This window comes from Myxococcus guangdongensis (assembly GCF_024198255.1).
Taxonomy (GTDB): Bacteria; Myxococcota; Myxococcia; order Myxococcales; family Myxococcaceae; genus Myxococcus; species Myxococcus guangdongensis.
The window spans coordinates 113814-171484 of record NZ_JAJVKW010000005.1 but is presented as its reverse complement, the minus strand read 5'-3'; the positions used below and the strand labels follow the sequence as shown (position 1 = coordinate 171484).

Annotated in this window: 40 protein-coding genes (1 of these 40 only partly in view); 22 read left to right on the top strand and 18 right to left on the bottom strand. The window is 69.7% G+C overall.

Features of this window, described 5'->3' with window-relative positions; translation table 11 throughout:
* Positions 1-85: 85 nt before the first annotated feature.
* The 7 genes from LXT21_RS17235 (at position 86) to LXT21_RS17205 (ending at position 8932) form a co-directional block, all read left to right on the top strand.
* Positions 86-586, top strand: a complete 501-nt coding sequence (locus LXT21_RS17235) for a GbsR/MarR family transcriptional regulator (protein WP_254039240.1) — start codon at positions 86-88, stop codon at positions 584-586.
* Positions 583-1332, top strand: coding sequence for an ABC transporter ATP-binding protein (locus LXT21_RS17230; RefSeq protein ID WP_254039239.1), 750 nt, complete (start codon positions 583-585; stop codon positions 1330-1332). The genes LXT21_RS17235 and LXT21_RS17230 overlap by 4 nt, the downstream gene beginning before the upstream one ends.
* A 1-nt stretch (position 1333) precedes the next feature.
* Positions 1334-3442, top strand: coding sequence for an ABC transporter permease (locus tag LXT21_RS17225; RefSeq protein ID WP_254039238.1), 2109 nt, complete (start codon positions 1334-1336; stop codon positions 3440-3442).
* A 3-nt stretch (positions 3443-3445) separates the two neighbouring features.
* Positions 3446-4747, top strand: a complete 1302-nt coding sequence (locus LXT21_RS17220; RefSeq protein ID WP_254039237.1) for an ABC transporter permease — start codon at positions 3446-3448, stop codon at positions 4745-4747.
* Between the two features lie 5 nt (positions 4748-4752).
* The gene (locus tag LXT21_RS17215) at positions 4753-5535 is read left to right on the top strand and encodes an outer membrane lipoprotein-sorting protein (RefSeq protein WP_254039236.1); all 783 of its coding nucleotides are present in this window, start codon (positions 4753-4755) and stop codon (positions 5533-5535) included.
* Entirely contained in the window at positions 5532-7175 is a 1644-nt protein-coding gene (locus LXT21_RS17210; protein ID WP_254039235.1) for a hypothetical protein, read from the top strand. The genes LXT21_RS17215 and LXT21_RS17210 overlap by 4 nt, the downstream gene beginning before the upstream one ends.
* A 164-nt stretch (positions 7176-7339) precedes the next feature.
* Positions 7340-8932, top strand: a complete 1593-nt coding sequence (locus LXT21_RS17205; protein WP_254039234.1) for a hypothetical protein — start codon at positions 7340-7342, stop codon at positions 8930-8932.
* A 56-nt stretch (positions 8933-8988) separates the two neighbouring features.
* On the opposite strand, the gene LXT21_RS17200 is transcribed toward LXT21_RS17205, so the two are convergent.
* Entirely contained in the window at positions 8989-10455 is a 1467-nt protein-coding gene (locus tag LXT21_RS17200; protein ID WP_254039233.1) for an LVIVD repeat-containing protein, read from the bottom strand.
* 188 nt (positions 10456-10643) lie between these two features.
* Here LXT21_RS17200 and LXT21_RS17195 point away from each other — a divergent pair, with 188 nt between their 5' ends.
* The 3 genes from LXT21_RS17195 (at position 10644) to LXT21_RS17185 (ending at position 17048) form a co-directional block, all read left to right on the top strand.
* Positions 10644-14168, top strand: a complete 3525-nt coding sequence (locus LXT21_RS17195; protein WP_254039232.1) for a tolB protein precursor protein — start codon at positions 10644-10646, stop codon at positions 14166-14168.
* Positions 14169-14310: 142 nt separating this feature from the next.
* Positions 14311-15651 carry a carboxypeptidase-like regulatory domain-containing protein gene (locus tag LXT21_RS17190; RefSeq protein WP_254039231.1) on the top strand — a complete coding sequence of 447 codons (1341 nt, stop codon included), beginning with the start codon at positions 14311-14313 and terminating at the stop codon, positions 15649-15651.
* A gap of 35 nt (positions 15652-15686) precedes the next feature.
* Positions 15687-17048, top strand: a complete 1362-nt coding sequence (locus LXT21_RS17185) for a hypothetical protein (protein WP_254039230.1) — start codon at positions 15687-15689, stop codon at positions 17046-17048.
* A gap of 24 nt (positions 17049-17072) precedes the next feature.
* Here the strand turns inward: LXT21_RS17185 and LXT21_RS17180 are convergent, their stop codons facing one another.
* Positions 17073-17444, bottom strand: a complete 372-nt coding sequence (locus LXT21_RS17180) for a DUF2892 domain-containing protein (RefSeq protein ID WP_254039229.1) — start codon at positions 17442-17444, stop codon at positions 17073-17075.
* 438 nt (positions 17445-17882) lie between these two features.
* On the opposite strand from LXT21_RS17180, the gene LXT21_RS17175 reads away from it, so the two are divergent.
* Entirely contained in the window at positions 17883-19673 is a 1791-nt protein-coding gene (locus LXT21_RS17175) for a CotH kinase family protein (protein ID WP_254039228.1), read from the top strand.
* Positions 19674-19694: 21 nt separating this feature from the next.
* Here the strand turns inward: LXT21_RS17175 and pbpC are convergent, their stop codons facing one another.
* Positions 19695-22067, bottom strand: a complete 2373-nt coding sequence (pbpC, locus tag LXT21_RS17170; protein ID WP_254039227.1) for a penicillin-binding protein 1C — start codon at positions 22065-22067, stop codon at positions 19695-19697.
* A 1-nt stretch (position 22068) separates the two neighbouring features.
* Entirely contained in the window at positions 22069-27828 is a 5760-nt protein-coding gene (locus LXT21_RS17165; RefSeq protein ID WP_254039226.1) for an alpha-2-macroglobulin family protein, read from the bottom strand.
* A gap of 250 nt (positions 27829-28078) precedes the next feature.
* On the opposite strand from LXT21_RS17165, the gene LXT21_RS17160 reads away from it, so the two are divergent.
* A complete protein-coding gene (locus LXT21_RS17160; protein WP_254039225.1) occupies positions 28079-28801 on the top strand; it encodes an RNA methyltransferase in 723 nt (240 codons plus the stop codon).
* Here the strand turns inward: LXT21_RS17160 and LXT21_RS17155 are convergent.
* Positions 28798-29040: a hypothetical protein gene (locus LXT21_RS17155; protein ID WP_254039224.1), complete on the bottom strand. Its 243-nt coding sequence runs from the start codon at positions 29038-29040 to the stop codon at positions 28798-28800. The two genes, LXT21_RS17160 and LXT21_RS17155, sit on opposite strands and share 4 nt — an antisense overlap.
* Positions 29041-29158: 118 nt before the next feature.
* The gene (locus LXT21_RS17150; RefSeq protein ID WP_254039223.1) at positions 29159-30142 is read right to left on the bottom strand and encodes a DUF1028 domain-containing protein; all 984 of its coding nucleotides are present in this window, start codon (positions 30140-30142) and stop codon (positions 29159-29161) included.
* Between the two features lie 131 nt (positions 30143-30273).
* On the opposite strand from LXT21_RS17150, the gene LXT21_RS17145 reads away from it, so the two are divergent.
* Positions 30274-30492 (top strand): hypothetical protein, encoded by a 219-nt coding sequence (locus LXT21_RS17145; RefSeq protein WP_254039222.1) that lies wholly within the window; start codon positions 30274-30276, stop codon positions 30490-30492.
* 30 nt (positions 30493-30522) lie between these two features.
* On the opposite strand, the gene LXT21_RS17140 is transcribed toward LXT21_RS17145, so the two are convergent.
* Together LXT21_RS17140 and LXT21_RS17135 are read right to left on the bottom strand one after the other, a co-directional pair.
* Entirely contained in the window at positions 30523-30852 is a 330-nt protein-coding gene (locus tag LXT21_RS17140) for a YnfA family protein (RefSeq protein ID WP_254039221.1), read from the bottom strand.
* Positions 30853-30979: 127 nt separating this feature from the next.
* Complete coding sequence (locus tag LXT21_RS17135; protein ID WP_254039220.1) at positions 30980-31984, bottom strand: alpha/beta hydrolase family protein; 1005 nt, start codon at positions 31982-31984, stop codon at positions 30980-30982.
* Between the two features lie 108 nt (positions 31985-32092).
* Here LXT21_RS17135 and LXT21_RS17130 point away from each other — a divergent pair, with 108 nt between their 5' ends.
* Positions 32093-32896 carry a pseudouridine synthase gene (locus LXT21_RS17130; protein WP_254039219.1) on the top strand — a complete coding sequence of 268 codons (804 nt, stop codon included), beginning with the start codon at positions 32093-32095 and terminating at the stop codon, positions 32894-32896.
* Between the two features lie 197 nt (positions 32897-33093).
* Here LXT21_RS17130 and LXT21_RS45380 read toward each other — a convergent pair whose 3' ends face one another.
* On the bottom strand, positions 33094-34206 hold the full coding sequence (locus LXT21_RS45380) for a DUF6600 domain-containing protein (protein ID WP_323394683.1): 1113 nt from the start codon (positions 34204-34206) through the stop codon (positions 33094-33096).
* 314 nt (positions 34207-34520) lie between these two features.
* Here LXT21_RS45380 and LXT21_RS17120 point away from each other — a divergent pair, with 314 nt between their 5' ends.
* The 3 genes from LXT21_RS17120 to sthA all read left to right on the top strand — a co-directional run bounded on the left by LXT21_RS17120 (position 34521) and on the right by sthA (position 39675).
* Positions 34521-36353 (top strand): right-handed parallel beta-helix repeat-containing protein, encoded by a 1833-nt coding sequence (locus LXT21_RS17120; RefSeq protein ID WP_254039217.1) that lies wholly within the window; start codon positions 34521-34523, stop codon positions 36351-36353.
* Between the two features lie 78 nt (positions 36354-36431).
* Positions 36432-38225, top strand: coding sequence for an alpha/beta hydrolase family protein (locus tag LXT21_RS17115; RefSeq protein WP_254039216.1), 1794 nt, complete (start codon positions 36432-36434; stop codon positions 38223-38225).
* A gap of 43 nt (positions 38226-38268) precedes the next feature.
* Entirely contained in the window at positions 38269-39675 is a 1407-nt protein-coding gene (sthA, locus tag LXT21_RS17110) for a Si-specific NAD(P)(+) transhydrogenase (RefSeq protein WP_254039215.1), read from the top strand.
* A 3-nt stretch (positions 39676-39678) separates the two neighbouring features.
* Here the strand turns inward: sthA and LXT21_RS17105 are convergent, their stop codons facing one another.
* Entirely contained in the window at positions 39679-40017 is a 339-nt protein-coding gene (locus tag LXT21_RS17105) for a hypothetical protein (protein ID WP_254039214.1), read from the bottom strand.
* A 22-nt stretch (positions 40018-40039) separates the two neighbouring features.
* A complete protein-coding gene (locus LXT21_RS17100; protein WP_254039213.1) occupies positions 40040-40402 on the bottom strand; it encodes a nuclear transport factor 2 family protein in 363 nt (120 codons plus the stop codon).
* Between the two features lie 213 nt (positions 40403-40615).
* Between LXT21_RS17100 and fusA the strand changes: the two genes are divergently transcribed.
* The 3 genes from fusA to LXT21_RS17085 all read left to right on the top strand — a co-directional run bounded on the left by fusA (position 40616) and on the right by LXT21_RS17085 (position 46249).
* The gene (fusA, locus tag LXT21_RS17095) at positions 40616-42730 is read left to right on the top strand and encodes an elongation factor G (RefSeq protein ID WP_254039212.1); all 2115 of its coding nucleotides are present in this window, start codon (positions 40616-40618) and stop codon (positions 42728-42730) included.
* Between the two features lie 83 nt (positions 42731-42813).
* Positions 42814-44754, top strand: a complete 1941-nt coding sequence (locus tag LXT21_RS17090) for an ABC-F family ATP-binding cassette domain-containing protein (protein WP_254039211.1) — start codon at positions 42814-42816, stop codon at positions 44752-44754.
* A 103-nt stretch (positions 44755-44857) separates the two neighbouring features.
* On the top strand, positions 44858-46249 hold the full coding sequence (locus LXT21_RS17085; RefSeq protein ID WP_254039210.1) for a fibrinogen-like YCDxxxxGGGW domain-containing protein: 1392 nt from the start codon (positions 44858-44860) through the stop codon (positions 46247-46249).
* Positions 46250-46297: 48 nt separating this feature from the next.
* Here the strand turns inward: LXT21_RS17085 and LXT21_RS17080 are convergent, their stop codons facing one another.
* Positions 46298-48754, bottom strand: a complete 2457-nt coding sequence (locus tag LXT21_RS17080; protein ID WP_254039209.1) for an ABC transporter permease — start codon at positions 48752-48754, stop codon at positions 46298-46300.
* A 285-nt stretch (positions 48755-49039) separates the two neighbouring features.
* Here LXT21_RS17080 and LXT21_RS17075 point away from each other — a divergent pair, with 285 nt between their 5' ends.
* Entirely contained in the window at positions 49040-49951 is a 912-nt protein-coding gene (locus LXT21_RS17075; protein WP_254039208.1) for a flagellar motor protein MotB, read from the top strand.
* A gap of 3 nt (positions 49952-49954) precedes the next feature.
* On the opposite strand, the gene LXT21_RS17070 is transcribed toward LXT21_RS17075, so the two are convergent.
* The 3 genes from LXT21_RS17070 to LXT21_RS17060 all read right to left on the bottom strand — a co-directional run bounded on the left by LXT21_RS17070 (position 49955) and on the right by LXT21_RS17060 (position 53812).
* Entirely contained in the window at positions 49955-51856 is a 1902-nt protein-coding gene (locus LXT21_RS17070) for an OPT family oligopeptide transporter (RefSeq protein WP_254039207.1), read from the bottom strand.
* Between the two features lie 126 nt (positions 51857-51982).
* On the bottom strand, positions 51983-52468 hold the full coding sequence (locus tag LXT21_RS17065; RefSeq protein WP_254039206.1) for an FKBP-type peptidyl-prolyl cis-trans isomerase: 486 nt from the start codon (positions 52466-52468) through the stop codon (positions 51983-51985).
* Positions 52469-52534: 66 nt separating this feature from the next.
* Positions 52535-53812, bottom strand: coding sequence for a dicarboxylate/amino acid:cation symporter (locus LXT21_RS17060; protein WP_254039205.1), 1278 nt, complete (start codon positions 53810-53812; stop codon positions 52535-52537).
* Between the two features lie 105 nt (positions 53813-53917).
* On the opposite strand from LXT21_RS17060, the gene LXT21_RS17055 reads away from it, so the two are divergent.
* Positions 53918-54556, top strand: a complete 639-nt coding sequence (locus LXT21_RS17055; protein ID WP_254039204.1) for a hypothetical protein — start codon at positions 53918-53920, stop codon at positions 54554-54556.
* Positions 54557-54618: 62 nt separating this feature from the next.
* On the opposite strand, the gene LXT21_RS17050 is transcribed toward LXT21_RS17055, so the two are convergent.
* The 3 genes in view from LXT21_RS17050 to LXT21_RS17040 are tightly spaced (at most 55 nt apart) and all read right to left on the bottom strand, a layout consistent with a single transcriptional unit that may run on beyond the window.
* Positions 54619-55401 carry a DNA-methyltransferase gene (locus tag LXT21_RS17050; protein WP_254039203.1) on the bottom strand — a complete coding sequence of 261 codons (783 nt, stop codon included), beginning with the start codon at positions 55399-55401 and terminating at the stop codon, positions 54619-54621.
* A gap of 55 nt (positions 55402-55456) precedes the next feature.
* Positions 55457-56377: a DUF2381 family protein gene (locus tag LXT21_RS17045; RefSeq protein ID WP_254039202.1), complete on the bottom strand. Its 921-nt coding sequence runs from the start codon at positions 56375-56377 to the stop codon at positions 55457-55459.
* 1 nt (position 56378) lies between these two features.
* Positions 56379-57671, bottom strand: the 3' portion of a protein-coding gene (locus LXT21_RS17040; RefSeq protein WP_254039651.1) for a serine/threonine protein kinase. It continues 708 nt past the right edge of the window; only the last 1293 of its 2001 coding nucleotides appear in the window; its start codon lies beyond the right edge, outside the window; its stop codon occupies positions 56379-56381.

The window sequence follows — 57671 nt, the reverse complement described above, 5'->3', positions numbered from 1 at the left end:
AACGAACTAGATGCCGGGCGCCACCCTGGGCCCCGGCGGAAGCGCGTCGTGCGCGGCCCCCACGCGGGTGGAACGGAGGCCGTGCATGAAGGAGCTGGGCGTCGCGGAGCAGCGCTTCATCGAGTCGATGGGGCTGTACTTCGAGCGGCAGGGCGGCACGCGCATCGGCGGGCGCATCCACGCGCTCATGATGCTGACCGACGAGCCCCTGTCGCTGCAGCAGCTCGCGCGCAGGCTCAAGGTGAGCGCGGCCTCCGTGTCCACCAACATCCGCGCCAGCATGGCGATTGGCCTGGTGGAGCCCGTCAGCGTGCCGGGAGACCGGCAGCACTACTACGTCGTCAATGGCAATGGCTGGGAGAGCCGCCTGCGCACCGCCGAGGACAGCGTCAAGGCGTTCGTCCGCGTGTGCCAGGAAGCCCTCTCCGTGCCGCAGCTCGCCAACAAGCACCACCTGCGCGAGGCGGCGGACTTCTGTGACTTCTACCTGGCCGAGATGGCCGGCATCGCCGAGCGGTGGCGTGCCTCGCGCGCCGCCCGCCCCACACCCCGCACCCCCAAGGCTTCGAAAGGACGCACCGCATGAATGGCGCAGTCGCGCAGTCCCCCATCGTCTCCATCACCCAGGTGACCAAGGACTACACCCTGGGCAAGGTGGTGGTCCCGGCATTGAGGGGCGTGGACCTCCTGGTGCACTCCGGGGAGTTCATCTCCATCGCCGGTCCGTCCGGCAGCGGCAAGACGACGCTGCTCAACCTCATCGGCTGCGTGGACACCGCCACCTCGGGCGTGGTCAGCGTCGCGGGCCAGGACACCAAGCAGCTGAGTGAGCGTCAGCTCACGCACCTGCGCCTGCACACCATCGGCTTCATCTTCCAGTCCTTCAACCTGGTGTCGGTGCTCAGCGTCTTCCAGAACGTCGAGTTCCCCCTGCTGCTGCAGCGCAAGCTGGACAAGCACCAGCGCAAGGAGCGGGTGATGCAGCTGCTCGAGCAGGTGGGCCTGGCCGACCACGCCAAGCACCGCCCCAACGAGCTGTCCGGCGGCCAGCGTCAGCGCGTGGCGGTGGCGCGCGCGCTCGTCACCCGGCCGCAGCTGGTGCTCGCGGACGAGCCCACGGCGAACCTGGACTCGGTGACGGGCCAGCACATCATCGACCTGATGAAGGAGCTCAACCAGAAGGAGGGCACCACCTTCATCTTCTCCACGCACGACGCCAAGGTGATGAACCACGCCAACGCCGTGGTGCGCCTGGCGGACGGGAAGATTCTCGACCGGCTCACCCCCGCCGAGGCGAAGCGGGCCATGGCCGCGGGCGCGGAGGGTCACTGACATGGGGCAGCTCCGGTTGCTGCTGCAGGTGGCGTTCCGCAACCTGTTCACCAGCAAGATCAACATCCTCATCGGCGGCATCATCTTCTTCGGCACCCTGCTCGTGGTGGTCGGCGGCGCGCTGCTGGACAGCATGGACAGCGCGATGAGCCGCAGCATCATCGGCAGCGTCGCGGGCCACGTGCAGGTCTACTCGGATGAGTCCAAGGACGAGCTGAGCCTGTACGGCGGCATGAGCGGCGAGCCGGACCTGGCGGTGGTGGACGACTTCAGCCGCATCAAGCCCGTGCTGGAGAAGCACCCCAACGTCAAGACGGTGGTGCCCATGGGCACCAGCGGCGCGCTCATCACCTCCGGCAACACGGTGGACCTGACGCTCGCGCGGCTTCGCGACCTGTACAAGAAGCGACAGACGGAGGGCGAGTCCCCGGCCCTTCGCGAGAGCATCGACAGCGTCAAGGGCCACGTGCGGCAGATGGTGTCGCTGATGGAGGAGCAGCGGGCCAAGAGCCGCGAGCTGCTCACCGCGGCCGCCCAGGACCCCGTGGAGGTGGAGTCGCTCGCGCGCGCCCGCACCGACGCGTTCTGGAACGCCTTCGAGGAGGACCCGTTCGGCTCGCTCGAGTTCCTGGAGAACCGCATCGCCCCCCAGCTGCCGGACGGCGACCTGTTGGACCTGCGCTACGTGGGCACGGACCTGGACGCGTTCCAGAAGTCGTTCGACCGCATGGAAGTCGTCGACGGGCAGGCGGTGCCCGCGGGCAAGCGCGGCATGCTGATGTCCAAGTTCTTCTACGAGAACTTCCTCAAGCTGAAGTCCGCGCTGCGCCTGGACAACATCAAGCAGGAGCGGGACGTCAACCAGAAGCGCATCGACGCCGACCCGACGCTGCAGCGCTGGGTGAAGGAGAACCAGACCCAGACGCGTGAAATCCTCTTCCAGCTGGACCCGGTGAAGACGCGTCAGGCGGTGGAGCGGCTGCAGAAGGTGCTCGGCAGCCAGGAGCCTTCGCTGGAGAAGCTCCTGTCGGAGTTCTTCACCACCACCGACGACAACTTCGACACGCGCTACCAGCAGTTCTACGCGGAGCTGGCGCCGCTGCTCGACCTGTACCGGCTGCGCATGGGGGACTCGCTCACCATCACCGCCTTCACGCGCACCGGCTACGTGCAGAGCATCAACGTGAAGGTCTACGGCACCTACCAGTTCAAGGGCCTGGAGAAGTCCTTCATGGCGGGCGCCATCAACCTGATGGACCTGATGACGTTCCGCGACCTCTACGGCTACCTGAGCCCGGAGCGGAAGGCGGAGATCACGGAGCTGCAGAAGGGCAGCGGCCTGAAGGAGCTGGACCGGGGCAGCGCCGAGGAGGCGCTCTTCGGCGAGGACAGCGGCAACACGCTGGTGGCGGACGCCACGCCCGGGCTCATCGAGGAGTCCACGGTGTTCGAGGGCGGCCTGGGCGCGCTGGCCCGCGAGGACCTGGTGGCGCGCGTCTACTCGCAGCAGGAGATCGAGCAGGGCGAGGCGCTCAGCGCGGCGGTCATCCTCAAGGACCCGGAGCAGTTGGACCAGACGATGGCGGAGCTGCGCGAGTCGACCCAGGCCGCGGGGCTCAAGCTGCGCGTGGTGTCCTGGCAGCAGGCCGCGGGCATCATCGGCCAGTTCGTGTTGATGGCGAAGCTGGTGCTGTACTTCGCGGTGTTCATCATCTTCGTGGTGGCGCTGGTCATCATCAACAACGCGATGATGATGGCCACGCTGCAGCGGGTGCGCGAGGTGGGGACGATGCGGGCCATCGGCGCGCAGCGCTCCTTCGTGCTGAGCATGGTGCTCATCGAGACGGTGCTGCTCGGGGCGGTGTTCGGCCTGGGCGGAGCGCTCGTGGGCAGCGGCATCATGAGCGCGCTGGGCAGCGCGGGCATCCCCGCCGGCAACGAGGCGCTGTACTTCTTCTTCTCCGGTCCCCGCCTCTATCCGACGTTGAGCGCCGGCAACCTCATCGCGGCGTTCGTCATCGTCCTGTTGGTCTCCGCCATCTCCACCCTCTACCCCGCGTTCCTCGCGACGCGCGTCTCGCCCCTCCAGGCGATGCAGACGGACGAGTGACCCATGTTCCAGCTCTTCCTCATCGCATTCCGAAACCTCGGCACCCACCGCCGGCGCACGCTGCTGCTCGGCGGGGCCATCGCGGGTGTCACCGCGCTGCTCGTCATCCTCATGGGCCTGTCCACGGGCATGAAGGAGACGCTGCTGCGCTCCGCCACCATCCTGTCCACCGGCCACGTCAACGTGGGCGGCTTCTACAAGGTCACCGCCGGCCAGGCCGCGCCCGTGGTGACGTCCTACCCGAAGGTCCTCGAGCTGGTCCGCAAGGAAGTCCCTGAGCTCGACTACGCCGTCCAGCGCGGTCGCGGCTGGGCGAAGATCGTCAGCGAGAAGAGCTCCATGCAGGTGGGCATCGGCGGCGTCGACGTGAAGGACGAGCCAGGCCTCCACAAGGTCCTCCAGATTCGCGAGGGCTCGCTCGGCGGGCTGTCGGAGTCCGGCACGGCGCTGCTGTTCGAGAAGCAGGCCAAGCGGCTGGAGGTGAAGGTGGGCGACACCATCACCATCTCCGCGCCCACCATGCGGGGCACCAACAACACGGTGGACGTGCGCGTGGCGGCCATCGCCGGCGACATGGGCATGATGAGCGACTTCAACATCTACGTCGAAGCCTCCACCCTGCGCTCGCTGTACCAGCTGCGCGATGACACCACCGGCGCGCTCTTCCTGTACCTCAAGGACGTCTCGCAGGTGCCCCAGGTCCAGGCGCGGCTGCGCGACGTGCTCGCGAAGGCCGGCTTCACCGTCATGGACAATGATCCGCGCGCGTTCTGGTTCAAGTTCGACGTCGTCAACCGCGAGGCGTGGACGGGCCAGAAGCTGGACATCACCAACTGGGAGGACGAGCTGTCCTTCATCACCTGGACGCTCACGGCGCTCAACGGGCTGACGGGTGTGCTCATCTTCGTGCTGCTGGTCATCATCGGCGTGGGCATCATGAACACGCTGTGGATCGCCATCCGCGAGCGCACGCGGGAGATTGGGACGCTGCGCGCGATTGGGATGCAGAGGACGCGCGTGGTGGCGATGTTCCTCTTCGAGGCGATGACGCTCGGGGCGCTGGGCACGCTGGTGGGGGCGCTGTTGGGCCTGGCGGTGTGCCTGGGCGTGACGGCCGCGAAGGTGAGCGTCCCGGAGGTGGTGGCGATGTTCATCATGTCGGAGCGGCTGAACCTGGTGGTGGACGCGGGCGCGGTGGTGGGCGCCATGGTGTTCATCACGACCTGCACCACGCTCATCTCGCTGATTCCTTCCTTCCTCGCCGCGCGGCTCAAGCCGGTGACGGCGATGCACCACATCGGGTGATTTCCATGAGCCTCAAGAGCCTGCTGTCCGCCGCGGCTGTCACCGCGGCCCTGCTGTCCGCGCCCGTGGCCCTGGCCCTGGAGCCAGCCGTCATGACGCAGATGCTGGCGACCATCGATGATCGCCAGCGCAATGGTGGCGACTACAAGGCGCTCATCTATCTGGAGCAGAAGGAGAAGGACAAGACGGACAACGTGCGCGAGGCGTTCGTGTACCGACGCGACGCGGACGACAAGCTGATGATCCTCTTCAGCAAGCCCAAGACGGAGGCCGGCAAGGGCTACCTGCGGATGGACAAGAACCTCTGGAGCTACGACCCCAACGTGGGCAAGTGGGAGCGGCGCACGGAGCGCGAGCGCATCGCCGGCACCGACAGCCGCCGCGCCGACTTCGACGAGTCCCGCCTGGCCGAGGAGTTCGACCCGACGTACGAGGGCGAGGCCAAGCTGGGCAAGTACACGGCGCACAAGCTGTCGCTCAAGGTGAAGCCCAACGTCGACGTGGCCTACCCCGTCGTGAAGCTGTGGGTGGACAAGGACTCCACCAACATCCTCAAGCGCGAGGAGTACGCGCTGTCCGGCCGGCTGATGCGCACCGCGCTCTACCCGCGCTGGAAGAAGATCTTCAGCGAGTCCAAGGGCGCCGACGTCTGGTTCCCGGAGGAGATCCGCATCTACGACGAGGTGGAGAAGGCCAACTCCACCATCATCCTCATCAAGTCGGTGGACCTGCGCTCGCTGGAGGCCAACCTCTTCACCAAGGCCTGGCTCGAGAGCAAGAGCCGATGAGCTCGCGCGCCCTCACCCTGGCCACGGCGCTGTCCGTGGCCCTCGCCGCTCCCGCCGCGCCCGGCCAGTCCGCGCAGCGGGACGACGATGCCTTGTTCGGCGGAGGGGACGACACGCCCGCGCAGGCGGACCCGTCCTCGACGCCGCCCTCGGAGGCTCCGGCATCGGAGCGTCCGAGCGAGGATGCCCTGTTCGGCGGGGACTCGGAGCCCTCGGCCGGCGCGGATGCCAGCAACACGGGCGACGCGACCGAGCGACAGCGGCCGCTGACGGAGGCTCCGCCGGAGCCTGGGGACCGGGACTCGCGCTCGCTCTCCGGGCCGGCGACCCGCAGCGCGTTCGACTCCGAGGAGGCGGTGGATGATCCGCTGAAGATTGGCGGGCAGTTCTACCTGCGCGGCTTCGCGGCCGCGTCGCAGGGCACGTCGTTCGGCGACACGGCGTTCTCCGCGCCCACGCTGGTGGATGGGTACTTCGACGCGCGGCCCATGGACCGCCTGCGCGGCTTCGTGGTGGGGCGGTTGAGCTACGACCCCACCGTGTCCACGCAGTCGGGGGTCGCGGGCGCGCCGGCCAATCCTCGCGTCCTGCTGGACCAGGCGTGGCTGCGCTTCGACATCGAGCGGACGGTGTTCCTCACCGTCGGCAAGCAGCACGTGAAGTGGGGAACGGGGCAGATCTGGAACCCCACCGACTTCCTGTCCCCACAGCGGCGCAACCCGCTGGCCTTCGTCGACCTGCGCACCGGTGTGTCGATGCTGAAGGTCCATGTCCCCTGGGAGGCTCGGGGCTGGAACTTCTATGCGCTCGCGGTGATGGATGACCTGGGCACCGACACGGGCGTGCTCACGGACAACACCGGCGGCGTGCCTCGCGCGGGGGTGTCCGAGCCGGTGAACAGCCTGAGCCGCATCGGTGGCGCGCTGCGCGCCGAGGTGGTGCTGGGGCCCGCGGAGGTGGGCTTGAGCGCGGTGGCGCAGCGGGGGCGCAAGCCTCGCTTCGGCCTCGATGTGTCGTCCGCGCTGGGCCCCATCGACGTCTATGGCGAGCTGGCGCTGAAGAAGAGCACGGAGCAGCCGCTGTACCGGGTTCCTCCGGGGACCACGGCGGAGGAGGTGTTCCTCGATCCCAGCATCGTCGAGGACTACTACCCCTCGGGGCTCACGCCCCAGGTGACGGGCGGCGCGAACTACAGCTTCGCGTACGGAGAGAACGACATCGCCGTGTTGGGAGTGGAGTACTTCTACAACTCGACGGGCTACACGAGCTCGTTCGGGTACCCGTTCCTGATCTACAAGCAGGCCTTCCAGCCGCTGTACACGGGGCGCCACTACGGCTCCGCGTACCTCTTCCTGGACCGGCCTGGCTCGCTCGAGCGCACGTCGTTCAACCTGTTCACGTTGAGCAACCTCTCGGACAAGTCGTACATCAGCCGGCTCAACGTCACGCACCGCGCGCTCAGCTATCTGACGGTGGAGGCGTACGGTGCGGTCCACTACGGACACAAGGGCGGCGAGTTCCGCTTCGGTGGGTTCACGCTTCCTGGCGCCCCGGTGCCCGAAGGCCAGACGCCCAATCCGCCCATCACGTTCAACGTGCCCACGTTCGAGTTGGGCGCGGGATTGCGCATCAGCATCTGAGGCGGTGGTCCGCGGGTGGATTCGCGGGGCCGTGTTCCTGGATGGGACACGGCCCTTCGACTTTTCCCAGCGGGCGGTGGCGTGGTCGCACGTCGGGCGGGCGAGCGAGGGGAAAGCGGGCCGCCGAGGTGCCGGAGAATTCGAGCAGTGAACACTCTGGCGACATGAACCTGTGGATCGCCCTCGCCGCGGGGTTGAGCGTCGCTCAGGGACAGAGCCAGACGCCCTACCCCTCTCCCATGGACCCGAACGTCCGCGACCCGGCCGCGGAGGCCCTGCGCGACGCGAACGAGCAGGCCGCCGAGGAGGCGGATGGCGCGTGGATTCCTCCGAACTACGTCATCCAGCAGCCGACCAACGACGGGACGACGCCGTATAGCGGCGGGTATGTGATTACGCCCGCCCTCCCCGATGGGAGCGCTCCGGCGACCCCGAGCGAAATCGCCATCGACGAGACGTATCAACGCTACGTGCCCATCCCCGCGCAGGGGCAGGAGGCCGTCGGCGGGAGCGGTGCGGAGGAGAACTCCGGTTCGACCGTGTCCGATACGGACCTGGGCGTCGGTGGTTCGGGTGCCGTGGGGGACGAAGGGGGCGATGCTCGGGTGAACCAACCCGGGGGCTCGAACACGTCCGCGCTGCCACAGCCCACCCCTGCTCCGCTGGGCGGACAGGACTCCACCGGCGGCTCGGGGGATTACGGCACTTCGGCACCGCAGGGCTCGGATTCAGGTGACCAGGTCGACGGTACGGGTGGCTCGGGCACGACACCGCAGACCTCGGTGCCGAACGACCAGAGTGGCATCGGTGGCTCGGGCTCGACGCCGCAGACATCGGTTCCGAACGACCAGAGCGGCACCGGTGGCTCGGACACGACTCCGCAGACATCGGTTCCGAATGACTCGAGTGGCGTTGGCACCAGCACGACGCCTCAGACCTCGATTCCGAATGACTCGAGTGGCGTCGGGACTGGCACGACGGCTCAGCCCTCGACTCAATCCGGCACGGGAGGCTCTGGCGCGCAGCCTCAAGACTCGCTGGGCGGTTTCGGTCCTACCGAAGCCGAGCAAGGCGGTGGACAGGACTCCACGGGCACAGCTCCTGTTTCCCCGAACGGCACGGGCGGCTCGGGCTCGAACACCGCGCCTCAATCCACCGACACGCAGGGCACCTCCGTGCCCCAGAACAACTCCGGCACGAACAACAACACCTCTCAATCCGCATCCGGACAGCAGCAGACGTCGGCGACCACGAATCCACCTGCTTCGACGGACACGGAGGTCGCGCAGCTGCGCGCACGTCTCGACGAGCTCGAGGAAGAGCTCAAGACTCGCGACGCGGAGATTGAACAGAACGCCATCGCCACCCAGCAGCAGGTCGACACGTTCGGCGAGCGCGCCGTCGAGACCGAACAGTCACGCCAGCAGCGGCTCTCCGCGCTCCAGAGCGCCGGCGAATGGATGCTCGCCGCCGACGCCGCCATCCAGCAGGGCGAGGATGACGTCGACGACGCCCTCGACATCGCCGACAGCGCCTTCGCGGAGATTCGCGAGAGCGCCGCGTCATTCGGTCAGGGCAACGTCATCGTCCATGCGGACCGCGCCCGAGCCCTGTTGAACCTCGCTCGTGATGCGGCGGGGCGCAGCGACGGATACGCCGCGCGACTCGCGCTCCAGGAAGCCGGCGTCGAGCTCAACCTCGCACGCGGCGCCAGCCTCGGCAGGAGCGGTACGGGCAACTCGCTGCTGTCGCCCTAGCCGTCCACCTCTGAGGCGCCTCCGAGATGAGGCGCCTCAAAGGACCTCACCCCTCCTCAGGGCGATGACGTCTCGCGGAAGACGAGCAGACCTCGCGACGTCTCCGTCGCGTAGATGTACCCATCACCCGGAACCGCGATGGCGTTGAGGCCCTCGAAGAACGTCAGGCCTCGGTCCTTGTCCGTCTCGCGGTAGGTGTTGAAGTACGCCACCTGCCGAGGAGCACCGGGGTTGCTCACGTCCGCCACGCGCAGACCGTCCTGGTAGTGCGCCACGTACAGCCGCGTCCCCGACAGTGCCATCGCGCGCACGGAGACCTCCGGCCGGACCCGGAACTCACCCACCTGGAGCACGCTCGCCGGATTGCCCACGTCCAACACGCTGACGAACGCCCCCCAGTCCTCGCCACCCGAGAACACCACCGGGCGCTCATCCACCGAGCCCACCGCCAACGAACGCGACGAGATACCTCCGAAGCGGCCCAGCAGCTTCGGCGTCGCCGGCGTCGTGATGTCCGACACCGACACGCCGAACGTCCAGTTGCTCACGTAGAGCCGGTTCCCCACCGACACCACGTCGAACGGAACCTCGCCGTTCAGCGGCTCGGCGCCCTCGATGAAGTAGCGCCTCAGCAACTTCGGCTGCAGCGGCGTCGTCACGTCGAAGATCAACACCTCGCCATTGGGCGCGGGCGACGCGGCGAACAGCAGGTTGCCGTTCAACGCCAACGCCCCGACCTCCACCGACGGATCCGTCAACGAACGCAGCAGCACGGGCTTCGCCGGATCCGCCACGTCGTAGATGACCAGACCGCTCTTCTGGCTGGCCACGTACGCCAGCGTGCCGTGCACCACCAGGTCATTGTAGACATCGCTCGACGGCTTGCCCGAGTAGAGCTTCCGCGGCTCCGACGGGACGCTCACGTCGTAGATGGCGAGGCCATCCTTGCCGAGCACGAGGTAGGCACGTCCGCCCACCACGGTCAGCTCCTTGGCGACCACGGGCTCTTTGACGGAGTCATCTTGAAGGGAGACCTCGCGCACCAGCTCCACCCCGGAGCCCTCGACCTCATCCGCCTTGCGCTGCAGGCGCGCCGCCTCGAACGTGCCCTGCAGGTCCAGCTCTCCGTCCACGCAGCGACGGAAGGTGCCCTTCATGCGGGTCGCCGAGGTCGCCTCACAGCCCGCGAAGGCGTACCGCACCGTGCGCTGGAACGAGTCGACCACGTCCGCGGCCAGGTAGTACGTGTCCTCCGTGTGCTGCTGCTCCGTCACGGTGAAGCCCAGCACCTTCGCGCCGTCCGCGCCCGATAGACGCAGCGCACCCGCGGAACCCGATCCATCGTTCAGTTCGACATTGACGTTCCACACACCCGCGGGTTGCAGGGCCGCGAGGCTTGAACGCTGACAGGACGACAGGTTGATGGCGGCAAGGTGACACTCCGCCTTGTTCTTGGAGTCCCCGTCCTTGCCGCAACCCAGGGCAAGGACCAGCGTGCTGCTCAGTACGAAGAGGCGTCTCATGACCCGTATGCATACCGGGCCATGCCACACAACGAAAGCCCCTCCCTCACTCTCCCCCAGGGATGCGGGACGCCCGCCGCCGGGCAAGTAAACGGAAAGAAATAAACGAGGCCCTTGTATAGGCTCGCTCCTGAGAGCGAGCCTCCCAGGAAGCCCTGTCTCGCCAGTACCCCACCCAAGAGGTGTTCGTGAACCCCCGTCTCCTCGCTGCCGCCGCGCTGGCCCTGCTCCTCCCGGAGCTGGCGCTGGCCCAGGTCTTCGTCGTGCCTCGTCGCCCGGGCAAGACGCCGGTGAACAGCTACGAGTTCGAGTGGCGGCACGTCGACATCCTCGTCGGCCCCCAGGCCACCGGCGAAGAGGCCAAGCCTCCGGACAGGACGGCCCATGAGCAGCCCCCCGGAGTCCAGGGAGGCGCCAACCCGGGCACGCCCGCCACCCATACCGAGGCCGGAGATCCGAAATCCCCGCCCTCGGGCGCGGCCGCGCCGACCGAACCGTCCACCACGCTGTCGCCCAGCCCCGCCCCCGAGCTCGTGCAGACCGAGGACGCAGGGACTCCGCCGCCCCCGGCCGCCGTCGCCGCCAACGAGGACGGCGGCACCCCGCTGAGCACCGCCGCGCTCGGCGACCCCGACGGAGGCACCGCGCTCGGCGCGCCCGCGTTGGGGGGCCCCGCGCTGGGCGGCTCACCGGATGGCGGCTTCAACTACACCTACGCGAGGTCGCTGGGGGCGAAGGCCGGCGGGGTGCGCTTCTATTTCTACGAGCGTGAGCGCATCGTCGCCGAGCGCGCCGCGCCCCTCATCGAGGAGGCCTACCGCTACCTGGTGGACACGTTCCAGTACGTCCCCACGGAGACCTTCCCGTACATCCTCTACAGCAGCTACCAGGAGTTCCTGCAGACCAACCTCTTCCCGCTGTCCGAGGGCACCCTGGGTGTCACCAGCACCGAGGGTGACCTGAAACTCACCCTGCCGTACCTGGGTGACCACCGGCTCTTCGAGGAGGTCAGCACGCACGAGCTCGCGCACCAGTTCACCATCCAGAAGGTGCGCACCGTGACGCAGCAGGCGAAGGTGTTCGGCGAGCCGCTGCAGTCCATCCCCCTGTGGTTCATCGAAGGTACCGCCGAGTTCTACGCCAAGCGGGGCATGGACCCCGAGGCGGAGATGCTGGTGCGAGACCTGCTCGTGAACCCGGACCTCTACAAGGGCTACGCGTTCCTCGACTTCTTCTCCCCCGGGCCCTACGGCTACCTGTGGATCTACAAGGTCGGCCAGGTGCGCGTGGCCTTCCTCGAGGAGGAGTACGGCAAGGGCTTCATCCAGCGCGTGCTGGAGGACTCGCCCCGGCTGGTGGGCGGCGCCAAGGACACGCCGTCGCTCAAGTTCGAGGAGCTGCTGGAGCGGCTGACGGGCGATGACCCGAAGCGGCTGTCGGCGCGGTTCGAGAACTGGCTGAAGCGGCGCGCGTACAAGACGTACCTGGGCTCGGAGCAGTCCGCGCCCGCGTTGGATCTGCTCGACAAGGCGCCCGGCTACATCACCGCGTTCGCCAGCTCTCCGGACGGCACGGTGCTGGCCATGCGCACCATCGTCCCGGAGACGGGCGAGAGCCGGCTGTACATGATGGACCCGCGCGCGCCGGACAAGAACGTGCGGGTGGCCAGCGACGGCATGCCGGGCGTGGAGTCGCTGCACCCCATCTCCGGCCGCAACTTCGCGCTGTCGAAGGACAAGCTGGCCTTCGTCGCCGAGATCACCGGGCGCGACGTCATCTACGTGCAGGACTACAAGCACACCGTGGAGAAGCGCGCCCAGGACGTGCTGGTGCGCCGCAACCCCATCCGCACGGGCATCGACCGCGAGGTGGGCACGTCGGTGAACCTGGAGCTCGGAGATCGCAAGGCGTACCGCATCGACAAGCACGGGTTGCTCGCCGCGTACTCGCCGGCCATCTCCCCGGACGGCCGGTGGGTGGCCTTCATCGGCATCCAGGACGAGGGCCTGCGCGATGTGTACGTCATCGACCTGAACGCGAGCCCCGACGCCAAGCCGCTTCAGCTCACCGACGACGTGTTCTCCGAGCGTCAGGTGACGTGGGGCCCGGCGGGCATCGTCTTCACGTCGGACGCGACGTCGCACCGCAAGTTCAACCTCTTCCGCGTGAAGCAGGACGCGCCCCGCCAGGTGGAGCGCCTGACGAGCGAGGAGCGCGACCACGCGGACCCGGTGGCGCTGGAGGACGGGCGCGTGTTCTTCACCGCCTTCAACAACAGCAGCTCCGATTTGCACGAGCTGATGGCGGACGGCCGCATCGTCCGGCGCACGGATTTGACGACGGGCGTGTTCGAGCCGGGCCCCGGTCCCGAGGGCAGCCTGTGGATGCTCTTCCACGTCTCCGGTGAGCGGAAGCCCGCGGTGCTCCGGCCGCCGCGCATGCTCGCGCTCGACGTGCCGGCCGAGCCGCCGCCCGAGCCGCCCAACCCGCTCGCGGTGCGCCCGCTCACGGACGCCACGCCCTACCGGCCCTTCGCCCGACAGAACCTGGAGTTCGGCCCCATCTTCGGCTTCGCCGGCGCGGGCGGTGGCGGCTTCGTCGGTCAGCTCTTCGCCGCGGCCAGCGACCGCATGCGCGACCACCAGTTCATCCTCACGCTGGCGGTGTACGGCAGCTTCGACCTCACCGACGGCTACATGCTCTACATCAACGACGAGCGCCGCACGACGTGGGGCGGCGGCCTGTTCCAGTCGCTGCGCTTCCGCGTGGACCAGACGTTCGATGATCTGCCCGTCTTCTTCACGTCGGCGGAGCGCTACTTCGGCGCGCTCGGCAGCCTGCGCTACCCGCTGAGCACCTTCCTGTTCATCCAGGGTGACCTGAGCGTGGGTGGCACCAAGTACTTCCTCGACGACGACACGGAGTTCCGCCTCTTCTTCCCGGACCGCAACGAGGCCAACCGGGAGCTCCTGTCGCTGTGGAACCAGAAAAACGGCTCCATCCGCTTCCAGACGGAGCTGAGCGGGCAGATCGGCTACGACAGCCTGAAGTACCACTACGCCACGGGCCCGCTGTCGGGCAGCTCCGCGCTGCTCGAGACGACGGTGGGCGTGCAGCCGTTCAACTCCGAGGCCTACGGCAACGTGCGCGTCGACGCCGAGCGCTACTTCCCCATCTACGGCCGCACGCACCTGTTCCTGCGCGGCGGCGCGGGCACCACGCTGGGCGGACGCTACGCGCGCTCCTACTTCCTGTCCTCGTTCGACACCCTGCGCGGCGTGAACTTCGGCGACGAGCGGTGGCTCCTGGGCCGCAACTTCGTCTACTCCACGCTGGAGCTGCAGCTGCCGCTCAACGACATCATCCGGGTGGCCTTCCTGAGCGACCTGGAGGCGGTGGCCGGCATCGACGTGGGCGGCGTGGGCAACGGCTCACGCGACTTGTGGGACCACCGCGTGCTGGACGCCGCCATCGGCGTCAACCTGTCGCTGGGGCCTCTCTTGATGCGCCTGCACTTCGCGCGCCCGCTCGACATCAACGCGGCCGCGGGCAAGCCGGACTCGGGCTGGGTGACCAACTTCTCGCTGGGCATCGCCGGGCTCAACGGCTTCTTCGACACCGCCGACACGGGCGCCAAGAACGGCGCGCCGCAGCCGTCCTCGCCCGCGCTGATGCCCGCACTGGGTGGCGGCTACACCTCGCCCCGGCACTGAGCGTCGTCCAAGCCCCCGCTCGCACTCCTTCGCGGGCGGGGGGCCGGCTTCTTCGGGGCGGGTCCACGACCAGGAATCAGGGTTCGTTGCGTATCATGGACATCCCGCGAGCGGCCGGCTCGCGTCATCCGGCGGTGTGTCCATGGCTCGAAGCGGTCCCTGGCTCCTGTGCCTGTGGCTCGGACTGTTGCTGTCCTGTGGCGCGCCCCTGAGCTCGGAAGAGCTCCCCTCGAAGCGGAGGCCCTCCATCCGGGTCACCTACGAGGACGGGCAGCCGGCCGCGGGCGCGAGCGTGCGGGTCAATGACGTCGAGCAAGGCCCGACGGACTCCGACGGCAGGCTCGAGCTGACCCTCCCTTCGGGCCCCTTCCGAATCGAGTTGAGCGTCACGGGGCAGGACGGCTCGTTCACCCGAGCCTTCCAGGACCAGGACGGTGACGCCCCGGAGGGATGGGACGACGTGCCCATCCACCTGCCACGTCCTGTCCGCTTGCTCGAGCCGCTCGAGGTGACAACCACGCGGGTACAACTCCAGTGGCAGCGCAGCCATGAGCGCTCCTTCCGTGAGTACAGGGTCTACGGGCACCGGAACGCATCGGCGCTCGACGACTCGAACTCGGTCCTCCTGTTCGTGGGGACGGACAACGCCCAGACGCGCTTCACGGTGGGGGACACGTACTTCGGCGGAACCCCCTTCGTCACCGCCCACCAGGACCTGCACTTCCGGGTCTACGTCCAGAAGGACGACGGCTCACTCTCCGGCAGCAACATCCTCCATGTGAAGACGCCGGCGTGGGCCAACGAGGACCTCTTCACCCGGCGCTACACGCTCGAGCCCGAGCGCAACTTCGCGGGGACGTTGCCCATCCGTGGGGTGGCCCATGACGGCAGCGCGCTCTGGTTGCTGTACCACGAGGAATCGGGTGGTGGCGTCAACCTCCACCGGCTCACGCTGGCCCGCCTCGACCCCCAGACGCTGGCGGTCCTCCAGTCCTGGTCCTTCCTGGACAACCGACGTCCCCGGGGATTGACCTGGGACGGCACGTCACTCTGGCTGTATCTGGAAGCGAATGGCCACAAGCTCGTGCGCTTCAATCCGACCACTGGCGCGCGTGACTTCGAATTCGTCGCGGGCAGCGCGGCGACCTCGCTGGCCTGGTCAGGCACCCACCTGCTGCTGAGCGCCTACGGACCTTCGGCCTCCGTCACCTGGGTCCACCCCGTCACGGGCGCCATTACGGACTCCTGGCCCAGCCCCTTCAACCAACGGGCCTTGCTCGGCGCGGGAGGCATCGCCCACCGTGAGGGAGAGACGTGGCTCGCGTCCCCGGTCGACGCCACCATCGTCATCATCGGTGAGGCCGGAGCGCACATCGGCGTGGCGACATCGCCCCATGCGTTCGCCTCCATGGCCTTCCTGGGAGACCGCCTGGTGGGCGTCACCCACGAGTCACAGGTCCATGTGCTGCGCATCGAACCCTGAGCATGCCGCGGCGATTCGCGCGTGGAGGTCGTGACATGTCTTCTGCAAAGCCGTGGCTCGGATTGCTGGTCCTCAGCCTGTTGATGGCTTGCGAGCGCACCCCAGCGCCCTCGCAGCCGGTGCCCGAAGTGCCGGGCGCCCCTGACACGGAGACCCGGCCCTTGCTGCGCGTGGCCTATGACGACGAGCAACCCGCGGAGGGCATCCTGGTCCTCCTCGAGGGTGTCGACCAGGGGAAGACGGACTCCGACGGCAAGCTGGCGCTGTCGTTCCCCTCAGGGCCTTTCCAGGTCGAGCTGCGACACACCACGGAAGATGGTGAGTTCGCCCAGGTGACGCAGTCCTTCGAGGGGCCTCCCAGCGAAGACGCCGTCATCCACATGGCACGCCCCGCCCGACTGCTGCCCCCTCTCGAGGTGACGAACGCGTCGGTGCACCTCGCGTGGCAGCGAAGCCATGACCGCGCCTTCCTCCGATACAAGCTCTACGCCCTGCGGCACTTCCCCACGGTCAGCGCGACGAACGGCCTGCTCATCCACGAGGGGACCGACGTGGCCAGGACGGACTTCAATCTGGCGGGTCTCATCTCCACCGGCACCCCCTTCGTCTCGGCGGCCACGGACTTCTACTTCCGCCTGTACGTCGAGAGAGACGACGGCTCGGTCACCACCAGCAACATCCTCCATGTGAGGACGCTCGCTTGGGCCGACGAGGCTCACTTCACCCGGCACTACACGCTCCAGCCCGAGAGCGGCTTCGCGGGGCCACAGCCCATCCACGGCGTCGCCTACGACGGCGAGGCCCTCTGGCTCGTGTACCGAGAGGAGCTGGGCGGCTTCGACGACGACGACCGGCTCACGCTGACCCGACTCGACCCCCAGACGCTGGCCGTGCTCCAGGCCTGGACGTTCATGGACCACCGGCTCCCCAAGGGGTTGACCTGGGACGGTACGTCGCTCTGGCTCTACCTGGAGGCACATGACCGCAAGCTCGTGCGCATCGACCCCGCCACGGGGATTCACACGCAGGAGTTCCTCCTCGCGGAGACCGTGGAAGACCTCGCGTGGACCGGGACACACCTGCTGTCGAGCGCCATCAAACAGCGGGGCTGGGGATACATCGAGCGGCGCTCCCCCTCGACGGGCGCGTCGGTGAGCGTCCTCCCCAATCCGTTCATCCAGTGGGGCTCCCACCGCGCCTCGGGCATCGCATACCGGGCAGGCGAGACGTGGTTGTCCGACCATTGGGTGAACGACCTCGTCATCGTCGACGACGAGGGGACCCACATCGGCGTGGTGCGCGACAACCACTTCTTCCGCCACCTGGCCTTCATGGGAGACAGGCTCGTCGGCGTCACCCGCGAGTCGCAGGTCCACATCCTGCGCATCGAGCCGTGAACTCCGGCCCGAGCCCCCTGTGACTCAGGACTGCGCGGCCACCAGCGCCGCGTTGGCGCGGGCCATGGGGCCACCGTCATTGGGGATGCGCTCGAAGTCACCGCGCAGCGCCTTGATGGCGAACTTCTCCAAATCAATCTCCCGGCGCGTGCGGATGCCCGCCAGCGCGCGCAAGGGAGCGGACAGGGGACCGAAGCCCAGGGTGCCATGTTGGAGGAGCACTCCGGCGGCCACCACGCTGAGCCACCGCCAGCCGCCGCCGTCCCGCCTGCCCAGCAAGAGGCCCAGCGCTCCAGCCACGGCGGTGCCCACCATGACGGCGCGGTTGAGGTCCCACTCGCGCTCCAGCTTCTGGAGATAGCGGCTCATCTCCGGGCGGTCGGCGTGGGTCGCCATGTGCCGCACGCACCCCTCCACGTGCTCGTCGATACGACGGTTCACCCTCAGCGGCGTGTGGCTGCGGGCGGAATCAGACGACTGGTTCCAGGTCTCCATCGCGTCTCCCTGTCGCGGCGCTCCCCTCTTCTCGATGAAGCTAGGTGCGCCACGACGCGTCGGGAACAGCGCCGGGTGGGAACACAAGTGGCCTCCCTGACTGCTTGCCTGCCCCGCAACGGGCCCGCGTCCGAGGCAAGCCACTCCCACCCCACCTGGGAGACGACGCGCGGCGCGACGGGTCCGCTGCCCTCCAGGGTGGGGCGACTGATGGAACCAGGATGGGAAATCCCTTTCATCGATGCCCCACCCCATGGCCCCGAGGCACGGTGGATATGTCCACTTCCGGGCAGCGCACCTTGGCCTCCATGAGGCACGCGCCTTGCTCAACACCGGTCGATGACTCGCTCACGACTCTTGCTCTGTCTTCCATTGCTGTGGATGTGGGCTTGTGGTTCCGAGGCCCCGTCTCCGCCGACGCAGGCGCCCCCTGTCATCGAGGACCCGACGCCGTCGAATCCGACGCCCGTGGACCCGACGCCGAATCCACCGCCGGTGGACCCGCCTCCCGTGGACCCGCCCCCGCCGCCACCTCCACCGCCGCCACCGGTGACGCCCGAGGCCCAGCGGCCCTACGTGATGCCGAAGCTGCAGACGAGCGTGCCCGAGTACGAGCTCATCATCCCTCCGGAGGCGATGCAGAAGTTCGCGGAGGACGTGTGGACGCCCGAGCAGGACGCCGTCTTCAAGGCCAAGGGAATGACGTACCCGGTGAAGGTGCGGCTGCGCGGCGCGTCCGCGCGGTTCTTCGACAAGAAGAGCTGGAACGTGAGCTTCGCGGACGGCACCCGCTTCGAGGGGCGCACGTCGCTCAACCTGGTGGCCGAGTTCGCCGACGCGTCCATGCTGGCGGAGAAGATGGCCTTCGACCTGCTGGAGGCGATGCGCGTGCCCGCGTCCAAGGCGACGTACGTGCTGCTGAGCATCAACGGCAAGAGCGAGGGCGTGTTCCTGGAGATCGAGCAGGTGAACAAGGCCTTCCTCAAGGCGCACGCCTTCGCGGACGACGACGCGACCATCTACCGGTGCGGGTGGAAGGACTGCGAGATGAAGACGTGGAAGGTGCCGTACCAGGGCAACTGGACGAAGAAGACGAACGAGCGGCAGCCGGACGACGCGCTCGTCGCGATGATGGACGTCATCAACCACTCGCCGGAGCCCGAGTTCGCCGAGCGCCTGGGCAAGCACCTGCAGCTCGAGCACTACCTGCGCTCCATGGTGATGGACGCGCTGATGTCCAACAACTTCGTCGAGGACTCGGAGAGCTACTTCATCTACGACCGGGCCGTGGCGAAGTGGTCCTACGTGCCGTGGGACCTCAACAACGTGGACGCGCGCTGGTGGTACTTGAACCCGGTGCCCGACATGGCCACGAGCACCAACAGCATGCGCCACCCCCTTTTCAACTTCACCCTGTCCGACGCGTGGACGGAGAAGATGTACCTGCAGCGCAAGAACGAGGCGCAGTCCTACCCGGGCTACCTGCCCGTGTTCTCCAACCTGGCCACGCGCGTGCTGATGAACCCGGCGCTGCGCGAGCGGTTGGACGAGCGGCTGGAGAAGGCGCTGGACGAGCTGTTCAAGCCCGAGGTGCTCAACCCGTACATCGACGCGGTGCACGCGCTCATCGACGAGCACATGCGCGCGGCCCCGTACATCGACTACGCGCGCTTCCACGCGAGCCGCGACTACATGAAGCGCTACGTCCGGGAGCGTCGGGCCTTCGTGGAGAAGGACTGGGCGCGGCTCAAGGCGCAGCGCTCCACGCTGGTGTTCGACGCGTTCGACCCGGTGGCGGGCTGGGTGGACGTGGCCAACCACGGCACCACGGCCGTGTCGCTCCAGGGCATGGTGCTGACCACCAACCTGCGGGTGAGCCTGGCGCAGAGCGACCACGCGCCCACGCAGGTACACACCCCCATGGGCGCGGTGCTCCCGGCGCTCACCGTGGCCCCGGGCGCGAAGGTGCGGCTGAAGGCGTCCGAGCTGGGCATCCAGTTGCCACCGAAGGGCGAGCTGGGCCTGTTCGACGGCAAGTCCGTGGTGGGCGTGAAGGACTTCCTCTTCTATGGCGCGCTGCCCTCGGGCCAGCAGTACCAGCGCGGAGAGGCGGGCTGGGAGGCCCGCTGAAGCGGAAGCCCTGGCCGGGGCCTACCGTCGCTCGCGGACGACCAGCGTGCGGCGGGCGGTGAGGCCCCGGTCATCGGTGACCAGGATTTCGTGCGAGCCCACCGACGGTGTCCACCACACCCGCTCGTCCGCGCGAGCCGAGCCGAGCAGCGCGCCATCCACGAACCAGGTGAGCGCGCGCTCGTGCGAGGCCTCCGCCTCCAGCGGCACCTCCTGCTGGTCCGCGGGCACGCCTGGAATCAGCAGCGCGATGTGGCCGGAGGCCGGTGAGACGATGGAGGGGGCCGCGCGAGCGCCTCCCGGCTCACACCCGGGGGCCGGCGCGGGAGGCTCGGGGAGCCGGCGGTGCTGCTCCTCCAGCCAGCGGCGAATCGTCGCCGGCCACGTGACGAAGACGCGTGACTCCGTCTTGCGCCCCGTGCTGCACGTGGGGCCCACGGACAGGCCCGTGGCCACGTCCACCTCCACGTGCTGGTGATAGGGACACACCGCGGTGGGGACGGCCGAGCGGCGCGCGTAGACCTGCTTGCGCTGGAGGCAGGCCTCCGTCGGCAGGTGCCCCGAGTACGCGCAGACCTCCACCTTCATCAAGTCCTCCGGCACCACCGTCTCGTCCTCGGGCAGCGAGCGGCCCCGGGGCCCCACGCCCTCGAGGATGTCGAACAGCACCGGGCCCGCGGCGTCCGCGCCCACCAGGTGCACGCTCGGCGAGTGGTTGAAGTTGCCCAGCCACACGACGGCGGTGTGCCGGGGGCCGGAGCCGGCGGCCCACGCGTCACGGTGACCGAAGCTCGTGCCCGTCTTCCAGTGCACCCGCGCGGGCAGCCCCGTCAGCCGGCGCCGCTCCGGGAAGTCCGGCCGGTCTCTCAGCGCCAGCGCCTTGCGCGTCAGCCACGCGGCGCCCGGCGACATGACCTCCACGGGGGTCTCCAGCGGCTGCCCTTCCTCGAGCAGGCGCAGCGGACGGGCCCGGCCATCCCCCGCCATGGCCACGTAGAGCCCCGCGACCTCCAGGGGCGTCAGCTCGATGCCGCCCACGGCCGCGGACAGGCCGTAGTGGCCCGGGTCCGTCACCAGGCTGGTGACACCCGAGGTCCTGAGCGCGGACAGGAAGCGCTCCACGCCCACGCGTTCGAGCAGGCGCACGAAGGGCATGTTGAGGGACTGGGACAGCGCGTACTCCAGCCGCACCAGCCCCAGGAAGCGGCCGTCGAAGTTGCGCGGCGCATAGCCGCCGTACGTCGTGGGGATGTCCGCCACGAGCTGCTCGGGGCCGGTGATGCCCATGTCGATGCCCATGGCGTACAGCAGCGGCTTGAGCGCCGAGCCCGGCGAGCGCGGCGTGGCGAAGCCGACAATCTGCCCGCCGTGCTCCGCGTCGAAGAAGTCGAAGTTGCCCACCAGCGCGAGCACCGCGCCCTGCTCCCGCTCCACCACCACCGCCGTGCCGTTGTGGATGCCCTTGGACTTCAGCTCCCGGGCCGCGTCGCGCATCACCCGCTCCACCAGGCGCTGCGTGCCCGCGTCCAGCGTGGTGGCCAGTCGCATCTGGCCGGGGCGCTGGGCCCTGAGCCACACCGCCACGTGAGGCGCCTCGCGGGGGAACGCCTTGAGCCCTCCCGGAACATCGGAGGCCCGCACGTCGGCGAGCACCTGCTCTGCGGGCACCCTCGCCTCCTCGGGTCCACGAGGCAGGGCCTCGGCCTCCAGCAGCCTGCGGGCCACGTCGTCGCGCGCCGCGCGCAGCCGCGCCTGGTTCTCCGGCGTGGGGAAGCGGCGGTTGGGGTTCTGCGGCACCGCGAGCAGCGTGGCGATTTCAGCCGGGCTCAGGTGCGCCGCGGTGTGGCCGAAGTACGCCAGGGCCGCGGCCTCCACGCCCTCCACGTTGCGCCCGTAGGGGACGAACTGGAGATAGGCCGCGAGCACCTCCTGCTTGGTCAGGCGCAGCTCGAGCTGCACCGCGCGAAGGGACTCCACCCACTTCGAGGTGAAGGTGCGCGGCCGGGGCTCCAGCATGCGCACCAGCTGCATCGTCAGGGTGGAGGCCCCCGACACCCGGCGTCCCCGCGCCACGTTGAGCGCGGCGGCGCGCGCCACGGCGAGGGGGTCCACACCGGGGTGTGAATGGAAGCGCTTGTCCTCCAGCGCGAACAACGCCCGGAGGTAGGCCGGGTCGATGCGCTCGACAGGCGCGGCGATGCGCCAGCGCTCGTCGGGCGCGAGGAAGACGTGCGCCGGGGTGCCGTCGCGGTACTCCATCACCACCGAAGGGGGTGCGGAGAGCCGCGACGGCAGCGGCACGGACCACGCCGCCGCCACTCCCACCGCCGCGAGGAGCAAGAGCCCCGCGGCGGTCCAGAGGAGCTTCTTCAGGAGTGGACGGAGGCGTCGCATGTCAGAGGAGGTTGTCCTTCCACGGGCCGGACACCTGCACCGTGCCGCCCGCCTCGCGGGCCCACAGGCGCGGGTCGTACATCGCCTCGGCCTCCGCCGTGGGCAACGTGAAGGCCCCCGCCGTCACCGCGCGCACCGCGTAGATGACCTTCTTCGACTCGCGAGCCCCCAGCGCGCCGAAGACCTCCATGCGGTCATCCCGGATGTTGACGTAGTCCGGGGTCCACATCGCGTCGGCCTGCACCCAGTCCACCGAGCCGCCCCGGCCCAGCCGCGCGTTCTCGATCTCCCAGCCCGCCGGCAGCCGGTCGACCAGCGCGATGTTCTGCACCCGCTCGCCCGTGGTGTTGGTCAGCTCCAGCTCCACGTAGACCAGTTCCGCGAGCGCCACCGGCGACTCCTTCAGGCTCACCTCCGTGCCGTCCTGCTTGCGGTACTTGCGGCTGAGCTTCAGGCCCTCGCCGCCCACGCGCGGCGGTCCGTCCGAGCGCACGCCCTCGCTGCTCAGCACGAGGAACAGCGTGCCAGCCGACTTGTCCTTCAAGTCGAGCTGGAGGCTCTTGCGCTCGCTCGCGCGGGCCAGCGCCCAGGTGCGGTCCGAAGCGCGCGCGTCCTTGGCCTGCTTCGCCACGACCTCCTTGCCATCCACCGTCAGCGTCGGAGGCGTGAAGCTGGTGGCCACGCCCTTGAGCCGCTTGCCCAGGCCGGTGATGCCCCAGACCAGCTCCTGCGTCGTGTACCAATAGCTCGGGCTCGACTGCAGCGCGCTCGCCACCATGGCCGCCAGCGGCTCACCCGCGGCGTCGGTGCCGAACAGGTCCTGATAGGTGCTCAGCATGAAGCCGCGTCGGCGCCGGTCCGAGTAGAAGGACCAGTTGTTGCGCCGCTCGTCGGTGACGGGCGTCAGGTCCGGGTTGCGCAGCTCCTTCTCGTAGCGGCGGTCTCCCGCGAGCCACAGCGCCGCCTTGAGCATGTAGTCCTCTTCCAGCTGCTCGCCCTTGAGCGGGGCCTTCTTGGCGGCCTCGGCCAACCCGTCCACCAGCTTCTGCACGCGCGCCTTGCGGCCCTTGCCGGACACCGCCAGCACGTAGTGCATGTAGGCCTCTGAGTTGCCGTGGTAGTCGCGGGCGACGCTCGTGTTGCCCTCCATCGTGTTGAGCGTGTTGCCCATCCACAGGAGCGCGTCATCCAGGCGGTCCTGCGGAACGGGGTACTTCTGCTTCTGCGCGTCCAGGAGCATGTGCGTCGCGTACGCGGTGCCCCACAGCTGCGGCTCCGTCTCGCCCGGCCAGTAGCCGAAGCCGCCCGAGGGCGTCTGCATGGACAGCACGCGGTTGATGCCCGCGAGCACCATGTCCCCCACGTCCCCATTCTTCTTCAGCGTGGGGTCCACCTGGTCCACCAGCTCCGACACGAAGAGCAGCGGCCGGGTGGAGGACGTCGTCTGCTCGATGCAGCCGTACGGGTACCGCACCAGGTACGACAGGTGCTGGAGCGACTGCGCATAGGGGTTGGCCGTCACCCAGAGCGTGGAGCGCTCCGTGGTGGGCACCCACCCCTGCAGGGACTTGGAGACGTCCGTCACGCCCTGCGCCAGCTCGATGCGCTGCACGCGGCGCTCGCGCGGACCCGACGGGGACAGCGGCACATCCAGCGTCTCCTTCGACGTGTAGCCGCCGCCCTCCACCACCACGCTCAGCCGCGCGGCGCCCACCGACTGCACCGCGCGAGCCTGGAAGACGAACGTCGTGGACTTGCCATCCTCCACGCGCGCGCGGCCCTCGCTCTTGCCGAGCAGTTGCAGCGGCGACGCCGTGTCCGCGGGCTGGGTGAGCCCGGGCACCGGCAGCGACTCCGCGGCCAGCGTCACCTTCACGTCCTGCACCTTGCCGGACAGGTTGGTGACGAAGACGGGCACCTGGATTTCATCGTTCTGGGTGAGGAAGCGCGGCAGCGTCGTCTGGAGCACCAGCGGGTCTCTCACCAGCACCTGCGCGCTGGCGCGGCCCATGCGCTTGGGCCCCGCCGTCACCGCCATCACCCGCACCGCGCCCCGGTACTGCGGGAGCTGGAACGGCAGGCGCAGCTTGCCATTGGCCGGCACCGGCACCACGCCGCTCCACAGGGCCACGGGCTTGACGGGCTGCACGCGGCCGGACGCATCCCCCTCCGCGTCACCACCGGTGGAGCGCGAGCTGCCACCCGGAGGCACCAGCAGCGTCCAGCCGATGGTCTCGAAGGTGTCCACGCCCAGGGCGCGCTTGGTGAAGATGTCCTTGAGCGGGTCCGGGCTCTGGAAGCGCGTGAGGGAGAGGATGCCCTCGTCCACCACGGCCACGGTGGCGAAGGTGGCGCCCTCGAGCGCGCCCAGGTCCAGGTCCACGGTGAGCGTGTCGTTGGAGCGGACCTCCTTGGGCACGTTCAGGGTGACCTGCTGCGTGTAGTCCACCGGCTCCAGCACGACGCTGGCCACGCCGAAGGCGCGGTCCGGCATGAAGGCCTCGGCGGACTCGAGGTGCGGGTCCTTCACCAGGAAGGTGCTCACGTAGACGTTGGGCGCGAACTGCTTGGGCGTGAAGCTCCACGTCACCTCGCCCGGCTCCACGGCCTTCCACTCGGTGGCGAGGACGCGGTCGGTCTCCGCGGTGAACAGGATGCGGCCCTTGTAGGGCGCCTTGAGCTTCACGGTGATGGGCTTGCCGACGACGGCCTTCGCGGGCACGGCCACGTCCAGCGAGGTGGGCTTGAGCGGACGCGGCGTCTGGTCCACGCGCGAGCCCTCGCCCCACCAGTAGTAGCGGCCCTCACCCTCCAGCTCCAGGTCCGTCTGCGCGTTGCCGGAGCGCACGCGCACCAGGTAGCCCGCCGCGTCCGCGCCCGGCGTGACGGTGAGGTTGAAGCGGCCATCCACCACCTTCACCGAGGCGCTGCCCTCGCGCAGCGGCCTCAGGTAGCGCTGGTAGCGGTCATAGCCCTCGCCCTCGTCGTAGTAGTAGCCGTACTCCTCCTCCAGCCGGACGTACTCCACCTCCACGGAAGCGGGCGCCAGCGACGAGGACGCGACGGGCTTGCCGTCCCAGTCCACCACCACGCCGTTCACGGTGAAGGGCTTGCCGGCCTTCACCTTGCCCACGCTCGCCTGCAGGCCCACGTAGTAGCGCTCCGGGTGCACGGGCACGCTGGCCTCGCTCACCGTGGAGCGGCCGCTGCCGGACTCGAACACGCTCGCAAGCGCGCTCAGTCGCGCGGACCCACGCAGCCCGCCCATGGCCGCCAGCGCCGGGCAGTGGATGAGCGCCTGGCCCTTCGCGTCCAGCGTGCCCTTCGCCTGGCCCAGCGTGACGGGGCGCGGCTCCTTGCCGTCCTGGCGCCACAGGCCGTAGGTGAACTGCGCGTTCTGCTTCGGCTTGAAGTCGGACGGCACCAGCCGGCAGTTGAGCTCCACGGGGCTGCCCTCGGCCGAGCCGCCGAAGAGGTAGGCGGCCTCCACGCCGACGGGAATCTCCACGCCCTGCACGTAGCCGGGGGCCTCCGCGGTGGCCGTCACCTTCATGCGCTCGGGGACGAACTCCTCCACGTTGAGGCCGTAGGACGCCACCTCGCGGTCGGCGACCTTCAGCGTGACGCGGTAGTGGCCCGTGTCCTGGAACGCCTCGAAGGGCAGGTCGAGCGAGACGAGGCCCGCGTCGTTCGTCTTGAGCGGCACCTTCTTGAGCTGGCGCTCGCGCGGGTCCACCACCACCAGTTCCACCGGCATGCCCGTGGGCGGCGCCAGGTCATCCTGGCCGCGCAGCACGCCGGCGATGTGCGCGGTGTCGCCGGGGCGGTACACACCGCGGTCGGACCAGAGCGAGGCGCGGTAGGCCTTCTCGGAGCGGTACGGCTCGCCCTGCACGTCGGAGTTGGCGATCTCCGTCTTGAGTTCGTTGTACTTGAGGTACGTCATCTCGTCGCCCTGGCGCGCGATGAGCGCGAAGGGCTGGCTGTCATCCACGCCAGCCGGGGGCACGTTGAGCACGCACCCGTCCGCGCCCTTGGTGACGCAGCGGCTGACGGCCTGGCCGCTCTTCTTCACCAGCGACACCTCCACGCCCGTCACCGGGTCCGTGCTCTCGATGCCGAGCGCCCAGACCCACACCTCGCCCGAGTCCTTCGAGCCCGGCGCCGGTCCGCCCCGCTTGGCCACGAGGCTCAAGTCGGTGAGCAGCACGCGCGTGGCGGCCTGCAGGTGGTTGCGACGGACGGAGACCTCCACCAGGCCCCGCGTCGTCGCGGGCACGAGGCTCGCGACGTCCAGGTACGTGGTGGTGAGCGTGTCCGAGGCGGACTGGAGCGGCAGCGTCTTCTTCACCACGAGGTTGGACGTGCGCTCGTCCGCCGTCTCGCGCTGGTCGTCGCTCATCCAGAAGATGAGGTTCTCCGGCGGGACGTTGCGGATGGTGACCTCCACCGCGTCCAGGTTGAGGTGCTGCAGGGGCAGGTTGCGCCACGCGCCGCGCGGCAGGTAGCGCCCCGCGGAGGTGAAGGAGAGCTGCGACTGGCGCGCGGGGATGGACAGCTCCTGCTCGAAGTTCGCCAGCAGGGTGCCGCCGCCCACGGACGTGGCGCCCGCGTCGATGCGCAGCGTGTACGTGCCGCGCTTGAAGTCGCCGAAGATGCGGAAGCCCTGCCGCGTGGGCGCCACGGAGACCTTCACCGGCGGCGTCACGTGGATGGAGGCCTCGGCCGTGGCGTCGTCCAGCACGCAGCCCTTGTTGCCCGACTCCCAGTAGTACGAATCGTACTCCTCATAGACGCGGGGGCTCGCAGGCGCGCTCGCGTCCACGTCGCGGCAGGCCACCTCGAGGTAGTGCCCGCTGTTGCCCTCCTTCCGGTTGATGCCGGTGATGTCCATGCGCTTGCCGCCGTCCAGGACGAAGGAGGCCTCGGCCGCGGGGGCGAGCGCCTTCGCGTTGGACGCGGCGGCCAGGCCCTGCTTGAGGCTGAAGCGCACCGTGGCCGCGGGCTTGAGGCCGGGGTTGGAGAGCTCCGCGGTGAGCGCGTTCGACACGCCGGCGACGGAGCGCCACTTCACGTCGGAGATGGGCTGGGTGCCCACCAGGAACGTGCCCTTGCCTCGCATGAGGTTGGGGGCCACGGGGCCGGAGAAGACGACGTCCATCTCGATGCGGCTCTTGGCCAGGTCCAGCTGCTTGGGCTGGATGCGGAGGAACTGGAAGGTCGGCGTCTTGAAGACGTACTTCCAGGCGTCATCGGAGGGCGCCTTCACCACGCCCGCGTCGGTCTCCAGCGAGACGACCTTGACGGTGTACTCGGTGTCGAAGGCGAAGGCCTGACCGGAGGAGGTGTTGAAGGTCAGCGTGGAGGGGCCGCTCCAGGTCAGGTGCCCGGGCACCTGCGGGGAGATGGAGACGACGGTGCCCGGCTTCACCGACTGGTCATCGGGGCGCAGCGGTCGCGCCAGCTCGATGACGATGGACTGGGGCAGCACGCCCACGGCGCCCTGCGAGCGGATGATGGGAGTGACGGCCTCCGGCTTGGGCGGCACCTTCACGACGGCGGCGGTGGTGCCCGCGTCGCCCCCGGTGCTCGCCTGCGGAGGCGTGGTGGCGCTCGGGGTGCTCGGCGAGGAGGTGGCGGGCTGCTGCGACTCCTCTTTCTTGCAACCGGAGAGCGAGGCGCCCAGGAGCAGCGCGGCGACGAGCCAACCGGCGCGTCTTGCGCGCGGTGGCGAGATGGAGACGACGGACTGCGGACCCATGTTTCCTCCGAAGGTGCCTGCTGTTCTTCATGCGACGTGCCGACGGCGCACACGCCAGGAATCTTGGGGAGTGCGGTCGAACGCCCACGGCCCGAACGCGTCCCCCACGCGTCCTCGGGCCCACAGGGTGTACCCGGGGCCACACTCCTGGTGGCCTCCGCGCACGCACCCAGCGGTCGATGGCGCCACGCTATAGGAGGGCGACGCATCGGGGTCAACGCCCCCAGGGAAGCGGGTATGGTGGTCCGGCATGGTGCTGCCCGTCCGTTTCGTCCTGATGCGTCCGCGCAACGCGGAGAACCTGGGTGCCGCTGCTCGGGCGCTGAAGAACTGCGGCCTGTCGGATTGGGTCTGGGTGACGCCCGAGGTGGAGGATTTGACGCCCGCGCGCCGGCTGGCGGTCCATGCCGAGGACGTTCTCGATGGCGCCCGTCGCGCGGCCACGTTGGAGGAGGCCGTCTCCGACTGTGTGTGGGTGGTGGGGACCAGCTCCCGCAAGGTGGAGGGCAAGCGGCGCCTGGCCCCTCGCGCCGTCGCGGAAGAGTGGGTGTCGCGCGCGACACAGGGCACGGTGGCCATCGTCTTCGGGGATGAGCGCAGCGGGCTCACCAACGCGGAGGTGGAGCGGTGCCACGACTTGTCCGCGGTGCCCACCGCGCCGGAGCAGCCATCCATCAACCTGGCGCAGGCGGTGTTGCTGTACGCCTACGAGGTCCGCGTGGCGACGCTGGAGGCGCACGCGCCGCCGCCCGGGCCCCTGCCGGTGGCGGCGACGGACACGGAGCTGGCGCAGGTGGAGTCGACGCTGGAGGGCGTGCTGACGTCGGGGGGGTTCCTCATCGACGCGCAGCCGGGGCGCACGGGCTTGCGGGACCTGTTCGCGCCGCTGCGTCGCTCACGGCTGACGCGCAAGGAGGCGCGGCTGTGGCTGGCCGCGCTGCACACGCTGCGCAAGCACGGCCCGCGAGGCTAGACGGGGCGGCGGTAGCGGGGGGTGGCGCGCGGGGACCGGGGAGGCGGGGCCTTGCGTTTGCGGGCCAGCGCCACGGCGACCCACGCGAAGACGGCCGCGGCCAGCACGAGCAGCGCCACCCAGTACCAGTAGCTGTGTCCCGAGGAGCCCTCGGTGGAGACGGACACCTCCTGCGGCACCTGCGCCAGCGCGAGGAGCGGGACGGTCAATGCGGCAAGTGGAGCCTGGGCGTCACTCATGGGCATCCTCGTCCAGGTAACCTCTCCATCCTGGCGGGCCCCCACAAGCGGAGGGGCTCGCCGTGTCTCCGGGGTGGCGGGCCCACCGCTCGGGCCCCTGCTCCCTGGGCTCGCGGGGCTACTTCTCGCTGGTGAGACGCGCGAGGAGCTTGGGGTCATCGGGGAGCAGGCCCGCCGCGGGCAGTCGGGTGAGGAGCTCTCGCCAGCGGGGGTCGGCGGCGTAGGCGCGCTGGAGGAGCGGAAGGGCCTGTTCCACGCGGCCCACGCCCACGAGGGAGATGGCGTGCCAGAAGGTCATCTCCGCGTTGCCCGGCGCGAGCTTCTCCGCGGACGCGTACGCGGCGAGGGCGGCGTCGGTGTCCTTGTGCTCGAGGGCGAGGTCGCCTTCGTTCATGAAGTTGTAGGCGCGCTGGAGGGTGACGAGGCGGCGGAGTTCCTTGAGGGGCTCGGGGTGGTCGTCGACGCGCAGGTCGAAGCGGCGGTCCGCCCAGGGACGGCCCGAGGGCTTCGCGGAGACGATGATGAGGGCGGCGGACTGCTTGCCGCGCAGGTCTCCGCCCTGGGATTCGGCGGCCTCGAGCGCGGCGAGCATGCGCTCGGCGAGGTCGCCTTTGGAGGCACGGTAGGCCTTGGCCATCGCGGGCCAGACGGTGTCCTTCTGCATCATGTTGGCCTGGACGGAGAAGCCCTCGCCCATGAGGTGTCCGGCGGCGGCGATGCAGTTCGAGCCCGTGTGCGCGGAGACGCGGCCTTGGGCGTCCACCATGGCGACCTGGCGCACCTGACTGGCGGAGTCGGCGGCGAGCAGCCCCTTGAGTGCGTCCGGGGCTGAGCGGCCCGCGCGCATGAGGTCCAGGCCGAGACGGCCGTAGGACGGGTCGACGAAGGACTGGGTGGCGACGGCGCCCACGCCGGCCTCGGCCCAGGGGACGGTGGCGCCCACGGAGAACCAGTGGGATTGCACGGCGACGCCCAGGTCTCCTGTCGCCGGGTCCCTGGCGACGATGGAGTAGGTGTTCACGGGGCGGCGCGGCGTGGCGGAGGGTTCGGCGGCCACGGCGTGGAGGGACATGAGCGCGAGGCAGAGGGCGAGTCGGGACATGCGGGGACTCCCACGGAGGAGGGGCGCAGGCTGAGCGAGGGAGCGTGCGACCGCAAGGCCCGACGCGGCATGGGGTGCGGAGGCGGCCTTACCTTCGAGGAAGTCCTGAACCCGCGAGAGGAGGACGCAGCATGGACCACATGCCCTATGAGTCGATGGAGGTCGGTGACGAGGAGCCGGGACAGAACGGCCGGCGGCGGAGCTCTCCCGAGGAGGAGGCGCCGGGACAAACGCCCAAGTCGGCGGAGGCGGGTGGGCTCGAGGAGGAGCGCCGGATGCCGCAGGCGGAGCCCGGGAAGACACCTGGGAGCGCCGAGGGTGAGGATACGGATTCGCCGCCGAGGCGGTAGCACGGCGCCACGTTCACGTGGACATGGCCGCTAACGTCGAGGGGCCAGGATGATGATGGCCATGCCGCAGATGGCGACGAGCGCGCCCACGACATCCCAGGTGGTGGGCCGCTCTCCCTCGACGAGCCAGAGCCACGCGAGGGCCACCGCGATGTAGACACCTCCGTATGCGGCGTAGGTCCGCGCGGCTCCCGTCGGATGCAGCGTCAGCAGCCACGCGAAGAGCGCCAGACTCGCGGCCGCGGGGACCAGCCACCACACGGAGCGCCCCTGACGCAGCCAGAGATACGGCAGATAGCAGCCCACAATCTCGGCCAGCGCCGTGAGGATGAAGAGTCCGAGCGCATGTACAAACGGCATGACGAAGAGTCCCTGAAGGAAGACCCGAGGACACCTACCACGCCCCCGAGTTGATGCGCCTTCGTCCCCAGGACTCCGCGCGACGCCCCTGACTCCACACGTGCGCGAGGGAAGCGGTCCCGCCAGCTCACGCGCCCGAGCGATGCACCGCGTCCCGGATGGCGCCACGGAGCGCGGCACCCGAGGTAATCACCGCGGAGACGTGTCCCGCGTCCACGATGCGCAGCTCACTTCCAGGCCAGTGCGCATGGAGCGCGCGTGCTTCCGCCAAAGGAACGAAGGCATCTCTCGCGCACGCCAGGATGACGGCGGCACTCGGCTTCACGGGCGGCGGCAACAGGCGCGCGCTCGCCGCGTCCAGGATGGTCGCGAGCCGCGTCCTTGCCTCCGTCTCGTCCGGAGAGCCCGCCAGCCGCCTGAAGTCGATGGAGCGCGAGTGCACGCCCTGGGTGAACACCGGCGCCGGCGAGGCCCCCGCCGCGAGCGCCGCGACCCCCACCGGCTCCGGAATCATCGCCGCCGTCAACGCCGCCATGTAGCCCCCCATGCTGTAGCCCGCGACGGCGACGCGCTCGTAGCCCTCTCGCCGCGCGTGCGACACCAGCGCCCTCGCCTCCTCGATGGACGCGATGTTCATCTGGAGCTGCTCGCTCACCGTGCGGATGTGCGGCCCCTTCTGCCCCAGCGCCCGCCGCGTCCCGTAATAGGGATTCTCCAGCAGGAACAGGTCCACCCCCTCCTCCACCAACGGCGCGAACAACCAACTGCGCAACCGGAACCCCTCGTCCCGCGACGCCGCGAGCACCACACACGCGTCCCGCCCCCGCCCCCGCTCGGACGTCATCCACCGCACCGAGCCCAGCCGGACCTCCGACGGCAACGCCACCCACGGCGAATCGAACGCCCCATCCCGGAACCGACGACGCCCCGCCGCCTGCTCCGCGCCCCAGCGGACCTCCAACGGCAACACCGTCGCCGCGAGCCGCCCCGACAACGGCGCCCCCGCGAAGGTCTCCTCATCTCCCCAGCCATCACAGAACAGCCGACGACTGGCCAGGGCGGCCATGAACGCATCCAACGGATGCATCCGTGATTCATCCCGGACAGACGGATTCCCGGCACGAGCGGTCATGTCCCCGACTCTACGCCTTCCCACCCGGGCCGGCGGCACCACGGAGACGCCACGCGCTCCAGGTGACGATGATATGACGCCCGGCTCCATCGTCCCTTCTGGAAGCCCATGCCGCGCAAGCCCGACAAGACCAAGCCCCCGCAGCACCAACGATGGGAGGGCAAGGAGAAGCCGGACTGGCTGTCTCGCGCCCTCGCACGCGCGGGCGTGTTCCCCCAGAAGGAAGCCGAGGACGCCATCAACGCCGGCCGCGTCACCATCAACGGCCGCGTCGCCAAGATGGCCCTCGCCCCCGTCCCCCCCGGCGCCACCGTCCGCGTCGACGGGAGAATCGTCCCGCTGTCCGCCCCCGCCACCCGGGTGCTCGCGTTCCACAAGCCCGCGGGCGTGCTGTCCTCCACCGTGTCACAGCACCGCACCGGCACCGTGTTCGAGGTCCTCCTCCGCCAGCTCCCTCCCGAGCTCGCCGGATACACGTGGCACGCGGTGGGCCGGCTCGACGTGGACTCCACGGGCCTCTTGCTCTTCACCAATGACGACAAGTTCGTCGCCCACGCCACGTCGCCGGACACCCAACTGCCCAAGCGCTACGTGGCCACCGTCTTCAGCACCGCGGATGACGAACGCGTGGAGCCGCTCCGCAAGGGCATGGTCCTCGACGACGGCCCCGCCCGCCCCGCCACCGTCCGCGTGCGCGACGAGAAGACCGTGGAGGTCACCCTCACCGAGGGCCGCCACCATCAGGTGAAGCGGATGCTCGGCGTCGTGGGCCTCCCCGTGCGCGCCCTCCACCGTGAAGCCGTGGGCGCCATCGAGCTCGACATCCCCGAGGGCACGTTCCGGCTCCTCACCGATGACGAGGTCCGCGAAGGGCTGCGCTACGGGGGACCCACCGAGCCTCGCGAAGACTGAGGGCGCGAAAGGACTCGTGCCTCGGAGGCAGCGAAGCCTGCTCGGAGAGCGTCTCCCTTCGAGGAGAGTGAGCCCTCAGCGCCCATGATGTGGCGCGGGCTCCGAGTGTGGCGAAGGCGGAGGGCGCGAAAGGACTCGTGCCTCGAAGGCGGCGAAGCCTGCTCCGAGAGCATCTGCCCTCAAGGGAAGTGAGCCCCTCAACGCCCATGATGTGGCGCGGGCTCCGAGTGTGGCGAGGCGTGAGGCGAAGGCTCTGCGTGTGGAGCGGGTTCCGCGTGCGGAGCAGGCTCTGGACGAGGGGCAGGCTCTGCGTGCGGAGCAGGCTCCGCGCGTGGGGCTGGCGCTGGACGAGCGGCAGGTTCTTCGCGTGGTGCGGGCGCTCCGACAGAGGGTGCAGCGGGGGCTGGACGTGGAGCGGGCTCCGCGTGCGGAGCAGGCTCGGCCTGCGGCACGGGTGCGGGATGCGGCGCGGGTTCCGAGCGTGGGGCGGGCTGGGATGCATTCAGCCTCGACGCGGGGACCGCAGGCCTCGGTTCGACTTGCGCGGGGGTTCCCGGCCTGGGCGCGGGCTGTGGACGCCGCGCGGCCCCGGCGCTCGGCACCTGCGAGTTGCGGCTCTCGCGTGGCAGGGCGGCCGAGGGAGGCGGCGCCACCCTTGACCGAGGCACCGGCCGCCCCGTCGTCTCGGCGACCCTGCCCGGTGCCGGGCCTCGGTTCCATTCACCGACACGAGCGGGCACGCGCTCGCCCACCACCTGGGTCTGTCGGAGCAGCACCGGCACTCGCGCACGCGGAACCAGGAACTGGCCCACCCGCGGACGCACGAAGTCGTTCGTGCCCACGAAGTTCCAGGACAGCCCGACGTTGACGCTGATGCCGGGAGGCCCCAGCGGCTGCCAACCCACGAAGCCATCCCCCCAGCGCCAGTCCACCCAGGACGGCGCCCACTCATCGTCGGGCCACCACACCCAGTCATTGGACGCCGTGAGGAACCAGCGGCCGTAGTGGAAGGGCGCCCAGCCCCAGCTCCAACCGGTCTGGAACGTCCAGCCCCAATCGCTGTAGGCCCACTGGCCCCCGGTGGCATAGGGAACGAAATCAACGCCGACGACGGTCGGATTGGGACGCCAGACCCAGCCGACATCTGGCAGTTGCACCCAGGTCCCGTAAGGCGACAGCGTGTCGTAGAACGTCGAGACGGCGCCCGTCTGGAGCGACGGGTTCGAGGCGACCTGTGTCCCGTCATCGACCTGGGCGCGCGCACCACCGCCGAGACAGACCAGGAGGGCGCTCGCGCTCACGCCTCCCATGCGCAGCCATCGCCAGGTTCGATACCAGGACCGCATGTCTCCTCCTTCGAGCATGAAGGGTGCTCTCCTTCTGAAGGGTGGCCCCTCTTCCTTCCGAAGAGAGTCCTTCACCGTTCACGACGGGAAGGCCCGGCTGCTTGTCGGCTGTCCTCGCACGACCTCAGCCAGGCGGAGGAGTCCTCGGCCCGATGGGCGCCCGGTGCAACGCAGGAGCGCCTCCGCCACCCACATGGACACGCCACCGTCGACGCCACCCGTGGAACCACCGCATCCAGTCCTCGCGAGCTGTCAGCTCCTCGGCGCACAATCCGCGCATGAGCCCTCGCATCCTCCGGACGTGGTGTGGTGCCGCCGCGCTGCTTCTCAGCGTCGCCTGTGGTGACAGCGGTAACAACGACGACACTCCAGATGACGCGGGGACGAACACGCCCGACGGCTCCGTGCTCACCCCGGATGCTGGCGCGACTGACAGCGGCACGCCCGAAGAGGACGGCGGGACGAACACCGCTCCAGATGGAGGCTCGAGCGGCGGCCCCAACGCCACCGTCCCCGGCGCCGTCACCCTCCCCTTCCCGACGCTGCAACACCTGATGGTGGAGTGGGCCTTCACCGGCGACGCCAACGCCAACAGCACCGTCGCCGTGCGCTACCGCCCCGTGGGCACCAGCCCCTGGCGCAAGGCCCTGCCCCTGCGCCGCGTCCCCGCCGGGAGCAACGAAGGCTTCTCCTGGGCCCAGCGTCACTCCGGCAGCATCTTCGGGCTCCAGCCCGCGACGCAGTACGAGTTGGAGCTCACGCTCTCCGATTCGGATGGCGGCGGCACCGTGCGCACCGCGACGGCCACCACGCGCGCGGTACCGGCGCCCATGGCGAACGCGCCCGTCAAGGCCGTGACACCCGCCAACTTCGCCAGCATCGCCGCGAGCGCCCAGCCCGGAGACCTGCTCGAGCTCGGCAGCGGGACGTACAGCGGCTTCGACTGGTCGCGCAGCGGCACGGAGGGCAAGCCCATCGTCCTTCGAGGCACGTCGGGCACCGTCATCAATGGCCCCGTCAACCTGTTCAACCAGAACCACGTGCACTTCGACCGGCTCACCCTCAACGGCCGCCTGCGCTTCAACGGGACGAAGAACTTCTCCCTCACCCGCTCCACCATCAACGCCACCTCCGCGAACGGCGGCGACGCGGTCGTCACCTTCCTGCGCGCGGAGAACGCGTACATCGCCGACAACGTGGTGACGGGCATCACCACCTGGGCGGAGTCCTCGCTCGGCGTCAACGGCAACAACCAGGGCGAGGGCATCTGCGTCACGGGGCCCGGACACGTCATCCAGAACAACCGCGTCACCGGCTTCCGCGACGGCATCTCCTTCATGGAGGACGACGCCGCGGTGGACCAGTTCAGCATCGACGTCCTCGACAACGACCTCATTGGCAACGCGGACGACGGCGTCGAGGCGGACTTCTGCGCCCACAACTGCCGCATCGTCGGCAACCGCCTCACCAACAACTTCATCGCCCTGTCGTCCCAGCCAAGCCTGGGCGGGCCGACCTACTTCATCCGCAACGCCGTCTACAACGCGGTGCACATCGCCTTCAAACTCTACCGGGGCAGCTCCGGCGACGTGCTCCTGCACAACACCGTGGTGAAGCACGGCGACGGCTTCGGCATCACCGCGACCACCCCCGTGGCCCGACTCTACGCGCGCAACAACCTGTTCATCGGCGGGCCCGGAGGAACGTTCAACGGCTACAGCAGCGGCAGCGCCCAGGGCAGCGTCCTCCACCTCCCCTCGCTCACCACGGCGAACGCCGACCTGGACCACGACGGCTTCGGCTCCACCTCCGGTACCTTCAACGCCAACTGGGGCGGCACGCGCCTCACCAGCCTGAGTGACCTGCGCGCCAACACCACCGAGAAGCACGCCGTCCAGGTGGACCTCGGGGCCTTCGCCGCGACCGTCGCCTATCCGGCGGCCCCGATGACGCTGTACGCCGCACCCGACCTGCGTCCTCGCGCGGGTTCAGTCGTGGAGAACGCGGGAACGCCGCTCGACAACGTCACGGATGGATACACCGGCGCGGCCCCGGACCTCGGCGCCATCGAGGTCGGCGCCCCCGTCCCCACCTACGGCCCGCGCCCCTGAGGACTTGCGCTCGCGCCAGGAGCGCTCAGACTCGCCAGGGCCCTCCCTTCCGGGGCCCTCTCACAGTCGAGGCGTTCCATGTCCGGGTCTCGCCGCTCGTCGTGTTGGCGCATCTTCCTGCTAGCGGCCGTCGTCACGCTCCCCGTCGCGGCCGCGCCCGCGGCGGATCCGGCCACGCTGCTCGCCGAGCTGCGTGAGGTGACGAAGCATGACGCATCGGCGCCGCTCGACGTGAAGCAGGTCCGCGTGCAGAAGCGCGGAGACGTCACGGTGACGGAGCTGACGTACGCCAGCCCCAAGGGCGGACGCGTCCCCGCCTTCCTCGTCACCCCGCCGGGCCCCGGCCCCTTCGCGGGCCTCGTCTTCCTGCACTGGGGACAGGGCTCGAAGAACGAGTTCCTCGACGAGGCGCTCTCCCTCGCCCGCTCCGGCGTGGTGTCGCTGCTCGTCGACGCGCCGCACGTGCGCCCGGAGCCCTGGCGCGGCTCGCTCCGGGGCTCGGCGCTCTACCCCACGCACCTCCAGACGCTGCTCGACATGCGGCGCGGCGTGGACCTGCTCATCCTCCGTCCCGAGGTCGACGCGAACCGGCTCGGCTTCGTGGGCCACAGCATGGGCGCCATGGTGGGCGGCGCGCTGGCGGGCGTCGAGTCGCGCCTGCGCGCCTTCGTGCTGATGAATGGCGTGGGCGACTACTCCAAGAGCATCCTGGAGCTCGAGCGCGAGAACGAGAAGAAGCTCGCCGACGCGATGTCCGAGCAGGACTTCGCCACGTTCGCGCGGAAGATGGCGGCCCTCGATGGCGTGGTGGGCGTCAGCGCCGCGAGCCCCCGGGCCCTGCTGTTCCAGTACGGTCGCTCGGACCCGTGGGTCACTGCCGAGCAGGTCCGCGCCTTCATCGACGCGGGCACCGAGCCCAAGCTCACCCGGTTCTACGAAGGCGCTCATGAGCTGAGTGACGCCGCGCGAAGAGACCGGGCCCAGTGGCTGCGCATGCACCTGGGCTTCGGCGAGGTGCCCTCCTACGGCCCGCCCATGTTCTCCGCGCCCACGCTGCCCGCATCCCTGGACACGCCACTGCCCGAGTGGGCCAAGGCCCGCCCCGTCCTCACCATCCCCGGCATGGAGGAGGTCCAGGTGCGCCGGGGCCTGACGTACACGCGCGTGGGTACCCGCGACTACAAGCTGGACCTCTACATCCCGGATGCGACCTCGCAGGGCCCTGTCCCCGTCGTGGTGCTGGCCCATGGGATCCTGCACCCGAGCCTCACGCCCCTCGTGAGGGACCTGCCCGCCCTGGCCGGACAAGCCCGATGGGTGGCCGCGCATGGCTACGCGGTGGCGCTGGTGGAGCTCGGCTCTCCCGCCACCGGCGCGGACTCGGCCCAGTGGTACACGCGCGTCGCGGACCTCCAGAAGCGCCTGGACTCGGCGCTGGCCTTCGTGCGCAAGCAGGCCTCCACCGAGAAAATCGACGCGAACCGCGTCTGCCTCATGAGCATGTCCGCGGGCGGGCTCTGGGGCCTGTCGCCCGCGCTGCGCAAGGAGCCTCCCGCCTGGCTGCGCTGCGCGGTGGCGTGGTACCCCTTGCTCGACGCTCCGGGTGTGAGTTCCTCGCCGCTCGGCGCCCTGAAGGCCGGCAACGCGAAGAAGACACCGCCCCTGCTCGTGCTGCGCGCGGGCCAGGACGCACCGGCGCTCAACGCCGCGCTCGATGACTTCGTGAAGGAGGCCCGGACGCGAGGTGCGCCCCTCACGCTGCTGGAGCTGCCCGAGGGCCACCACGGCTTCGAGCTGACGGACGACCTCGAGAGCGCTCGGGAGATGATGCGGCAGACCGCTCTCTTCCTCGAGGAGCACCTGACACGGTGAGTTCGCTTCAAAGGGTGCGTGGGGTCGCGTAGTTTGGGGTCCTATGAGGGACTTCGACCTGGTGGTGATTGGCTCCGGCCCGGCCGGTGAGTGGGGGGCGGTGCAGGCGGCGCTGGCGGGCAAGCGCGTGGCGGTGGTGGAGCGTGAGCCCGTGCTGGGTGGAACCGCGGCCAACACCGGGACGCTGCCGTCCAAGACGTTGCGCGAGACGTCGCTGCACCTGTCCGGCCTCAAGGCGCGCGGCCTCTACAGCGTGGAGACGACGCTGCGCCACGAGGCCACCGTCTCCGACTTCCTCTACCGCGAGCGCCGGGTGAAGGGCATGGAGCGCGAGCGCATCGCCCACAACCTGGAGCGCCACGGCATCCAGGTGCTCCAGGGCAACGGCACGCTCCTGGACGAGCACACCGTGTTGGTGCGCCGCGTGGGCGCCGACGACGTGCGCCTCACCGGCGCCTTCATCCTCGTCGCCACCGGCTCCAAGCCCTACCGGCCCCCGCTGTACCCCTTCGGCGACGTGCGCGTGCACGACTCGGACGAGGTGCTGGAGATTGGCCAGCTGCCCAAGTCGCTCGTCGTGGTGGGCGGCGGCGTCATCGGCTGCGAGTACGCGTGCATGTTCGCCGCGCTCGGCATCCCCGTGACGCTGGTGGAGGTGAAGACGGAGCTGTTGTCCTTCCTGGACGACGAGTTCTCCGCGCTGCTCGCCCAGCGCATGGAGGCGCTCGGCATCCGCCTGCGCTTCGGCCAGACGGTGGAGAAGGTGGACGTGCCCGCCGCGTGCGAGGTGCCCATCCGCCTGACGCTGTCCTCCGGTGAGGAGGTCTCCGCGGACCAGGTGCTGGTGGCCTCGGGCCGCTCGGCGAACACGGACGGACTGGGGCTCGCGGAGCTGGGCGTGAAGCTGGGCTCACGTGGACAGGTGGAGGTGGGCCCCGGCTTCCAGACGGCCGTGCCGCACATCTACGCGGTGGGAGACGTCATCGGCTTCCCCGCCCTGGCCTCCACCTCCATGGACCAGGCGCGCGTCGCGGTGGAGCACGCCTTCTGTCTGGGCGGCCCGCTGGCCATCGCCACCGTGCTGCCCTACGGCATCTACACCATCCCCGAGGTCTCCACGGCCGGCGAGACGGAGGAAGGCCTGCGAGCCAAGGCCATCCCCTACGTGGCCGGCCGCGCCCGCTTCGCCACCAACCCGCGCGGGCAGATCATCGGAGAGACGCACGGCCTCTTGAAGCTGCTCTTCCACCGCGAGAGCCTCAAGCTGCTCGGCGTGCACGTCCTCGGGGAGCAGGCCTCCGAGCTGGTGCACATCGGCCTGGTGGCCATGCTCACCGGCTCCACCGCGCGGCTCTTCGTGGAGACGTGCTTCAACTACCCGACGCTGTCGGAGGCCTACAAGTCGGCCACCTTCGACGCGCTGGACCGCCTCAAGCGCGGCCTCGTCTGAGGTTCAGCGGCGCCGCGACTTCGGCGCCGCGCCGTCACTCTTCAGGCTGCCCACGGTGAGGCCCGAGGGGCCCGGCGCCGTGCGGTGGACGTCATCCGCCGAGGCCCGGGCCAGCGAGGACTCGGGGGAAGCGCCCGCGTCGGAGCGCCCGCCGCCCTTGCCGCCGGCGCCGCGCAACAGCTCCCGCGCGCGCTCCCAGCGGACCTTCTCCTCCGCCATCAGCCGCGTCAGCTCCTCGCGGGCCTGGGAGTCCTCGAGACCCGCCGCCGCGGCGGCCACCTTGTCCAGGAACGGGAGCAGGTAGCCGAAGTCCTTGTCGAAGGCGCTGGGGTTCGTCGCCATGGGGGGCACCCTAGCCCGGCCGTCAGCCGTGGTACACGCGAGAGGCGACAATCCGGCCGCCACGGACCTCCAGCACCTCCGCCACCGGCATGGGCGCCTCGCCAGGTGCGTGCCGCAGGTACTCCATGAAGACGCGCTCGCCGTCCGCCGTCAGCGCCGTCTCCTCGTAGCGCAGGCCAGGCAGCCGGGCGATGGCCTCCCTCCACCACTTCGCCAGGGCCGGCCGGCCCACCAGCTTCCCGCCCGTCTCCGGGTGCAACACCCTGATCTTGGGCGAGGTGTGGGTGCAGTCCTCGGCGTACAGCGCCACCAGCCCCTCCACGTCATGCGCGTTGAAGGCGGCCAGCCAGGCCCGGGCCACGGAGAAGTTTTCGCTCGCGCTCATGGTTCAGAAACCCTCGGAAGAATTCGGTGACAGTCTCTCGACAGCGAGAGGCCAAGCCGCCTCTTATATAAGGTTGGGCCCGAGCTGTAAGGCAAGGTAGGAGTATTGGACTCCACCCTCATGCGGATTTGGCTGGAAACCAAGTCCCGTGGGAAGTAAGGGCCCCGCCTGCTCTGTTCCGTCAGGCACATTCAAGAAAAGAAGGACCGGATCGTGGCCGCCAACGCACCCATCGAGAAGATTCGTAACATCGGTATCTCCGCCCACATCGACTCGGGCAAGACGACGCTCTCCGAGCGCATCCTGTTCTATACGGGCAAGATCCATGAGATCCACGAGGTCCGCGGCAAGGACGGCGTGGGCGCGGTCATGGACTCGATGGACCTGGAGCGTGAGAAGGGCATCACCATCCAGTCGGCCGCCACGTACGCGATGTGGGGTGAGTACAACATCAACCTCATCGACACGCCGGGACACGTGGACTTCACCATCGAGGTGGAGCGCTCCCTGCGCGTGCTCGACGGCGCCATCCTGGTGCTCTGCTCGGTGTCCGGCGTGCAGTCGCAGTCGATCACGGTCGACCGGCAGATGAAGCGCTACCGCGTCCCGCGCATCGCGTTCGTCAACAAGATGGACCGCGCCGGCGCGAACTATGACCGCGTGGCCGCGCAGCTGAAGGAGAAGCTGTCGCACCACCCCGTCAAGCTGCAGCTGCCCATCGGCGGCGAGGACCGCTTCAAGGGCCTGGTCGACCTCATCCAGATGAAGGCGTTCTACTTCGACGGTGAGAACGGCGAGCAGGTCCGCGAGGAGGAGATTCCCGCGGACATGCTGGACGACGCCAAGGCGCGCCGTCAGCAGATGATCGAGGGCGTGGCCGAGGTCGACGACCAGCTGGGTGAGCTGTTCCTGTCGGACGCCGCCATCCCGAACGACGCCATCACCGCGGCCATCCGCCGGGCGACCATCGCCCTGAAGATGACGCCCGTCATGTGCGGCTCCGCCTACAAGAACAAGGGCGTGCAGCTGCTCCTGAACGCCGTCTGTAACTTCCTCCCGAACCCCAAGGAGGCGACCAACGAGGCGCTGGACCAGAAGAACAACGAGGCGAAGGTCATCCTCGAGTCGGACCCGGAGAAGCCCTTCGTCGGTCTGGCGTTCAAGCTGGAGGACGGTCGCTACGGCCAGCTGACGTACATGCGCGTCTACCAGGGCCGCGTCAGCAAGGGTGACTTCATCGTCAACCAGGTGAACCAGAAGAAGGTCAAGGTTCCGCGCATCGTCCGGATGAACTCCAACAAGATGGACGACATCAACGACGCGACGGCCGGCGACATCGTCGCGCTGTTCGGCATCGAGTGCGCCTCCGGCGACACGTTCACCGACGGCTCGGTGAACTACACGATGACGTCCATGCACGTCCCGGACGCGGTGATTTCGCTCGCCGTGGAGCCGAAGGACCGCTCGGCGCTGCAGAACTTCTCCAAGGCGCTCAACCGCTTCACGAAGGAAGACCCCACCTTCCGCGTGCACCGCGATGAGGAGTCCGGGCAGACCATCATCCGCGGCATGGGTGAGCTGCACCTGGAGATCTACATCGAGCGCATGAAGCGCGAGTACCAGTGCGAGGTGAAGGCCGGTAAGCCCCAGGTGGCGTACCGCGAGACCATCAGCCAGAAGGGCGAGTTCGCCTACACGCACAAGAAGCAGACCGGTGGTTCCGGTCAGTTCGCGCGCGTGTGCGGCTACATCGAGCCGCTGCCCTCGGACGCGGTGCAGCAGTACGAGTTCGTGGACGACATCGTCGGTGGCTCGATTCCGCGCGAGTTCATCCCCGCGTGCGACAAGGGCTTCGCCGAGGCCGTGAAGAAGGGCAGCCTCATCGGCTTCCCCGTCGTCGGTGTGCGCGTGGTCATCAACGACGGCGCGTTCCACGCGGTCGACTCGTCCGAAATGGCGTTCAAGACGGCCGCCATCATGGGCTTCCGCGAGGGCTACGCCGCCGCCAAGCCCATCATCCTCGAGCCGATGATGAAGGTCGAAGTCACGGCGCCCGAGGACTTCCAGGGCTCCGTCGTCGGCCAGCTCAACCAGCGCCGCGGCACCATCCTCTCCACGGAGACCGCCGAGGGCTACGTGACGGCGGTGGCCGAGGTTCCGCTGAACACGATGTTCGGCTACTCCACGGACCTTCGCTCCGCGACGCAGGGCAAGGGCGAGTTCACGATGGAGTTCGCCAAGTACACGCCGGTGCCGCGCAACGAGTCCGAGGCCCTGATGGCCGCGTACAAGGAGAAGCTCGCGGCCGAGCAGGCGGCGCGCAAGTAGTCCGCGCCTCCCAGGCGTCCAGGTTGTAAGGAAGGCGCTCCTCTTCAGTGAGGGGCGCCTTTCGCCTTTTCGGGAGAATCATCGTGACGCTGCTCCGTGCCGCCAACGTCCAGCTCAGCTTCGGCAGCCGCACCGTGTTCGAAGGGCTCACCGTCACCATCGAAGAGGGTGAGCGGGTGGGCCTGGTCGGCGTCAACGGCTCGGGCAAGACGTCGCTGATGAAGATCCTCGCGGGCGCGGCGAAGCCGGACACGGGGGAGCTGCAGCTGCGCCGTGGCGCTCGCGTCACCTACCTGCCCCAGGAGCCGGAGTTCGGCGAGGGCGCCACGGTGGCCTCGGAGCTGTCGGTGGCCCAGGGCCCGCTGCGCGAGGCGCTGGCGGCCCAGGCGGAGCTGGCGACGAGGCTGGAGGCCTCTCCCCCGGAGGCCCACGAGAAGCTGATGGAGCAGCTGGCCGTGCTGTCGGACCGCATCGAGCAGCTGGGCGGCTGGGACACCGAGCACCACGCGAAGACGCTGCTGGACAGGCTGGGCGTGAAGGACTGGGACCGGCCGGTGGCGCAGCTGTCGGGCGGCCTGCGCAAGCGCGTGGCGATCGCCCGGGCGCTGCTCACGCGCCCGGACATGCTGCTCCTGGACGAGCCCACCAACCACCTGGACGCCGACACGGTGGACTGGCTGGAGGAGGAGCTGGACAAGCTGCCCGGGGCGCTGCTGCTCGTCACCCACGACCGGTACTTCCTGGACGGGCTGGTGGACCGCATCGTCGAGATCCAGCCGGGCGCGGGCGTCACGTCCTATCCGGGCAACTACCAGGCGTACCTGGAGCAGAAGCTGGTGGCGCAGGAGAACGCGGAGGTCGCCCAGCACAAGCGCGAGCGGTGGATCGCCCAGGAAGTGGCGTGGCTGCGCCGCGGGCCGGAAGCGCGGCGCACCAAGAGCAAGGCGCGCATCGACCGGGCCCAGAAGCTGATGGCGGAGAAGGGCTTCCAGCGCCCCAAGGTGGCGGACCTGCGCGTGATTGCCGCGCCCCGGCTGGGCCACACCGTCATCGAGTCCGAGGGGCTCACGAAGGCCTTCGGCGAGCGCAAGGTGCTCGACGGCGTGGACTTCCGGCTGCAGCGCGGCGAGCGCGTGGGCCTGGTCGGCCCCAACGGCGTGGGCAAGACGACCTTCCTGCGCGTGCTGCTGGGGGAGCTGCCCCCGGACAGCGGCAAGCTGGTCATCGGGAAGAACACGAAGGTGGCGTACTACGACCAGAACCGGGCGCAGCTGGACCCGGAGATGACGGTGTACGAGGCGGCCTCGCAGGGCGAGGACTGGGTGGACCTGGGGGACCAGAAGGTGGCCCTGCGCGACTACCTGGACGACCTGCTCTTCCCGGTGCCCATGCAGCGCATGAAGGTGAAGGCGCTGTCGGGCGGCGAGCGCAACCGGCTGCTGCTGGCGCGGCTGTTCCTGGAGGGCGCCAACGTGCTGGTGCTGGACGAGCCCACGAACGACCTGGACATCGTCACGCTCAACGTCCTGGAGAGGCTGCTGCTGGACTTCGGCGGCAGCACGCTGCTCGTCACGCACGACCGGTACTTCCTCGACAAGGTGGCCACGAGCATCGTGACGTTCGACGGCAACGGCCGCGTCACCCGCTACGAGGGCAACTACACGATGTACCGGCGGCTCAAGGAGCAGTCGGACGCGCAGGCCGCCGCCGAGGCCGCCAAGGCCGCGTCGAAGAAGGCCGAGCCCGTAGCGGCCGCTCCCCCCGCCGCCGCGCCGAAGCAGGCGCGCAAGGGGGGCAAGCTCTCCTACAAGGACCAGCGAGAGCTGGACGGCATGGAGGCCACCATCGAAGCGGCCGAGACGCGCAAGGCGGAGCTGGAGGCCCAGCTCGCCGACCCGACCATCTACAGCAAGAGCGGCAAGGTGGCGGAGGTCCAGAAGGAGCTCGACGGCGCCGTCGCCGAGGTGGACCGGCTCTACGCGCGGTGGCAGGTCCTCCAGGACCTCGCGGGCAGCGCCCCCTAGCCGCGGCGCCCGTCGCCGCCGGATTTGCCGGCACGCGACGTTTGCCATTCAATCCAGGGGCTCTCGCGTGGAGCCATTCCTTCCCTCCAAGGGAGTCCCTGACATGTCATTCATTTCGTGCCGCCCGGTGCGCCGGGTGTTGTCACCGTTGTGTCTGCTGCTGGCGTGGGGCTGTCATCCGGAGGAGGCGGGCCAGACGACGCCCTCGCTCTCCACCTCGCGCGCGAAGGTGGAAGAGGCCCCGCCGGAGAGCCTCCCCGCGGACTTCCTCCAGGACATCCAGGCGGCGCTCCCCGAAGGACAGTCCGTCCTGGTGCACCATCCGGAGTACCTGTCGTCGGGCTTCGACCCCAACGTGCGAGTCCTCGCGGAGTCGGATGTCTGGGTGACCTTCGTGTCGGAGGCGGCGACGTTCCTGAACACGCTGGGCTACTTCACCTATCCGGAGGGCAGCCCTCCCACCACGACGGTGGGCCTGCAGAAGCACCTCATCTTCGACAACGCCTCCGCCTGGGGCTCCGGAGGCGCGCTGACCCCGGGAGACCGCATGCACCTGGGGCGCTTCCCCGCGGGCACGCGCATCGGCTTCTTCCTGGTCTCCAATGGCTGGGATTGGGGCCAGGTCGACTACACCCGGACGACCTATTACTCGCTGGACGCGCTCAACCCGGAGCCCCTCCCCTCGCAGCGCCGACACCTCGTCTCGCTCTACCACCCGGGCGCGCAGCGGCGCGTGCTGGCCTTCGAGGACTTCGACCGCGCCCACGAGCAGGCCAACAACAACTTCTCCGACCTCATCGTCTCCGTCACCAGCAACCCCGTGACGGGCACGGACCCGTCGGGCCCCAGCATCCCCGAGAAGCCCTGCCCCGAGTCCCCCACCGCCGCGCCCGCCTCGTGCCGGCTGCTGCGCCAGTACTGCCCTTCCTTGCCCAGCGGCGTGTATGCCCTGAATCCCTGCGGCACCGGCCCCACGCAGCACTATTGCGACATGAGCGCGGCGGGCGGGGGATGGACCGTCGCGGGCTGGCAGTCGGCCTCGGCGAAGACGAGCCTGGGCGTCAGCTCGCGCGGCACCCCGGGGAGCTCGGACTGGTCTCGCGCGCTCGCCTGCATCTCCTTCACCGAGATTCGCGTCTTCAACCGCACCTCCGGCGAGGGCTTCGCGCAGACGTACCCCGCGCAGACGTGGAACCACACCAGCGTCAACATGGCCCTCGGCACACCCGGCACGGCGTTCAAGCAAGGCACCTACGGCCCGCCCGCCTCGCAAATCATGATGGGCTGCGTGGGCTACGGCTACCCCGCGGCCGGGAGCACCAGCCCGGAGTTCGCGTGCGACAATGACAACGTGGGCGGAGCCCGAGGTCACCTGGCCGACTACGCGGGCGAGTACTGCGCGGGAGGACGGCTCGACTTCACCTGGGCCTGGAGCAACGGCTCCACCTGCAGCTTCCGAGGCACGCCCTACACCTGGGGCTTCGCCATCCGCTGACCCACGCGGGGCCCACGTCGAGGTGGACGTGGGCCCTGCCCTTCCCACTCAGTCGTACCGGAGCGCGATGATGGGGTCCACGCGCGAGGCCCTGCGCGCGGGCAGCCACGTGGCGACGAGCCCCACCGCGAGCAGCGACAGGGGCGCGAGGAGGAACGACCACGGGTCCAACGCGCTCACCCCGTGCACCAGCCCGGACACCACCCGCGTCAGCGCCAGCGCCCCCACGAAGCCCAGGCCCACGCCCGCGCCCACCGAGCCCAGGCCCTGGAGGAACACCAACCGCACCACCTCGCCGCGCGTGGCCCCCAGCGCCAGGCGCACGCCCATCTCCCGCGTCCGCTGGCTCACCAGGTACGACAGCACGCCGTAGATGCCCACGGCCGCCAGCCCCAGCGCCAGCGCCGCCATCAACCCCAGCAGCACCATGTTGAAGCGCTCGGAGCCCAGCGTGCGCGCCACGTGCGCGTCCAGCATCAGCGTCTCCGACACGGGCTGCCGCGAATCCACCGCCCACAGCTCCTTCTGCACGGACGCCACCAGCGCCGCGTGGCCACCGGATGACTTCACCACCAGGTTGCGCGGCAACATCCGCACGAGCAGCTCGTTGAGCCTGCGCGTCACCTGCCCCGTCGGCACATACAGCACCACGGGCGCCTCCTGGTCCAACCCGCGCTCACGCACGTCACGCACCACGCCCACCACCACGCGCGGCGTGTCGTCCCGGAGCGAGGGCACCGTGTGCGCCACCCGGATGGACTTGCCCACGGGGTCCTCGCCCGGCCAGTACTTGCGTGCGGTCGCCTCGTTGATGACCACCACCGGCCCCGAGCGCGCCGTGTCCGTCTCCTCGAGCCACCGCCCCTGCACCAGCCCGAGCCCCAGCGTCCGCGCGTAGCCCGGCGACACCGGCCGGTACTGGCCGAAGCCCACGCCGGGGCCGTCCTCACGGCCTTCGTACCGGCCCTCGATGGCGAAGCTCATGCTGGAGCCCATCTCCATCGGCAGCGTGGGCGTGGAGCCCACCTCCACCACGCCGGGCAGCGCGCGCACCCGCTCCTCCACCTGACGCAGGAAGCGCTCCACCGCCTCCGGCTCGCCATAGCGGCCCTCCGGCAGCGACATCCGCAGCACGTGCACATCCGTCGGGTCGAAGCCGGGCTTGACCTGTTGGAGCGCGCCGAAGCTCCGGATGAGCAGCGCGGCCCCCACCAGCAGCACCACCGCGAGCGCCACCTGCCCCACCACCAACACCTTGCGCGTGCGCCCCGCCCCCGCTCCCGCCGTCGCGCGCTGGGCCCCCTCGCGCAGCGCGTCCTGGAGCCTGGGCCGCGAGGCCTGCCACGCCGGCAAGAGCCCGAAGAGCAGCCCCGTCACCACCGACAGGCCCAGGGAGAACAGCAGCACCGTGCCCTCCAGCTCCACCTGGGTCCCCGGCGTGAGCAGCTCCGGCGGCGCCAAGGACAGGAGCGCGGGCAGCGCGATGGACGCCAGGAGCACCCCCAACCCGCCGCCCACGAGCGACAGCAGCAGGCTCTCCGTCAGCAGCTGGCGCACCAGTCGCCGGGGCGCGGCACCGAGCGCCGCGCGCACCACCAGCTCCCGCTGCCTCGCCGCGGAGCGCGCGAGCTGGAGGTTGGCCAGGTTGACGCACGCGATGAGCAGCACCAGCCCCACCGCGCCCAGGAGCACCCAGAGCGCCAGGCGCAAATCCCCCGCGAGCGCCGCCCTCAAGTCCACCGCGCCGAAGGACTCCTGGGCGCGCATCAGGTGCGGCTTCTCCGCCGTCAGGCGCGCGCTCAGCGTCTTCAACGCGGCGTCCACGCCCTGCGGCGACAGCCCGTCACGCACCCGCCCGGTGACGAACAGGAAGTTGGAGGCCTCGTTGTTCGTCAGGTCCAGCTGCAGCGGCGTCCACAGCTGCGCCTCCGACGGGAAGCGGAACGACTCCGCCGCCACGCCCACCACCGTGTAGGGCTCATCGTTGAGCGTGAGCGTGCGGCCCACGACCTCCGGCGCTCCACCGAAGCGTCGCTTCCACAGCCCCTGACCGAGCACCACCACGCGCGGGCCCCCCGGCACGTCCTCCTCCGGCAGGAAGCCGCGCCCCAGCTGGGGACGCATCCCGAACGTCTCGAAGAAGTTCCCCGTCACCCGGACGCCCGCCAGCCGTTCCGGAAGTCCGTCCCCCACGAGGTTGAAGCCCGAGGGCAACATCTCCGACGCGGAGACCTGGGAGAAGGGCGAGCCCTCCGACGTCAACCAGGCGTAGTGGGCAATCGCCAACGTCGTGTTGGGCCCGTCCGCGTCCCGCGCGTCCACCCGCACCAGTTGCTCGGAGCGTGGATAGGGCAGCGGCCGCAGCAACACCCCGTGCACGACGCTGAAGATGGCTGTGTTCGCGCCGATGGCCAGCGCCAGCGTCAGGAGCGAGACGGCGGTGAACCCCCGACTCTTGAAGAGCAACCGGACGGCGTAGCGGAGATCCTCGAGAAGGACAGCCACGGTGACTCCTTGGGCGGGAACACGGAGGCGTACGCCCGGACGACGTCAGCCATTGCGCCGATGTTTTGCTTTCCCACGACTGGGACGGGACTGACTTCACGGCAAGCCCGGGAGAATCCGGATGAGTCACACGTCAAGTCGTTCCACGGGGAGGCGCAGGGATACTTTCCCGGAATGAGGCACCTGGGCGTGAGCTTGCGCTTCCCCTCGGCGCCATGCGACTCGTTCGTGTTTGGAGCTCACGTCTCACGTCTGAGCCGCCATTCCATCCATCAAGGAGTCGTCGTGTCGTTCCGGCCCGCGTTCGCGTTGCTGTCGGCGCTGTTCACTCTCGCCCTGGTGCATCCCTCCACCGCCTCCGCCCAGGAGAAGGCGCTGCCGAGCTTCAATCTGCAGCGGATGGAGTTGGACCCGGCGGGGCTCGGCTCGCTGGTGGTGAGCACCGGTCGCACGCTGCCCGCTGGCATGGTGCGCGTGGGCGTCCAGGGGCACTACGAGCAGCTGCCCCTGCACTTCCAGACGCGCTGGGAGCCAGGTGGTGGCATGGGCCTGGTGGAGAACAAGTTCACCATGGACCTCACCGCCGCCATCGGCGTGACGGACTGGCTCCAGGTGGACGCGGAGGTGCCCTTCATCGTCACGCAGGGCGGCTCGACGCACCTGGGCGTGAGCGCCCCCGCGGGCCAGGGCCTGGGCTCGCCGTGGGTGGGCGCGCGCGCGGCGCTCCTGCGGCCGGACTTCGGCTTCCAGGTGGCGCTGGATGTGTCCGCGGCGATTCCGGTGGGCAGCAAGGCGCTGCTCGCCAGAGACCAGTATGCGGTCCACCCCAGCCTCCAGCTCGGCTTCCTGGCGGAGACGTGGCAGCTGGGCCTGGAGACCGGCATCCTGCTGCGAGACAAGCAGGACCTGGGCCCGCTGTCCGGCACCAGCGTGGACGTGGTGGGCAACGAGCTGCGGCTGGCGGGCACCGTGACGTCGCGCGCCGGAGACCTCACGCGCGGAGAGCTCAGCATGCTCGTCGGCGTGCCGCTGCAGGGCGGTCAGGCGGGCGCGGAGCTGCTGGTGGCCATCCGCCGCCACACCACGTCCTGGATGGACCTGTTCGTGATGGGCGGCCCGGGCGTGGGCGCGGGCCTGGACACGCCCACCTTCCGCTTCGTGGCCGGGGCGTCGTTCGCCACCGGCCGCGTGGACTGACGGCTACTTGGGCATCACGCCGAAGGCCTTCGCCATGGCGATGGCGATGCCCAACAGGCTCTCCCCCGCGATGAAGCCCGAGGACACGGGGAGCACCATGTCCTCGGCCAGCTTGGGCTTCTTGCGGCGCAGCACCTCGGCGATGGCCGAGCCCAGGAAGAAGGCGATGGAGCTGGAGGCCGGGATGACGATGGCCAGCCCGAAGCCCGCGGCCGAGGGGATGTAGCCCTTCAACTTCGCGGGCGCCCACCGCTCCAGCAGCACCAGGCAGATGCCCAGCGTCGCGCCGCACAGCGCACCCCAGCGCGCGGTGATGGGCATGGCCGAGACGCCCGTGGCCAACAGCTTGGACACGCCCGCCCACACCATGGTGGCCGGCGCGGGGAACTCCTCGGTGCCCAGCGCGTCCGCGTTGGGAATCAGCAGGTTGAACACCGGCACCACCACCGCCGCGCCCGCCACCACGCCGAACAGCTGCGCGACGAACTGCTGACGCGGGTTGGCGCCCAGCAGCCACCCGGACTTCAAATCGGTCAGCAGGTCCGCCGAGTGCAGGCCCACGCCGCCGGTGGCGTTCGCGCTCATCACGTTGGCGGGGATGTTCCCAGGCGCCAGGCCTCCGAAGATGAGCTGCGTGACGGGACCGAGCGCCTTGGTGGGCGTGGTGTCCGTCTCGCCGGTGACGCGGCTGGCGACCACGCCCATCACCACCGCCAGCGGCATGGCCAGCACGCCCGCCCACCACGGAATCTGGAACAGGTACGCCATCAGGAAGATGGCGATGGGCCCCAGCACCGCGAAGCCCAGCGGGAACCACGACGGCGGGCACTCGATCCCCGCCAGCGGGTCCGTCTCCTCCTGCTGCGCGCCCTTGCCCCGGAACAGCCCCGACAGCGCCTTGAACGAGCGCGCCACGCTCCTCCACTGGAAGGCGAACGCCAACAGTCCCGACGACACCAGCAGCGCCGAGCCCGTCCACACCATCCAGCTGTTGATGGCCTTGTAGGTGATTTCGGGGATGGAGCCCTGTGTCACCATGGCCGGGGCCAAGAAGCCGTACGACAGCACCGCGCCCAGGAACATGGACCAGCCGGTGCGGAAGCTCACCAGCGCGCCGGCGCCCACCAGCAGCAGGCTGAAGTCGAGCGACATCGTCCACGCCGAGGCCTTCTTGCCCAACAGGGTGAAGGGCAGGCTCACCTTCTCCGGGATGTTGGTCAGCCACGAGAAGCGCGCGTCACGCACAATCACCAGCAGCGCGCCGATGATGCCCGCGCCCGTGAGCAGCCGCGACTTGCGCCGGGCCACCTCGCCGTGGCCGTGCAGCGCGCGGATGGTCTCCGCGGTGGCGGTGCCGGTGGGGAACGGCAGCGCCTCGATGTTGATGAGCTGGCGCTTGATGGGGATGGCCGCGAAGACGCCCAGCGCGGAGATGACCGCGAACCACACCACCAGCCAGCCCGCGGGCGGCAGCGTGCCAGTGAGCATGAGCAGCGCGGGCACCGCGGCCATGTTGCCGCCGCCCGTCATGTACCCGGCCGCCGAGGCCACCGAGCCCATGGCGTTGTTCTCCAGGTCCGTGAAGTCGTTCTTCAACAGGCGCAGCGAGCGCAGCGTGCTGAACACCGCGAACGCCAGGATGCAGGCGGTGATGGTGACGCCCAGGCTCCAACCCGTCTTGAGGATGACGTAGAGGTTGGACAGACACATCACCGCGCCAATCAACATACCCGCGATGACGGCGCGCACGGTGAGCTGCCGCGCCCCCCCCTGGTAGACGTGTTTGAGCCAGTACAGCTCCGGGTCCTTCTCCGCGGACGCCCCGGGCTCGTTGGCGTTGGAGTCGGCGGGCTGCAGGCGGAGCCCCGCGGGGCTCGGTGTCTGTTGGGACGGGGACTGGCTCATTGGGGGCGAAAAGATAGTGCACGGCCCCCGCTGTCACGAAGCACGGACTCCAGCAGGCAAGCAAAAGGGGCGGGGTACTCCTGCCCCGCCCCCTCGCTCACCGCCGTAGGGCGTCACGCCCCGGCGTCAGCCGTGGTCGTGCCCGCCCGGCCCGTGGACATGGCCGTGGGAGAGCTCCTCGGTGGAGGCCTGGCGGACCTCCTTCACGGTGACGTCGAAGTGCAGCGTCTTGCCGGCGAGCGGGTGGTTCAGGTCGATGACCACGTCGTCGCCGCGCACCTCGGAGATGCGCAGGGGGATGTCGCCCTGGTCCGTCTGGGCCATCAGCGTCTGGCCGGGCTGCGGCACGAAGCCCGCGGGGAGCATGGCGCGAGGCACCACGCGCACGCCCTCGGGGTCGTGCTCGCCGTAGCCCTGTGCGGGCTGCACCACCACCTGCTTGCTGTCGCCGGTGCCCAGGCCCTCCAGCGCGCCCTCGAGCCCGGGGACGATTTGACGGTGCCCGTGCAGGTAGGCGAGCGGCTGGCCGGGCTCGCTCTGGTCGATGACCTGTCCATCACCGAGGTGCAGCCGGTACTCGAGCGAGACGATTGAATCCTTGGCGACCCTCATGCGGGCTCCTTGGGTGCGACGGTGGGACGACTACGGGGGGAAGGATGGGATGGGTTCATCCCGATGTCAGGAGGCGGAAGGCCCCGCTGCCCGCTCCGCGTCCGTGCGAGCGGGCGGTTCTCCGCGCGCCACGTACACGGCGGCGGCCAGGTCTCCGGTGACGTTGAGCGTGGTGCGGCACATGTCCAGGAAGCGGTCCACGCCCAGCACCAGGCCCAGGCCTTCCACCGGAATCTTGAACATGGTGAGGATCATCGCGATGACGGGGATGGAGCCCGCGGGCACGCCCGCCGTCCCGATTCCCGCCAGGATGCAGATGAACATGATGAGCGCCTGCTGCGACAAATCCAGCGGCACCTCGTAGACCTGCGCGAGGAAGAGCACGGTGACGCCCTCGAAGAGCGCGGTGCCGTTCTGGTTCATCGCCGAGCCGGCCGTCAGCACGAAGCGCGACACGTTGGGGGGCAGCTTGAGGTTCTCCTCGGCGACCTTGAGCGCGGTGGGCAGCGTGGCGCTGGAGGAGGACGTGGAGAACGCCGTCACGATGGCGAGCCGGCAGTCGCGGAAGAACTCGATGGGATTGCGCCCGCCCAGGAAGCGCACCGACAGCGAGTAGACGATGAACATGTGCACCGACAACGCCAGCAGCACCGTGCCCACGTACGCCGCCAGCTGCGCGAGGATGCCCAGCCCCAGCTTGGCGGTCATGGCGAACAGCAGCGCGCCGACGCCGTAGGGGGCCAGCCGCAGCACGCCGTCGATGAGCTTCATCATCACGTCGTAGAGCCCCTGGATGGTCTCCTTCAGGCGCTGTACGCCCTCCGTCGGCGTGAGCGCCACGCCCAGGCCGAAGATGAGCGAGAAGACGATGAGACCGATCATGTCCCCGTCCGCCGCGGCCTTGAGCGGGTTGGTGGGCACCATGGACATTAGGACCGCGCCGAAGGACGTCTCCGACGGAGGGGGCGCGGCCTTCACCTGGGTGGCGCCCCGGGCGAGCGCGCGCGCCTCCTCGCTCAGGCCGTGGCCGGGCTGGATGACGTTGACCGCCACCAGGCCGATGAGCACGGAGATGGTGGAGAACACCACGGTGTAGCCCAGCGTGCGCGCACCGAGGCGGCCCACCTGCTTCAGGTCCAGCTCCGCCACGCCCATGACGAGGGCCGCGAACAGCAGCGGCACCACCAGCATGAGGAGCAGGCGGATGAAGATCTGCCCCGCCGGGGAGGCCACGTTGTTGACGGCCCAGTCCAGCCAGGGTGCACCGCCCGCGAGGGCATTCGCGCCGAGCCCCGCCACCGTGCCGGTGACGATGCCGATGAGCATCTTGTGGTGAGCCTTCATCGCGCAATCTCCGCGTCCTCCCGGCGGGAGGGCAATGGGGCGCGCAGCCTACTGGCAAAGGAAGGTGGCGCCCACCCTCCGCATGGGACAAAGCTGCGCTTCGCCGTGGAAACCCTCGTCCAGCTCACCGAAGCCGCCGTGCCCCCCGTCCTCTTCCGCCGGCTGTTGCGGCGCCTGGGAGTCCTCGGCCGCGAGCGGCTGAAGGACACGTACCAGACGACGTTCTGGTACGACTTCGGCCCGCCGACGAATGTCGTGGAGGACATCGTCACCGCGCTGCGCCCGGCCATCGCCGGCCGGCGGCGCATCGCGGGCGTGGAGTGGTGGCTGTCGCGCATGTACCCGACGGACGTGCGCGTGGACTTCCATCAGGACCGGGACGAGAAGCTGGCGCTGCGCACGGGGAAGCTGGTGCATCCGCGCATCGGCTCGGTGCTCTTCCTCAACCGGGTGCGCGGCGGCGCGCTGGTGGTGACAAGGGAGAAGCCGGATGAATCCAACCCGTCCCTCGCCCCGTCGCGGATGGACACCGCGGACCTGGTGACGCCCAGGCCCAATCGGCTGGTGGTGTTCGACGGCTCGCTGACGCACGGCGTGCTGGACGCGGAGAACCAGGTGCCGGACGGGAAGCTGCCGGGGCGCGCGCGGCTGCGGCGCACGCTGGTGATGAACTGGTGGGGGCACCGTCCCACCGACGTGCCCCGCTGGTCGGAGACGAAGCTCTACCGGGCGCTCGGGGGCTGAAGGCTCGTGTTGAAGAGGACGCGCCGCCCCTCGGACCTGCTTCGCGGATTCGAGTCGCGGTGCTACCTGGCACTCGGAGGCTGAGGGTACGCGGCGGCCGTCTCGCGCAGGCGGTGGGTGACGCGCTCGGCCCACTCAGGCTCGATTTCGAGACACGCCGTCTGTCGGCCCAGGCGCAGCGCGGCCGCGGGCAATGAGCCACTGCCAGCGAACGGGTCCAACACCGTCTCACCGGGTCGACTGTACGTGCGCACCAGCGGCTCGACGACGGAGAACGGCTTGTGGTGGGGATGGCTGCCCCAGCGCGCGGCGTCGCCATCATCGTCATAGCCGCCGACGACGGCCCAGACGGTGGACAGGTCCCCGGGCGCGAGCACCGCCTCGGGCGTCCTCGCGATGACGAGCGCGACCTCGTAGACGCGCAGGGTCTGCTCGTTCGCGTTCTTGTCCGTGGTGCGCTTGCCCCAGGTGAACTCGCCGCGCAGGTGGGGATAGCCCAGCGCACGCGCGGCGGTGAGGATGGGCTCCTTGCCGAGCAGGTTCGTCCAGATGACCAGCGGCGCGTCGGGCGTCAGGTGCGCCAGCGCGCGCGTGAGCCAGGCCTCGGAGAACGCGCGGTAGTCGCGCACCGTCTCGAACCGGACGATGGGGTTCTGGTCGATCTTCTTGTGCGCGCGAGGATCCCTCAGGTCCCCGCCCTTGCGGCGCCGCGTGAGCAGACAGTACGGCGGGTCGGTGAGCAGCAGCGAGGCGCGGCGCTCGCCCAAAGCTTCGCGATAGCCCGAGGGCTCGCGGGAGTCGGCGCGGATGCAGCGCGGGGCATCGGAAGGAAGCGGAGGGGTCATCGTCCGGGGCGGCACCCTACACGGTGGGCCACGAGGCTCAAGGCCCCTCGCGCCGTCACTTCACCTCGAGTCGCTCCACCGTCAACGTCCGCCCCCGGGCGTCCCAGAGCTTGAGGGTGTAGCGCCCGGGCGTCAGGGCGGATTCGTCAGCGAGGAGGACGACCACCTCCTGGGTTTGCGTCTCCTCCGAGATGACCGGCGTCGACTGCCAGGGAGGCTTCAGTTCGAGCACCTGCCCCGAAGCCCTGGTGAGCGAGCCTCCGCTCGCCACCCACCCCACGCCCCCTGGCGGAGCGTGGAGGGTCACCAACAGGGCACTCCACTGAGCGGCGAGGGCCACATGCTGAAGCTTCAGGGCGTGCAGGTCGGACCCTGGGTGGTGCGCGAACTCGAGCCCACGCACATGGAGCAACCCGGCGGACCGCCCCAGCGTCGCGACCACCTCCTCCAGGGAACCCGAGCTGCGCCCCGTGGAATGGAGTCGCTCGAGCTCGGAGCGCGCCTGGGCCAGCCGAGCCCTGAGTTCGTCGACCTCCCGTCGATAGGACTCCGCGGTGCGCACCCGGCGGAAGACCTCGACCTGGGGTTCAGCTCGCGTCGGGTCCACCACCAACCAGAACACCAGCTGCTCTGGAGCGGCGCCATCGAGGAAGCGGACCCCCAGGCGCAGCCGCGCCCCGGGACGGAGCGTGCTCGAGGGCACGAGCGCCAGGTGGTCATCGGCCAGGCCCACACGCTGGAAGCGCTCACGTCCTTCCAGCACGACATCGTCGGTCCGGATGCGGGCGTCGAAGAAGAGGGTCGTGGAGCGCCCCGGGGCGATGCGAATCTCGGGAGCCGGCACGACGTTCTCGCTGCTCACGTCGAGCCGACGCACGGGGGGCAGCAGCGCAGAAGAGGCGAGCCCCGGAGGCTCCGCGCCCGAACTCAGCAGGACACCCCAGGTGAGTGCGAGGACCGGGAATGCGGCGAGCAAGTCACGGCCTTCCGAGGTGGCTGGCGATGTAGATCTCCACGAGCGGGTTGATCAGCTTCCGCTCGGGGGTGCTGCTCTTGAGGTATTGCATGCCCAGCGTCACGGGCTCACGGTCGTCCTGGAACCCCACCTGGAAACAGACCTCCGTGCGATTGCCATCGGGAGTCTCCGCCTCGGTGAGCCAGACGTAGTACCTGCTCTGACCGTGGAAGAGCCTCCCGTGGAACTTCGTCCGCGGGGGGAAGACTTTCGCCTGGTACCGGAGTGGGAAGTTCCGGAAGACGTAGACGGTCACGGGCCCTTCGGGAGGCAGCGGCATTTCCCCCGTCCAGCGCTCGATGGTGGCGAGGTCCACGAGCGCGGCGCTGTCCTTGGCCAACGGCATTCCCGGTTCGAACTTCAGTGCCAGGAGACGCTCGACGGAGCCCGGCGGGCACTCCGCCTCGGGCGACGTCATGCGTGTCTGAGGGGAGCTGCCCGCGCAGGCTCCGGCCAGGCACGCCACCGCCGCCGTCTTCCCCAAGGTGCCGCTCACCGAGCCACGCTTCCTCGTCGGGGTCGACTCGCGGGATGGCTCGTCCGAAGGAGGAGGCGTGACGGAGGCCCACCGCGTGGGAGCCTCGGCGGGCTCGGCGGACGGTGAAGAGGGACGGGCTGTGTCGGGGGGCGTGAGGGGACGACTCGTCACGACAGGACTTCCTTTCTCTGCAGGAGGTGGGAGGGGGGCGACCGCCTGCGTGGAGCTCGAAGCGGGCGACTCGCGACGCGAGACGCCCAGGGCCACCGCGCCCAGGACGAACAGCACCAGCACGCCCACCGCGACACCACGCGTCCAGGAGGGCTCGCGGGGTGGCGGCGTGGGCGCGGGTGGCGGCGGAGGACTGGTCGGGAGCGCGTCTGCCGGCGCGGCGACGGCCTCCGGTGCGAGGGGATGCGAAGGTGTGTTCTCCGCGTCGGAGTCCTGCTCCGCGTCCGACGCGGAGGGCTCGGGCGTGCGCACGAGCTCCGGCACCATGCGCACCCGGGGAGTGTTCGAGTCCACGTCGCGCGGGGACTCGGGCTCGGGAGGAAGGTCCAGCGACAGCCTCCAGGCCGGCTGACGCTTCTCCTTGGCGACCTCCCACAGGGCCTGGAGCAGCGCCTCGGTGTTCGGGTAGCGGTCCTCGGGGCGCTTGGCGAGCAGCCGCAGCGCGAGGTCCCCCAGCGCGGGAGGCACCTTGGGGTTGACCAGGTGTGGCGCGCGCGGCGTCACCGTCTCGATGGCGGGCAGCAGCCTGTCGTACGGCAGCCTCGG

Excerpts from the sequence above, each read along its gene's own strand:
- LXT21_RS17235 (WP_254039240.1), top strand. The coding sequence starts at position 86 with ATGAAGGAGCTGGGCGTCGCGGAGCAGCGCTTCATCGAGTCGATGGGG.
- LXT21_RS17230 (WP_254039239.1), top strand. The coding sequence starts at position 583 with ATGAATGGCGCAGTCGCGCAGTCCCCCATCGTCTCCATCACCCAGGTG.
- LXT21_RS17225 (WP_254039238.1), top strand. The coding sequence starts at position 1,334 with ATGGGGCAGCTCCGGTTGCTGCTGCAGGTGGCGTTCCGCAACCTGTTC.
- LXT21_RS17220 (WP_254039237.1), top strand. The coding sequence starts at position 3,446 with ATGTTCCAGCTCTTCCTCATCGCATTCCGAAACCTCGGCACCCACCGC.
- LXT21_RS17215 (WP_254039236.1), top strand. The coding sequence starts at position 4,753 with ATGAGCCTCAAGAGCCTGCTGTCCGCCGCGGCTGTCACCGCGGCCCTG.
- LXT21_RS17210 (WP_254039235.1), top strand. The coding sequence starts at position 5,532 with ATGAGCTCGCGCGCCCTCACCCTGGCCACGGCGCTGTCCGTGGCCCTC.
- LXT21_RS17205 (WP_254039234.1), top strand. The coding sequence starts at position 7,340 with ATGAACCTGTGGATCGCCCTCGCCGCGGGGTTGAGCGTCGCTCAGGGA.
- LXT21_RS17200 (WP_254039233.1), bottom strand. The coding sequence starts at position 10,455 with ATGAGACGCCTCTTCGTACTGAGCAGCACGCTGGTCCTTGCCCTGGGT.
- LXT21_RS17190 (WP_254039231.1), top strand. The coding sequence starts at position 14,311 with ATGGCTCGAAGCGGTCCCTGGCTCCTGTGCCTGTGGCTCGGACTGTTG.
- LXT21_RS17185 (WP_254039230.1), top strand. The coding sequence starts at position 15,687 with ATGTCTTCTGCAAAGCCGTGGCTCGGATTGCTGGTCCTCAGCCTGTTG.
- LXT21_RS17180 (WP_254039229.1), bottom strand. The coding sequence starts at position 17,444 with ATGGCGACCCACGCCGACCGCCCGGAGATGAGCCGCTATCTCCAGAAG.
- LXT21_RS17175 (WP_254039228.1), top strand. The coding sequence starts at position 17,883 with ATGACTCGCTCACGACTCTTGCTCTGTCTTCCATTGCTGTGGATGTGG.
- pbpC (WP_254039227.1), bottom strand. The coding sequence starts at position 22,067 with ATGCGACGCCTCCGTCCACTCCTGAAGAAGCTCCTCTGGACCGCCGCG.
- LXT21_RS17165 (WP_254039226.1), bottom strand. The coding sequence starts at position 27,828 with ATGGGTCCGCAGTCCGTCGTCTCCATCTCGCCACCGCGCGCAAGACGC.
- LXT21_RS17160 (WP_254039225.1), top strand. The coding sequence starts at position 28,079 with ATGGTGCTGCCCGTCCGTTTCGTCCTGATGCGTCCGCGCAACGCGGAG.
- LXT21_RS17155 (WP_254039224.1), bottom strand. The coding sequence starts at position 29,040 with ATGAGTGACGCCCAGGCTCCACTTGCCGCATTGACCGTCCCGCTCCTC.
- LXT21_RS17150 (WP_254039223.1), bottom strand. The coding sequence starts at position 30,142 with ATGTCCCGACTCGCCCTCTGCCTCGCGCTCATGTCCCTCCACGCCGTG.
- LXT21_RS17145 (WP_254039222.1), top strand. The coding sequence starts at position 30,274 with ATGGACCACATGCCCTATGAGTCGATGGAGGTCGGTGACGAGGAGCCG.
- LXT21_RS17140 (WP_254039221.1), bottom strand. The coding sequence starts at position 30,852 with ATGCCGTTTGTACATGCGCTCGGACTCTTCATCCTCACGGCGCTGGCC.
- LXT21_RS17135 (WP_254039220.1), bottom strand. The coding sequence starts at position 31,984 with ATGACCGCTCGTGCCGGGAATCCGTCTGTCCGGGATGAATCACGGATG.
- LXT21_RS17130 (WP_254039219.1), top strand. The coding sequence starts at position 32,093 with ATGCCGCGCAAGCCCGACAAGACCAAGCCCCCGCAGCACCAACGATGG.
- LXT21_RS45380 (WP_323394683.1), bottom strand. The coding sequence starts at position 34,206 with ATGGGAGGCGTGAGCGCGAGCGCCCTCCTGGTCTGTCTCGGCGGTGGT.
- LXT21_RS17120 (WP_254039217.1), top strand. The coding sequence starts at position 34,521 with ATGAGCCCTCGCATCCTCCGGACGTGGTGTGGTGCCGCCGCGCTGCTT.
- LXT21_RS17115 (WP_254039216.1), top strand. The coding sequence starts at position 36,432 with ATGTCCGGGTCTCGCCGCTCGTCGTGTTGGCGCATCTTCCTGCTAGCG.
- sthA (WP_254039215.1), top strand. The coding sequence starts at position 38,269 with ATGAGGGACTTCGACCTGGTGGTGATTGGCTCCGGCCCGGCCGGTGAG.
- LXT21_RS17105 (WP_254039214.1), bottom strand. The coding sequence starts at position 40,017 with ATGGCGACGAACCCCAGCGCCTTCGACAAGGACTTCGGCTACCTGCTC.
- LXT21_RS17100 (WP_254039213.1), bottom strand. The coding sequence starts at position 40,402 with ATGAGCGCGAGCGAAAACTTCTCCGTGGCCCGGGCCTGGCTGGCCGCC.
- LXT21_RS17085 (WP_254039210.1), top strand. The coding sequence starts at position 44,858 with ATGTCATTCATTTCGTGCCGCCCGGTGCGCCGGGTGTTGTCACCGTTG.
- LXT21_RS17070 (WP_254039207.1), bottom strand. The coding sequence starts at position 51,856 with ATGAGCCAGTCCCCGTCCCAACAGACACCGAGCCCCGCGGGGCTCCGC.
- LXT21_RS17065 (WP_254039206.1), bottom strand. The coding sequence starts at position 52,468 with ATGAGGGTCGCCAAGGATTCAATCGTCTCGCTCGAGTACCGGCTGCAC.
- LXT21_RS17060 (WP_254039205.1), bottom strand. The coding sequence starts at position 53,812 with ATGAAGGCTCACCACAAGATGCTCATCGGCATCGTCACCGGCACGGTG.
- LXT21_RS17050 (WP_254039203.1), bottom strand. The coding sequence starts at position 55,401 with ATGACCCCTCCGCTTCCTTCCGATGCCCCGCGCTGCATCCGCGCCGAC.